This is a genomic window from Enterobacter sp. H2G27, from assembly GCF_054403075.1.
Map to the genome: position 1 here is coordinate 399067 of NZ_JBSVSI010000001.1, position 56733 is coordinate 455799.

General features: G+C 56.3%; 55 protein-coding genes, 3 tRNA genes, 1 pseudogene and 1 other annotated feature (2 of these 60 cut by a window edge). Of the genes and pseudogenes, 42 read left to right on the forward strand and 17 right to left on the reverse strand.

Annotated features, from left to right (window positions below):
• Positions 1-88, forward strand: partial view of a DUF1435 domain-containing protein gene (locus tag ACW9E7_RS01860; protein WP_172621901.1) — the 3' portion only. Its footprint begins 182 nt before the window's first position; the window shows 88 of its 270 coding nt (coding positions 183-270); its start codon lies off the left edge, out of view; its stop codon occupies positions 86-88.
• A 40-nt stretch (positions 89-128) separates the two neighbouring features.
• Here the strand turns inward: ACW9E7_RS01860 and ACW9E7_RS01865 are convergent.
• The 4 genes from ACW9E7_RS01865 to rsmC all read right to left on the reverse strand — a co-directional run bounded on the left by ACW9E7_RS01865 (position 129) and on the right by rsmC (position 1650).
• Positions 129-214: transfer RNA gene (locus tag ACW9E7_RS01865), tRNA-Leu, on the reverse strand.
• 33 nt (positions 215-247) lie between these two features.
• Positions 248-334: transfer RNA gene (locus ACW9E7_RS01870), tRNA-Leu, on the reverse strand.
• Between the two features lie 28 nt (positions 335-362).
• A tRNA-Leu gene (locus ACW9E7_RS01875) sits at positions 363-449 on the reverse strand.
• 172 nt (positions 450-621) lie between these two features.
• A complete protein-coding gene (rsmC, locus tag ACW9E7_RS01880) occupies positions 622-1650 on the reverse strand; it encodes a 16S rRNA (guanine(1207)-N(2))-methyltransferase RsmC (RefSeq protein ID WP_458727177.1) in 1029 nt (342 codons plus the stop codon).
• Positions 1651-1752: 102 nt separating this feature from the next.
• On the opposite strand from rsmC, the gene ACW9E7_RS01885 reads away from it, so the two are divergent.
• The 8 genes from ACW9E7_RS01885 (at position 1753) to ACW9E7_RS01920 (ending at position 8114) form a co-directional block, all read left to right on the forward strand.
• The gene (locus tag ACW9E7_RS01885; RefSeq protein ID WP_008502079.1) at positions 1753-2166 is read left to right on the forward strand and encodes a DNA polymerase III subunit psi; all 414 of its coding nucleotides are present in this window, start codon (positions 1753-1755) and stop codon (positions 2164-2166) included.
• Positions 2135-2578 (forward strand): ribosomal protein S18-alanine N-acetyltransferase, encoded by a 444-nt coding sequence (gene rimI, locus ACW9E7_RS01890; protein ID WP_111964094.1) that lies wholly within the window; start codon positions 2135-2137, stop codon positions 2576-2578. Before ACW9E7_RS01885 ends, rimI begins: the two co-directional genes overlap by 32 nt.
• Before the next feature lie 19 nt (positions 2579-2597).
• Positions 2598-3275 carry a pyrimidine 5'-nucleotidase gene (gene yjjG / locus ACW9E7_RS01895; RefSeq protein ID WP_023310313.1) on the forward strand — a complete coding sequence of 226 codons (678 nt, stop codon included), beginning with the start codon at positions 2598-2600 and terminating at the stop codon, positions 3273-3275.
• A 91-nt stretch (positions 3276-3366) separates the two neighbouring features.
• Positions 3367-4956, forward strand: a complete 1590-nt coding sequence (prfC, locus tag ACW9E7_RS01900) for a peptide chain release factor 3 (RefSeq protein ID WP_127729550.1) — start codon at positions 3367-3369, stop codon at positions 4954-4956.
• A gap of 299 nt (positions 4957-5255) precedes the next feature.
• A complete protein-coding gene (osmY, locus tag ACW9E7_RS01905; protein WP_039260909.1) occupies positions 5256-5873 on the forward strand; it encodes a molecular chaperone OsmY in 618 nt (205 codons plus the stop codon).
• Positions 5874-6000: 127 nt separating this feature from the next.
• Positions 6001-6162, forward strand: a complete 162-nt coding sequence (locus ACW9E7_RS01910; protein ID WP_003856556.1) for a DUF1328 domain-containing protein — start codon at positions 6001-6003, stop codon at positions 6160-6162.
• A gap of 120 nt (positions 6163-6282) precedes the next feature.
• Positions 6283-7335 (forward strand): patatin-like phospholipase family protein, encoded by a 1053-nt coding sequence (locus ACW9E7_RS01915; protein ID WP_024908268.1) that lies wholly within the window; start codon positions 6283-6285, stop codon positions 7333-7335.
• On the forward strand, positions 7332-8114 hold the full coding sequence (locus ACW9E7_RS01920) for a TatD family hydrolase (RefSeq protein WP_458727178.1): 783 nt from the start codon (positions 7332-7334) through the stop codon (positions 8112-8114). The genes ACW9E7_RS01915 and ACW9E7_RS01920 overlap by 4 nt, the downstream gene beginning before the upstream one ends.
• On the opposite strand, the gene ACW9E7_RS01925 is transcribed toward ACW9E7_RS01920, so the two are convergent.
• Together ACW9E7_RS01925 and ACW9E7_RS01930 are read right to left on the reverse strand one after the other, a co-directional pair.
• On the reverse strand, positions 8109-8969 hold the full coding sequence (locus ACW9E7_RS01925) for a YjjW family glycine radical enzyme activase (protein ID WP_458727179.1): 861 nt from the start codon (positions 8967-8969) through the stop codon (positions 8109-8111). The genes ACW9E7_RS01920 and ACW9E7_RS01925 overlap by 6 nt on opposite strands.
• Positions 8944-10491 carry a YjjI family glycine radical enzyme gene (locus tag ACW9E7_RS01930; protein ID WP_458727180.1) on the reverse strand — a complete coding sequence of 516 codons (1548 nt, stop codon included), beginning with the start codon at positions 10489-10491 and terminating at the stop codon, positions 8944-8946. Before ACW9E7_RS01930 ends, ACW9E7_RS01925 begins: the two co-directional genes overlap by 26 nt.
• 262 nt (positions 10492-10753) lie before the next feature.
• Between ACW9E7_RS01930 and deoC the strand changes: the two genes are divergently transcribed.
• The 4 genes from deoC (at position 10754) to deoD (ending at position 15054) form a co-directional block, all read left to right on the forward strand.
• On the forward strand, positions 10754-11533 hold the full coding sequence (gene deoC / locus ACW9E7_RS01935) for a deoxyribose-phosphate aldolase (RefSeq protein ID WP_023303054.1): 780 nt from the start codon (positions 10754-10756) through the stop codon (positions 11531-11533).
• A gap of 109 nt (positions 11534-11642) precedes the next feature.
• Positions 11643-12965 carry a thymidine phosphorylase gene (gene deoA / locus ACW9E7_RS01940; protein ID WP_458727181.1) on the forward strand — a complete coding sequence of 441 codons (1323 nt, stop codon included), beginning with the start codon at positions 11643-11645 and terminating at the stop codon, positions 12963-12965.
• 53 nt (positions 12966-13018) lie between these two features.
• Positions 13019-14242, forward strand: a complete 1224-nt coding sequence (deoB, locus tag ACW9E7_RS01945; RefSeq protein WP_127729560.1) for a phosphopentomutase — start codon at positions 13019-13021, stop codon at positions 14240-14242.
• Between the two features lie 89 nt (positions 14243-14331).
• Entirely contained in the window at positions 14332-15054 is a 723-nt protein-coding gene (gene deoD / locus ACW9E7_RS01950; RefSeq protein WP_032643987.1) for a purine-nucleoside phosphorylase, read from the forward strand.
• 61 nt (positions 15055-15115) lie between these two features.
• Here deoD and lplA read toward each other — a convergent pair whose 3' ends face one another.
• Both lplA and ACW9E7_RS01960 read right to left on the reverse strand, forming a co-directional pair.
• Positions 15116-16132, reverse strand: a complete 1017-nt coding sequence (gene lplA / locus ACW9E7_RS01955; RefSeq protein WP_370732696.1) for a lipoate--protein ligase LplA — start codon at positions 16130-16132, stop codon at positions 15116-15118.
• 39 nt (positions 16133-16171) lie between these two features.
• Complete coding sequence (locus ACW9E7_RS01960; RefSeq protein WP_115876488.1) at positions 16172-16816, reverse strand: YtjB family periplasmic protein; 645 nt, start codon at positions 16814-16816, stop codon at positions 16172-16174.
• A 117-nt stretch (positions 16817-16933) separates the two neighbouring features.
• Here ACW9E7_RS01960 and serB point away from each other — a divergent pair, with 117 nt between their 5' ends.
• From serB to nadR, 3 genes are read left to right on the forward strand one after another with little or no spacing between them, the layout of a single operon-like run.
• Positions 16934-17902: a phosphoserine phosphatase gene (serB, locus tag ACW9E7_RS01965; RefSeq protein WP_136195634.1), complete on the forward strand. Its 969-nt coding sequence runs from the start codon at positions 16934-16936 to the stop codon at positions 17900-17902.
• Between the two features lie 11 nt (positions 17903-17913).
• Positions 17914-19299: a DNA repair protein RadA gene (gene radA / locus ACW9E7_RS01970; RefSeq protein ID WP_136195633.1), complete on the forward strand. Its 1386-nt coding sequence runs from the start codon at positions 17914-17916 to the stop codon at positions 19297-19299.
• A 35-nt stretch (positions 19300-19334) separates the two neighbouring features.
• Positions 19335-20567: a multifunctional transcriptional regulator/nicotinamide-nucleotide adenylyltransferase/ribosylnicotinamide kinase NadR gene (nadR, locus tag ACW9E7_RS01975; RefSeq protein ID WP_006810194.1), complete on the forward strand. Its 1233-nt coding sequence runs from the start codon at positions 19335-19337 to the stop codon at positions 20565-20567.
• A 64-nt stretch (positions 20568-20631) separates the two neighbouring features.
• Here the strand turns inward: nadR and ACW9E7_RS01980 are convergent, their stop codons facing one another.
• On the reverse strand, positions 20632-21633 hold the full coding sequence (locus ACW9E7_RS01980; protein ID WP_458727182.1) for a zinc-binding alcohol dehydrogenase family protein: 1002 nt from the start codon (positions 21631-21633) through the stop codon (positions 20632-20634).
• 108 nt (positions 21634-21741) lie between these two features.
• Between ACW9E7_RS01980 and ACW9E7_RS01985 the strand changes: the two genes are divergently transcribed.
• On the forward strand, positions 21742-22641 hold the full coding sequence (locus ACW9E7_RS01985) for a LysR family transcriptional regulator (RefSeq protein ID WP_458727183.1): 900 nt from the start codon (positions 21742-21744) through the stop codon (positions 22639-22641).
• A gap of 93 nt (positions 22642-22734) precedes the next feature.
• Here ACW9E7_RS01985 and ettA read toward each other — a convergent pair whose 3' ends face one another.
• Positions 22735-24402: an energy-dependent translational throttle protein EttA gene (gene ettA / locus ACW9E7_RS01990; protein WP_458727184.1), complete on the reverse strand. Its 1668-nt coding sequence runs from the start codon at positions 24400-24402 to the stop codon at positions 22735-22737.
• A gap of 227 nt (positions 24403-24629) precedes the next feature.
• On the opposite strand from ettA, the gene sltY reads away from it, so the two are divergent.
• Together sltY and trpR are read left to right on the forward strand one after the other, a co-directional pair.
• On the forward strand, positions 24630-26567 hold the full coding sequence (sltY, locus tag ACW9E7_RS01995; RefSeq protein ID WP_458727185.1) for a murein transglycosylase: 1938 nt from the start codon (positions 24630-24632) through the stop codon (positions 26565-26567).
• A gap of 55 nt (positions 26568-26622) precedes the next feature.
• On the forward strand, positions 26623-26949 hold the full coding sequence (trpR, locus tag ACW9E7_RS02000) for a trp operon repressor (protein WP_047747961.1): 327 nt from the start codon (positions 26623-26625) through the stop codon (positions 26947-26949).
• Here trpR and yjjX read toward each other — a convergent pair.
• Positions 26946-27461, reverse strand: coding sequence for an inosine/xanthosine triphosphatase (gene yjjX / locus ACW9E7_RS02005; RefSeq protein WP_048961786.1), 516 nt, complete (start codon positions 27459-27461; stop codon positions 26946-26948). The two genes, trpR and yjjX, sit on opposite strands and share 4 nt — an antisense overlap.
• 50 nt (positions 27462-27511) lie before the next feature.
• Here yjjX and gpmB point away from each other — a divergent pair, with 50 nt between their 5' ends.
• Complete coding sequence (gene gpmB / locus ACW9E7_RS02010) at positions 27512-28159, forward strand: 2,3-diphosphoglycerate-dependent phosphoglycerate mutase GpmB (RefSeq protein WP_008502057.1); 648 nt, start codon at positions 27512-27514, stop codon at positions 28157-28159.
• Here the strand turns inward: gpmB and robA are convergent.
• A complete protein-coding gene (gene robA / locus ACW9E7_RS02015; RefSeq protein WP_111964082.1) occupies positions 28156-29025 on the reverse strand; it encodes an MDR efflux pump AcrAB transcriptional activator RobA in 870 nt (289 codons plus the stop codon). The two genes, gpmB and robA, sit on opposite strands and share 4 nt — an antisense overlap.
• A 211-nt stretch (positions 29026-29236) precedes the next feature.
• Here robA and creA point away from each other — a divergent pair, with 211 nt between their 5' ends.
• On the forward strand, positions 29237-29710 hold the full coding sequence (creA, locus tag ACW9E7_RS02020) for a protein CreA (RefSeq protein WP_045907753.1): 474 nt from the start codon (positions 29237-29239) through the stop codon (positions 29708-29710).
• Between the two features lie 46 nt (positions 29711-29756).
• Here creA and arcA read toward each other — a convergent pair whose 3' ends face one another.
• Positions 29757-30473, reverse strand: a complete 717-nt coding sequence (gene arcA / locus ACW9E7_RS02025; RefSeq protein ID WP_003856501.1) for a two-component system response regulator ArcA — start codon at positions 30471-30473, stop codon at positions 29757-29759.
• 95 nt (positions 30474-30568) lie between these two features.
• Between arcA and yjjY the strand changes: the two genes are divergently transcribed.
• From yjjY to ACW9E7_RS02060, 7 genes are all read left to right on the forward strand, one after another.
• Positions 30569-30709 (forward strand): YjjY family protein, encoded by a 141-nt coding sequence (gene yjjY / locus ACW9E7_RS02030; RefSeq protein ID WP_085928893.1) that lies wholly within the window; start codon positions 30569-30571, stop codon positions 30707-30709.
• Positions 30710-31108: 399 nt separating this feature from the next.
• Complete coding sequence (locus ACW9E7_RS02035) at positions 31109-31795, forward strand: tRNA/rRNA methyltransferase (RefSeq protein WP_458727186.1); 687 nt, start codon at positions 31109-31111, stop codon at positions 31793-31795.
• Positions 31796-32006: 211 nt separating this feature from the next.
• Positions 32007-32075, forward strand: coding sequence for a thr operon leader peptide (gene thrL, locus ACW9E7_RS02040; RefSeq protein WP_015572623.1), 69 nt, complete (start codon positions 32007-32009; stop codon positions 32073-32075).
• Positions 32014-32131, forward strand: a sequence feature (Thr leader region). Its footprint overlaps the gene before it by 62 nt.
• Before the next feature lie 24 nt (positions 32132-32155).
• Entirely contained in the window at positions 32156-34618 is a 2463-nt protein-coding gene (gene thrA / locus ACW9E7_RS02045) for a bifunctional aspartate kinase/homoserine dehydrogenase I (protein WP_127729564.1), read from the forward strand.
• 1 nt (position 34619) lies between these two features.
• On the forward strand, positions 34620-35549 hold the full coding sequence (gene thrB / locus ACW9E7_RS02050; RefSeq protein WP_048225593.1) for a homoserine kinase: 930 nt from the start codon (positions 34620-34622) through the stop codon (positions 35547-35549).
• A 3-nt stretch (positions 35550-35552) separates the two neighbouring features.
• Positions 35553-36839, forward strand: coding sequence for a threonine synthase (thrC, locus tag ACW9E7_RS02055; protein ID WP_458727187.1), 1287 nt, complete (start codon positions 35553-35555; stop codon positions 36837-36839).
• A gap of 348 nt (positions 36840-37187) precedes the next feature.
• Positions 37188-37484, forward strand: a complete 297-nt coding sequence (locus tag ACW9E7_RS02060) for a DUF2502 domain-containing protein (RefSeq protein WP_115876475.1) — start codon at positions 37188-37190, stop codon at positions 37482-37484.
• A gap of 32 nt (positions 37485-37516) precedes the next feature.
• Here ACW9E7_RS02060 and yaaA read toward each other — a convergent pair whose 3' ends face one another.
• Positions 37517-38290, reverse strand: coding sequence for a peroxide stress protein YaaA (gene yaaA, locus ACW9E7_RS02065; RefSeq protein ID WP_458727188.1), 774 nt, complete (start codon positions 38288-38290; stop codon positions 37517-37519).
• A 66-nt stretch (positions 38291-38356) separates the two neighbouring features.
• Entirely contained in the window at positions 38357-39787 is a 1431-nt protein-coding gene (locus ACW9E7_RS02070) for an alanine/glycine:cation symporter family protein (RefSeq protein ID WP_133293756.1), read from the reverse strand.
• A gap of 262 nt (positions 39788-40049) precedes the next feature.
• Between ACW9E7_RS02070 and tal the strand changes: the two genes are divergently transcribed.
• The 3 genes from tal to ACW9E7_RS02085 all read left to right on the forward strand — a co-directional run bounded on the left by tal (position 40050) and on the right by ACW9E7_RS02085 (position 43146).
• Entirely contained in the window at positions 40050-41003 is a 954-nt protein-coding gene (gene tal, locus ACW9E7_RS02075) for a transaldolase (protein ID WP_023310342.1), read from the forward strand.
• A 110-nt stretch (positions 41004-41113) separates the two neighbouring features.
• Positions 41114-41701 carry a molybdopterin adenylyltransferase gene (gene mog, locus ACW9E7_RS02080; RefSeq protein ID WP_111964074.1) on the forward strand — a complete coding sequence of 196 codons (588 nt, stop codon included), beginning with the start codon at positions 41114-41116 and terminating at the stop codon, positions 41699-41701.
• 122 nt (positions 41702-41823) lie between these two features.
• On the forward strand, positions 41824-43146 hold the full coding sequence (locus tag ACW9E7_RS02085) for an MFS transporter (protein ID WP_127729574.1): 1323 nt from the start codon (positions 41824-41826) through the stop codon (positions 43144-43146).
• Here ACW9E7_RS02085 and satP read toward each other — a convergent pair.
• A complete protein-coding gene (gene satP, locus ACW9E7_RS02090) occupies positions 43123-43689 on the reverse strand; it encodes an acetate uptake transporter (RefSeq protein ID WP_008502042.1) in 567 nt (188 codons plus the stop codon). The two genes, ACW9E7_RS02085 and satP, sit on opposite strands and share 24 nt — an antisense overlap.
• A 296-nt stretch (positions 43690-43985) precedes the next feature.
• Here satP and dnaK point away from each other — a divergent pair, with 296 nt between their 5' ends.
• From dnaK to nhaR, 4 genes are all read left to right on the forward strand, one after another.
• A complete protein-coding gene (gene dnaK, locus ACW9E7_RS02095) occupies positions 43986-45899 on the forward strand; it encodes a molecular chaperone DnaK (protein WP_008502041.1) in 1914 nt (637 codons plus the stop codon).
• Between the two features lie 87 nt (positions 45900-45986).
• Positions 45987-47132, forward strand: a complete 1146-nt coding sequence (gene dnaJ / locus ACW9E7_RS02100; protein ID WP_014830600.1) for a molecular chaperone DnaJ — start codon at positions 45987-45989, stop codon at positions 47130-47132.
• 172 nt (positions 47133-47304) lie between these two features.
• Positions 47305-48480, forward strand: a complete 1176-nt coding sequence (gene nhaA, locus ACW9E7_RS02105) for a Na+/H+ antiporter NhaA (protein WP_248175355.1) — start codon at positions 47305-47307, stop codon at positions 48478-48480.
• Between the two features lie 58 nt (positions 48481-48538).
• Positions 48539-49438 carry a transcriptional activator NhaR gene (gene nhaR / locus ACW9E7_RS02110; protein ID WP_032660752.1) on the forward strand — a complete coding sequence of 300 codons (900 nt, stop codon included), beginning with the start codon at positions 48539-48541 and terminating at the stop codon, positions 49436-49438.
• Positions 49439-49495: 57 nt separating this feature from the next.
• Here nhaR and rpsT read toward each other — a convergent pair whose 3' ends face one another.
• Positions 49496-49759: a 30S ribosomal protein S20 gene (gene rpsT, locus ACW9E7_RS02115; protein WP_003856458.1), complete on the reverse strand. Its 264-nt coding sequence runs from the start codon at positions 49757-49759 to the stop codon at positions 49496-49498.
• Positions 49760-49860: 101 nt separating this feature from the next.
• On the opposite strand from rpsT, the pseudogene ACW9E7_RS02120 reads away from it, so the two are divergent.
• The 7 genes and pseudogenes from ACW9E7_RS02120 to dapB form a co-directional block, all read left to right on the forward strand.
• Positions 49861-50079, forward strand: a pseudogene (locus ACW9E7_RS02120) (DUF2575 domain-containing protein).
• A 7-nt stretch (positions 50080-50086) separates the two neighbouring features.
• Positions 50087-51013 (forward strand): bifunctional riboflavin kinase/FAD synthetase, encoded by a 927-nt coding sequence (gene ribF, locus ACW9E7_RS02125; RefSeq protein ID WP_032644021.1) that lies wholly within the window; start codon positions 50087-50089, stop codon positions 51011-51013.
• 45 nt (positions 51014-51058) lie between these two features.
• A complete protein-coding gene (gene ileS, locus ACW9E7_RS02130; protein ID WP_115876466.1) occupies positions 51059-53875 on the forward strand; it encodes an isoleucine--tRNA ligase in 2817 nt (938 codons plus the stop codon).
• Entirely contained in the window at positions 53875-54375 is a 501-nt protein-coding gene (gene lspA / locus ACW9E7_RS02135; protein ID WP_033144602.1) for a signal peptidase II, read from the forward strand. Before ileS ends, lspA begins: the two co-directional genes overlap by 1 nt.
• A gap of 52 nt (positions 54376-54427) precedes the next feature.
• Complete coding sequence (gene fkpB / locus ACW9E7_RS02140; protein ID WP_003856450.1) at positions 54428-54877, forward strand: FKBP-type peptidyl-prolyl cis-trans isomerase; 450 nt, start codon at positions 54428-54430, stop codon at positions 54875-54877.
• 1 nt (position 54878) lies between these two features.
• The gene (ispH, locus tag ACW9E7_RS02145; protein ID WP_111964069.1) at positions 54879-55829 is read left to right on the forward strand and encodes a 4-hydroxy-3-methylbut-2-enyl diphosphate reductase; all 951 of its coding nucleotides are present in this window, start codon (positions 54879-54881) and stop codon (positions 55827-55829) included.
• A 205-nt stretch (positions 55830-56034) separates the two neighbouring features.
• On the forward strand, positions 56035-56733 hold the 5' portion of the coding sequence (gene dapB, locus ACW9E7_RS02150) for a 4-hydroxy-tetrahydrodipicolinate reductase (protein ID WP_127729578.1). Its footprint extends 123 nt past the window's final position; only the first 699 of its 822 coding nucleotides appear in the window; its start codon is at positions 56035-56037; its stop codon lies beyond the right edge, outside the window.

Genomic DNA, 56733 nt, shown 5'->3' on the forward strand with positions numbered 1-56733 from the left:
GCATAAGCAATTGCGCCACTTTGTTTTACTACCATCATGTGTAGCACTGGTCAGTGGAATTCTGGTGATACTGATGAGCTTGAAATAACAGGGAAAAGAAGAGGAACTACAGAAGGGATGTAAGATATTGGTGCGAGGGGGGGGACTCGAACCCCCACATCCTAAGGACACTAACACCTGAAGCTAGCGCGTCTACCAATTCCGCCACCTTCGCACAGTCATCTTACTATTGTTGATATCGCCTCGTTGGTGCGAGGGGGGGGACTCGAACCCCCACATCCGTAAGGACACTAACACCTGAAGCTAGCGCGTCTACCAATTCCGCCACCTTCGCCCAGTGCGAGCAATATCATTGTGATTTATGGTGCGAGGGGGGGGACTCGAACCCCCACATCCGTAAGGACACTAACACCTGAAGCTAGCGCGTCTACCAATTCCGCCACCTTCGCATACCATCGATACTGTAAAAGTATCGTAACCACGGAGGCGCATTCTAGATGTTTTCAGCTTTACGTCAACAGAAAAGTGCGCGCGACGCCTTGATTGCTGCAAAAATGGCCGATGCAGGCGCCATGCGGAGCCGGATGGTGCTTGCACTTATCCGGCCTGCATGAGTGGAGATTACTTTTTGGCCTGACGCGTCATCACGGTACGGTAGACCTTAAAGCGGCCGGTCTGGGCGATCACTTCGTGGAAACCGAAGGTTTCGTCCAGCACTTTCGGGTACGCCAGGAAGGCGTTCGCGACAATACGCAGCTCACCGCCGCTGTTGAGGTGACGGACCGCGCCACGGATCAGCGTTTGCGCGGCTTCCAGGCTGGTCTCCATGCCGTCGTGGAACGGCGGGTTAGAGATGATCATGTCGAAGCGACCGGTGACGTCGGAGAAGACGTTGCTGGCAATCACCTCGCCTTCAATACCGTTTGCGGCAAGCGTTGCGCGGCTGGCTTCTACCGCCGGAGCGCTCACGTCACACAGGGTTAAGCGCACTTTTGGTGAATGGTTGGCGAGCACGGTAGAGAGCACGCCCGCGCCGCATCCCACGTCCAGCACTTTGCCTTTGGTGTGCGGCGTCAGGGTGGAGAGCAACAGCTTGCTGCCCGTATCCAGCGCGTCGCGGCTGAACACACCCGGCAGGGTTTTGATGGTCAGGCCGTCAAGCTGGTACTCGTCCCAGTAAGCCTGGGGATCAAACGTTGTCTGTTTTTCCAGACGGCCATGGTACAGACCACAGCGGCGAGCGCTGTCGACTTTATTCAACGGCGCGTAGCCTTCCAGCATCTGTTCAGCGCTACGCACGCCGCTGCGGTTTTCACCGACCACGAAAATATCGCAGCCGACCGGCAGCAGGGAGAGCAGGTTCATCAGCTGGAACTGGGCCTCAGGTTTATTCTTCGGCCAGTAGTAGATCAGCGTATCGCAGTCGGCAATATCGCTCTGCTCTGCCACCAGGCTAAAGCGCGCGCGCTCGCCCATCTGGCGGCTCAGCACCTGCCAGTGGTGGTAGTATTGGGTATGGGCACGGCTTTCAGCACAGTCGAAACGCGCAGGCAGGTCATCCTGCATATCTCCGGCAAACAGAATACGGCTTTCTTCGAAATCATCACTGTGACGCAGCAAGACTTCACTTGCCGGGGTAAATGCAGACATGAATTGTTCCTCAATAAACTCAGGCGGGGATTATAGTAGGTAGATGGCGCACTTTCGACACATTTGCTATATTTGCGCGCCTGAGAGACAGGAGTTTTCCCTATGACATCCCGACGAGACTGGCAGTTGCAGCAGCTGGGCATTACCCAGTGGGCTTTGCGTCGCCCGACGGCGTTGCAGGGCGAAATCGCCATCTCCATCCCGGCGCACGTTCGTCTGGTGATGGTGGCGGAAGAACTGCCTGCCCTGAATGACCCCCTGATCGGTGATGTCCTTCGCAGCCTGAAGCTGACGGCCGACCAGGTTTTACCGCTGACGCCAGAGCGTGTCGCGATGCTGCCTCCTGATAGCCGCTGTAACAGCTGGCGTATCGGAGAGGCAAATGAGATCTCTCTTCAGGGGAGCCAGATCTGCTCGCCAGCGCTGGACGAACTGAAAGCCAACCCAAAAGCGCGCAGCGCGCTATGGCAACAAATCTGTGAATATGAACACGATTTCTTCCCTCACGACGCCTGACCTGTCCACAGCGTTCGCGATTGAAACACGCGCCCATGCGTTTCCATGGAGCGAAAAAACCTTCGCCAGTAATCAGGGCGAACGGTATCTGAACTACCGCCTGGACGTTGACGGCACCATGGCCGCTTTCGCGATCACGCAGGTTGTTCTTGATGAAGCGACGCTGTTTAATATCGCGGTTGATCCCGCGTTTCAGCGCCGTGGGCTGGGAAGAGAACTGCTTGAGCACCTCATCCGTGAGCTCGAAACCCGTGACGTTTTCACCCTGTGGCTGGAGGTGCGCGCGTCGAATGTCGCCGCCATCGCGCTCTATCAAAGCTTAGGCTTTAACGAGGCGACAATCCGCCGTAACTACTACCCCACCGCAGAGGGACGTGAAGACGCCATTATCATGGCTCTGCCGATTGGATAACGAATATAAGGTTGTAACGATGAAATGGGACTGGATTTTCTTTGATGCCGACGAAACGCTGTTTACGTTTGATTCGTTCGGCGGCCTGCAGCGGATGTTTCTCGACTATAGCGTGACCTTCACCGCTGAAGATTTTCAGGACTATCAGGCGGTAAATAAGCCGCTGTGGGTGGATTACCAGAACGGTGCCATCACCGCGTTACAGCTTCAGCACCAGCGCTTTGACGTCTGGGCGGAACGCTTAAAGGTCAGTCCGGGGACGCTGAACGATGCGTTCCTGAACGCGATGGCCGATATTTGTGCGCCACTGCCGGGCGCGGTTTCCCTGCTGAATGCGTTGAAAGGCAAGGTGAAACTGGGGATCATCACCAACGGTTTTACCGCCCTGCAGCAGATCCGCCTTGAGCGCACAGGCCTGCGCGATCATTTCGACGCGCTGGTGATCTCGGAAGAGGTTGGCGTGCCGAAGCCGGATCCGCGTATTTTCGACTACGCGCTGGCGCAGGCCGGAAATCCCGACCGCGATCGCGTCCTGATGGTGGGTGATACGGCGGAGTCAGATATCCTGGGCGGCATGAAGTCAGGTCTGTCGACCGTGTGGCTCAACGCGCATGGCCGCGTGAAGCCTGAAGGCATCGAGCCGACCTGGACCGTGACGTCGTTGAACGAACTGGAGCAACTCCTGTGTAAACAATGATTGCCTGCCCCCCGTTGATGGGTAAAATAGCCGCAATTTTGTATTCCATGATGCGTGGCGTGCTGCCGCGCTTATAAAAGAAGATTTAATTATGACGTTGTCTCCTTATCTGCAAGAGGTGGCCAAGCGCCGCACTTTTGCCATTATCTCTCACCCGGATGCCGGTAAAACGACCATCACCGAGAAGGTGTTGCTGTTTGGACAGGCGATCCAGACTGCGGGTACAGTGAAAGGCCGTGGCTCCAGCCAGCATGCAAAATCCGACTGGATGGAGATGGAAAAGCAGCGTGGTATTTCGATTACCACCTCCGTGATGCAGTTCCCGTATCACGACTGCCTGGTGAACCTGCTGGACACCCCGGGCCACGAAGACTTCTCCGAAGATACCTACCGTACCCTGACGGCAGTGGACTGCTGTCTGATGGTGATCGACGCCGCGAAAGGTGTAGAAGACAGGACCCGTAAGCTGATGGAAGTCACCCGTCTGCGCGATACGCCGATCCTCACCTTTATGAACAAGCTCGACCGTGACATCCGCGATCCGATGGAGCTGATGGATGAAGTAGAAAACGAGCTGAAGATCGCCTGTGCGCCCATCACCTGGCCAATTGGCTGCGGTAAGCTGTTCAAAGGGGTGTATCACCTCTATAAAGACGAAACTTACCTGTATCAGACCGGTAAAGGCCACACCATTCAGGAAGTGCGCATTGTTAAAGGTCTGGACAACCCGGATCTGGACGCGGCGGTTGGCGAAGAGCTGGCCGCGCAGCTGCGCGAGGAGCTGGAGCTGGTCAAGGGCGCGTCTCACGAATTCGACAAAGAGCTGTTCCTGAGCGGCGAAATTACCCCGGTCTTCTTCGGTACCGCACTGGGTAACTTCGGCGTTGACCACATGCTTGACGGCCTGGTGGAGTGGGCGCCGCAGCCGATGCCGCGCAAAACCGACACCCGTGAAGTGGAAGCAAAAGAAGAGAAGTTCACCGGCTTCGTATTTAAGATTCAGGCCAACATGGACCCGAAACACCGTGACCGCGTGGCCTTTATGCGCGTGGTGTCCGGTAAGTATGAAAAGGGCATGAAGCTGCGCCAGGTGCGTATCGGGAAAGACGTTGTCATCTCCGACGCGCTGACCTTTATGGCGGGTGACCGTTCGCACGTTGAAGAGGCCTATCCGGGCGACATCATCGGGCTGCACAACCACGGCACCATCCAGATCGGTGATACCTTCACCCAGGGCGAAATGATGAAGTTCACCGGTATTCCGAACTTCGCGCCGGAGCTGTTCCGTCGTATTCGTCTGCGCGATCCGCTGAAGCAGAAACAGCTGCTGAAAGGCCTGGTTCAGCTCTCCGAAGAGGGCGCCGTGCAGGTCTTCCGCCCAATCGCAAACAACGATCTGATCGTTGGCGCGGTCGGCGTGCTGCAGTTTGATGTGGTCGTTGCGCGTCTGAAGAGCGAGTACAACGTGGAGGCGATTTACGAATCGGTGAACGTCGCGACCGCGCGCTGGGTTGAGTGTTCTGACGTGAAGAAATTCGAAGAATTTAAGCGTAAGAATGAAGTTCAGCTGGCGCTGGATGGTGGCGATAACCTGACCTATATCGCGCCAACGATGGTGAACCTGAACCTGACGCAGGAACGTTACCCTGACGTTCAGTTCCGTAAAACCCGCGAGCACTAATCCCCTCTCTGAGCACGGCTCCCGCCGTGCTCTTCTTTAATTCCTGTCTTATTAATCCCTTGCGGAATGTTCTTAATTCAACGCAATTTCACGCTATTCGCGCGTTTTTTGCCCAATTCTGAAAGCGGCTCTGTGAGAGTGATCTATATTTAACTCAGTGTTTAACACCGGGCGTGGATAAATTAACTGTTCAATGCATGACTTTAGGTTATCCATTTTGCCCGCGTGTTTATTCGCAATATATAAAACTACTAAGGAAGTATGCAGCCCGAATAACGGGTCAACACAGGAATAGATCGATGAATATGACAAGACTGAAGATTTCTAAAACTCTGCTGGCTGTAACTCTGGGTAGCGTTCTGGTGAGCGGCTCCGCCCTGGCGGAAAGCAGCACCATGGATAAAGCACAATCCACGGCCGATAACGCAGGGCAAAAAATCGATAGCTCTATGAATAAAGTCGGCAACTTCATGGATGACAGCTCAATCACAGCAAAAGTGAAAGCCGCACTGGTGGATGATGAAGCCATTAAGAGCACCGACATTTCCGTTAAGACCGACAAGAAAGTGGTCACGCTGAGCGGCTTTGTCGAAAGCCAGGCTCAGGCTGAACAGGCGGTAAAAGTGGCGAAAGGCGTCGAAGGTGTCGCCTCCGTCAGCGATAAGCTGCACGTCCGTGACGGCAAAAACGCGTCGGTGAAAGGTTATGCCGGTGATGCAGCTACCACCAGCGAAATCAAAGCTAAACTTTTAGCAGATGACATCGTGCCGTCCCGTAAGGTGAAAGTGGAAACCACCGATGGCGTGGTTCAGCTTTCCGGTACGGTAGATTCGCAGGCGCAAAGTGAACGTGCCGAGTCCATCGCGAAAGCGATTGATGGTGTGAAAAGCGTTAAAAACGATCTGAAAACGAAGTAAATCTCGACCATTCGCCCGTCTGGCTAATACCTGCGGGCGAAATAAGAATGACTCTGGAAAAACGCCGGTGAGTGACCTGAGCGCTCACGTTTAGCGGCCGACATTAACTATGGTAAAGGAGAAGCTTATGTTTCGTTGGGGCATTATATTTCTGGTTATCGCGTTAATTGCCGCCGCATTGGGCTTTGGTGGACTGGCAGGTACAGCGGCATGGGCAGCTAAAATTGTCTTCGTTGTGGGTATTATTCTGTTCCTGGTCAGCCTGTTTACGGGACGTCGACGTCCGTAGCAAACGCAATATTCCTTCAACAAAATAAAGCCAGTCACTGTGACTGGCTTTTTCTTATTTGCGTAACAGGTCGGGTGCGTTACTGTGGTGTTATAAAATAATCAAAACAGGAAAGCAGAGGTGGGGCAACGAATTCCCGTTACGCTCGGCAATATTGCGCCGCTGACGTTAAAACCGTTCCGCGCAGGTCAACTCGCGCTGGTCTGCGAGGGTGGCGGACAGCGCGGCATTTTCACCGCCGGTGTGCTGGATGAGTTTATGCGCGCGCAGTTCAACCCGTTTGACCTCTATTTCGGCACGTCTGCCGGGGCGCAGAACCTGTCGGCCTATGTCTGCAACCAGCCCGGCTACGCGCGAAAGGTCATCATGCGCTATACCACGGCGAAAGAATTTTTTAATCCTGTGCGCTTTGTGCGCGGCGGCAACCTGATCGATCTCGACTGGCTGCTGGAGTCGACCTCCAGCCAGATGCCGCTGGCCATGGACACCGCCGCACGTCTGTTTGATAGCGGCAAAGAGTTCTGGATGTGCGCCAGCCGGGGCGATGACTATTCGCCGGGCTATTTTTCTCCTCAGAAGGAGAACTGGCTGGACATCATCCGCGCCTCCAGCGCGATCCCCGGTTTTTATCGTACCGGCGCCCTGCTGGACGGTATTAGCTATCTTGACGGCGGGATCAGTGACGCGGTGCCGGTGCAGGAAGCCGCCCGTCGCGGGGCGAAAACCATCGTGGTGATCCGTACCGTGCCGTCGCAAATGTATTACACCCCGCAGTGGTTTAAGCGGATGGAGCGCTGGCTGGGCGACAGCAGCCTGCAGCCGCTGGTGAACATCGCGAAGCAGCATGAAACCACCTATGGCGCGATGCAGCGCTTCATTGAAAAGCCGCCGGGTAAGCTGCGTATTTTTGAAATTTATCCGCCTAAGCCGCTGCTGAGCATGGCGCTGGGCAGTCGCGTTCCTGCGCTGCGTATGGATTACAAAACGGGGCGGCTGTGTGGGCGCTACTTCCTGGCGACGGTGGGGAAAATGCTGGCGGAGCAACCGCCGCTTCATCGCCATAAACGCATTATTACGCCGCCTGCGATTGTCGCTAACGATGCCCTGACGATGCCGCTTGTGGATATTCCGCAGGCGAATGACGCTTTACTGGATAATGAGGATCTGGCGTGACGCACCGCTTTATTGATACCCACTGCCACTTCGATTTCCCGCCGTTTACGGGAGATGAAGAACGCAGTATTGCGAAAGCGGCCGAGGCAGGCGTTCAGGCCATCATTGTGCCTTCAGTGGAAGCGGCTTACTTTTCCCGGGTGCTGGATCTTTCCATGCGGCACTCCGCACTCTATGCCGCGCTCGGCCTGCATCCGATTGTGATTGAGCGACATCGGGATGAGCACATTGAGAGGCTTGATGAGGTACTGCAGACCGCAGGCGACAAGCTTGTCGCCATCGGTGAGATCGGCCTCGATCTTTATCGCGAGGATCCGCAGTTTGAGCGCCAGCAGACGATCCTCGACGCGCAGCTCAGGCTGGCGAAGCGCCACGATCTGCCGGTGATCCTCCACTCAAGACGCACGCACGATAAGCTGGCGATGCACCTGAAACGCATCGATCTGCCGCGCAGGGGCGTCGTGCATGGTTTCTCCGGCAGCCTGCAGCAGGCGCAGCGTTTCATTGAACTGGGCTATAAAATTGGTGTGGGTGGCACCATCACCTATCCGCGCGCCAGTAAAACCCGTGACGTGATGGCACAGCTGCCGCTGTCGGCGCTTCTGCTGGAAACTGACGCGCCGGATATGCCGCTGAACGGTTTTCAGGGACAGCCGAATCGCCCGGAACAGGCGGCGCGCGTGTTCACCACCCTGTGTGAACTGCGTCAGGAGCCGGAAGAGGTGATTGCCGATGCGCTGCTGGAAAATACGCGTTCGGTATTTGGCATCACGCTATAGATAAAGCGCCGGGCGGATCACCGTTATTTTCTGTTTTTCCAGCGCCCGCGCCAGCGGTTCAACGTCTTCCGGCGTGGCGCTGCGCCACGACGCCGCCTCACCGTATACGCCGTGCGCATGAAACGCGTTGATGCGCACCGGCACATTTCCAAGCCCGTGGATAAAGGTCGTTAGCGGCTTGAGGTTTTCCAGATAGTCACACTGCCCCGGAATAACCAGCAGGCGGAGTTCCGTCAAACGGTGACGATCTGCCAGCCAGCGGATGCTCTGCTTGATCTGCGGGTTTTCGCGCCCGGTCAGGAAGCGGTGGTGTTCGTTCCCCCACGCCTTCAGGTCCAGCATCGCGCCATCCAGTACCGGCAGCAGCTTTTGCCAGCCGGTTTCGCTTAACAAGCCGTTGCTGTCGACCAGGCAGGTCAGATGATTCAGGGCGGGATCGGCTTTGATCGCAGAGAATAGCGTCACTAAAAACGGCAATTGAGTTGTGGCTTCCCCGCCGCTTACGGTGATCCCTTCGATAAACGGTGCGGATTTGCGGACCTGGGTGAGGATCTCCTCCACGCTGAAGCGGTGCGCCATGGGCGTCGCCTGCTGCTGGCACAGGTGCAGGCAGGTGTCGCACTGCTGGCAGTCGCTCTCCTGCCACCAGACGCGCCCGGCCTGAATGGTCAGCGCGTCGTGCGGGCAGTGGGGCACGCAGTCCCCGCAGTCATTGCAGCGGCCGATCGTCCACGGGTTGTGGCAGGTTTTACAGCGCAGGTTGCAGCCCTGCAGGAACAGGGCCAGGCGGCTGCCCGGCCCGTCCACGCAGGAAAAAGGGATGACCTGACTAACTAAAGCGCATCTGCTGTTCATGGCTTATCACGCGCGGCTGACGTTCCAGAATACGGGTATTGCGTGCGGCTTCTTCCCCCAGCCACGTGGTATTGGTGCGCGATCCGGCTTCCCGGTATTTCTCCAGATCCGACAAGCGAACCATATAGCCGGTCACGCGGACCAGATCGTTACCCGCTACGTTGGCGGTAAATTCACGCATACCGGCCCTGAACGCGCCCAGGCAAAGCTGAACCACCGCCTGAGGGTTGCGTTTTACCGTTTCATCCAGCGTCAGAATATCGCTTATCCCGGAAGCGTAGTGCTTGTGATGGGGAGCCACCGCCAGCAGGTGGCTGATGGGATCCGGCTCTTCGCCGTAGGGCAGGCGCGCGCCTGGCGTGGTACCCGAATCGGAGCTGATCCCCGACTGGGCATGAAGCATCGCGCGCTGCTTCCAGGCGTGCTTCACCGGCGTGTTTTCGACAAACGCCGCAAGCTGTTCGCTGATGCGATAGCCCAGCGCGTTGGCCTGCTCATCTTTTCCGTAGCGTCCCGCTATTCCTGCTTTCTCACAAAGCGAGTTTACCGCTTCCGCCAGGCCGTACATGCCAAACATCGGCACAAACCGATCGGCATCAATCAGCCCCTCTTTCACCAGGAAGCTATTCTCAAAGAAGCCAGATTGCTCGTACAGGAAACCGCAGCGTGCATCGATGATGGCCATTTGCTGCTGGCAGTAGTGCGGGAGCGTGCGGGTAAAGAAGTCTTCAATGGATGTGCTGCGTTCAGCAATGGCTTTGAGGTTAAGGCGCACCAGGGTGCTGCCACCGCCTGCAAGCGGCAGGGAGTTGTAACAGCTCACCACGCCGTAACGGCCTTTTGTGAAAATTTTATCATTCACCGGGCCATAAGAAATATGCGGTTTGCTGCATTCACATATGTTTTTTGCTACCTCAAGCAGCAAGTCGTCCGGGGTGATATCGGGATCGTAGATAAAGGTCAGGTTTGGCGCGACCTGCTTCAGCTCTGCATCGGCCCGCAGAATGGCACGGGTGATGGGGCCGTCAGCAGGCCCGATGTTTGCGTGCATAAAGGCATCCGGCAGCGTACGGTCGAGATAGCGCCAGAAACGTTTTATTCGGCTATCGATCTCTTCTTGTGTTAGAATTCTAACATAAGGTTGCAGCAACGCATCAAGCTGACCGAGATAGACCGGCATCGATGTGACGGACGGAACATGATGGTAGAGGATGGTTAACAGCGAGAGGGCATCGTCGAGATCTTTTGCCCCTTCCAGCTCAAGCCATTCTGAACCATTAGCCAGAAATTTTGCGTAATCCGGCAGAACGTAACGGGGTTTGTAAGGCGCATGGCCTTCGAACATGTCGCAGATAAACCCCTCGTCCAGCGCGGCGCGCGCAGCTTCAGGAAGTGCCGGATACGGCAGGTTGTTTTCCGCTTCCAGCGCCAGAAAATGACGTTTTTGTTCCGGGGTTAACACCGGGCTTGTCACAATCTGCTGGCAACGTTGCTGCAGGGCGTCGGGGCTGGAGTGGGGCATATTCGCTTCCTTGAATGTTCTGCGGATGATGAACGGATTGTAGAAAGCCTGCCTGTTGGCGCTTTTGATCCCACAGGGGGTATTGCTGCTTTAGTCGGCAATTTGCGCACTAAAGTTTGAAGAAGATCTCATTACAGTAATGCAAATTAGTACGCAGTTTTCATTAACTGTGATGAATGTCGAAGTGTGGATGCGGGTGAATGTTAGAATACTCACAGACCCGCAAGGTAAAATTTATACGGCACTGCCGTTGGAGAATGTTATGACCGATTTAACTGCAAGCAGCCTGCGCGCGTTGAAACTGATGGACCTGACCACCCTGAACGATGACGACACCAATGAGAAAGTCATCGCCCTGTGCCATCAGGCGAAAACGCCGGTGGGTAATACCGCAGCCGTTTGTATCTACCCGCGCTTTATCCCGATTGCCCGTAAGACGCTGAAAGAGCAGGGCACCCCGGACGTGCGCATTGCAACCGTGACTAACTTCCCGCACGGCAACGACGATATCGACATTGCGCTGGCAGAAACCCGCGCGGCGATTGCCTACGGCGCAGACGAAGTTGACGTGGTGTTCCCGTACCGCGCGCTGATCGCCGGTAACGAGCAGGTCGGTTTTGACCTGGTGAAAGCCTGTAAAGACGCGTGTGCGGCGGCAAACGTGCTGCTGAAAGTGATCATCGAAACCGGCGAGCTTAAAGAAGAGGCGCTGATTCGTAAGGCGTCTGAAATCTCCATCAAAGCCGGTGCGGATTTCATTAAAACCTCTACCGGTAAAGTGCCGGTGAATGCGACCCCGGAAAGCGCGCGCATCATGATGGAAGTTATCCGCGACATGGGCGTGTCCAAAACCGTCGGTTTCAAACCTGCGGGCGGCGTGCGTACCGCGGAAGACGCGCAGCAGTTCCTGGCGATTGCCGACGAGCTGTTTGGCGCCGACTGGGCCGATTCCCGTCACTACCGCTTCGGCGCCTCCAGCCTGCTGGCCAGCCTGCTGAAAGCGCTGGGTCACGGCGACGGTAAGAGCGCAAGCAGCTACTGATTGCCATACAACGCCGGATGACGCTTCGCTTATCCGGCCTACAGGATCGTAGGGCGGGTAAGCGTAACGCCACCCGCCACAACTCCCCCGATTCCGCATGGAGGTTACCGTGTTTCTCGCACAAGAAATTATTCGTAAAAAACGTGATGGTCATGCATTAAGCGACGAAGAGATCCGCTTCTTCATCAACGGCATTCGTGATAACACCGTCTCAGAAGGGCAGATTGCTGCTCTGGCGATGACCATTTTCTTCCACGATATGTCGATGCCTGAGCGCGTGTCGCTGACCATGGCGATGCGAGATTCAGGAACCGTTCTGGACTGGAAAAGCCTCAACCTTAACGGCCCGATTGTGGATAAACACTCCACTGGCGGCGTGGGCGACGTGACCTCCCTGATGCTTGGCCCAATGGTGGCAGCCTGTGGTGGTTACATCCCGATGATCTCCGGACGCGGCCTGGGCCACACCGGCGGTACGCTCGACAAACTGGAAGCCATTCCGGGTTTCGATATCTTCCCGGACGACAACCGCTTCCGCGACATTATTAAAGACGTTGGTGTGGCGATTATCGGCCAGACCAGCTCTCTTGCTCCGGCAGACAAGCGTTTCTACGCGACCCGCGACATCACCGCGACCGTTGACTCCATCCCGCTGATCACCGCCTCTATCCTGGCGAAGAAGCTGGCGGAAGGGCTGGACGCGCTGGTGATGGACGTGAAGGTCGGCAGCGGCGCCTTTATGCCAACCTATGAACTCTCTGCGCAGCTTGCCGAAGCGATCGTTGGCGTCTCCAACGGCGCGGGCGTGCGCACCACCGCACTGCTCACCGACATGAACCAGGTGCTGGCCTCCAGCGCCGGTAACGCCGTCGAAGTGCGTGAAGCGGTGCAGTTCCTGACCGGTGAATACCGCAACCCGCGTCTGTTTGACGTGACCATGGCGCTGTGCGTTGAGATGTTAATCTCCGGCAAGCTCGCCAAAGACGACGCTGACGCCCGCGCAAAACTGCAGGTGGTGCTGGACAACGGCAAAGCGGCGGAGATCTTTGGCCGCATGGTTGCCGCGCAGAAAGGCCCGACCGATTTCGTCGAAAACTATGCGAAGTACCTGCCGACCGCGACGCTCAGCAAAGCGGTGTATGCCGATAGCGAAGGGTTTGTCTCCGCCATGGATACCCGCGCGCTGGGTATGGCGGTGGTCTCGATGGGCGGCGGGCGCCGTCAGGCGTCAGACACCATTGATTACAGCGTCGGCTTTACCGATATGGCTCGTCTGGGCGACAGCGTTGATGGCCAGCGTCCGCTGGCGGTGATCCACGCCAAAGATGAAGCCAGCTGGCAGGAAGCGGCTAAAGCGGTGAAAGCGGCTATTACGCTTGACGATAAAGCACCGGAAACCACACCGACTGTCTATCGCCGTATCACCGAATAGCGGTATACTGATCTGATCGATAATTTTTGAAGCACTACGTACGGAGAACAATTATGAAACGTGCATTTATTATGGTGCTGGACTCATTCGGCATCGGCGCAACCGAAGATGCAGAACGTTTTGGTGACGTGGGTTCCGATACCATGGGTCACATCGCGGAAGCCTGTGCGAAAGGCGAAGCGGACAACGGTCGTAAAGGCCCTCTGACTCTACCTAACCTGACCCGCCTCGGGCTGGTGAAAGCGCATGAAGGCTCTACCGGTAAAATCGCAGCCGGTATGGACGGCAACGCGGAAGTCGTGGGCGCCTACGCCTGGGCTCACGAGCTCTCCTCCGGTAAAGACACCCCGTCTGGCCACTGGGAAATCGCCGGTGTGCCGGTGCTGTTCGACTGGGGCTATTTCTCCGATCACGAGAACAGCTTCCCGCAGGAGCTGCTCGATAAGCTGGTGAAGCGTGCCAACCTGCCGGGTTACCTGGGTAACTGCCACTCCTCCGGTACCGTGATTCTGGATCAGCTCGGCGAAGAGCACATGAAAACCGGCAAGCCGATTTTCTACACTTCTGCTGACTCCGTGTTCCAGATTGCGTGCCATGAAGAAACGTATGGCCTGGATAAACTCTACGAGCTGTGCGAAATCGCCCGTGAAGAGCTGACCGAAGGCGGCTACAACATTGGGCGCGTGATCGCGCGTCCGTTTATCGGCGACAAAGCGGGTAACTTCCAGCGTACCGGTAACCGTCACGATCTGGCCGTTGAGCCGCCGGCGCCAACCGTGCTGCAGAAGCTGGTTGAAGAGAAGGACGGTCACGTGGTGTCCGTGGGTAAAATCGCGGATATCTACGCTAACTGCGGCATCACCAAAAAGGTCAAAGCGACCGGTCTGGATGCGCTGTTCGATGCCACCATCAAAGAGATGAAAGAAGCGGGCGACAAGACCATTGTCTTCACCAACTTCGTGGACTTCGACTCCTCCTGGGGTCACCGTCGCGACGTCGCAGGCTATGCGGCCGGTCTGGAACTGTTCGACCGCCGTCTGCCGGAGCTGATGGAGCTGGTGGGTGAAGATGACATTCTGATCCTGACCGCGGACCACGGCTGTGACCCAACCTGGACCGGTACCGACCACACCCGTGAGCACATTCCGGTGCTGGTGTACGGCCCGAAAGTGAAGCCAGGCTCGCTGGGGCACCGTGAAACCTTCGCGGACATCGGCCAGACTATCGCCAAATACTTTGGTACGTCTGACATGGAATATGGCAAGGCCATGTTCTGAATCATGTAGGGTGAGGTCTGATGCCCTCACCCCAGCCCTCTCCCTGCGGGAGAGGGTGAAAAGAATAAACAATGTTAAAGGAACTGAAGATGGCAACTCCTCACATTAATGCAGAAATGGGTGATTTCGCTGACGTCGTATTGATGCCGGGCGACCCGCTGCGCGCGAAGCACATTGCAGAAACCTTCCTGGAAGACGTGCGTGAAGTGAACAACGTTCGCGGCATGCTGGGCTTCACCGGTACCTATAAAGGCCGCAAAATTTCCGTTATGGGCCACGGTATGGGTATCCCATCCTGCTCTATCTACACTAAAGAGCTGATCACCGATTTCGGCGTGAAGAAAATTATCCGCGTTGGCTCCTGCGGCGCGGTGCGCATGGACGTTAAGCTGCGCGACATCGTTATCGGTATGGGTGCCTGCACCGATTCCAAAGTTAACCGTATGCGTTTCAAAGACCATGACTTCGCAGCGATTGCTGACTTCGGCATGGTGCGCGACGCGGTTGACGCAGCAAAAGCGCTGGGCGTTGAAGCGCGCGTGGGTAACATCTTCTCTGCGGACCTGTTCTATGCACCGGACGGCGGCGAGATGTTCGACGTGATGGAGAAATACGGCATTCTGGGCGTGGAAATGGAAGCGGCGGGTATCTACGGCGTCGCGGCTGAGTTTGGTGCGAAAGCGCTGACCATCTGCACCGTGTCTGACCACATCCGTACCCACGAGCAGACCACCGCTGCCGAGCGTCAGACTACCTTCAACGACATGATCAAAATCGCGCTGGAATCCGTTCTGCTGGGCGATAAAGCGTAATTCTGTCTCTGCCCTCCCTCTCCCTGTGGGAGAGGGCTGGGGTGAGGGTACCAGACCGCACCTAGCGCACGGCCTGTGCAATCCACGCCGACAGCTCCCGCAGCTCTTTTTCCTGCTCAGGGAAATCTCCGATCAACGCGTCGCATTCCTGCTGCAGCATATCCGCCCTGTACAAACAGCCCTGCAAACGTGCCGCCAGCGCCTCTAATGGTGCCGGGTTCAGGCTATCGGTAAACACCTGCGTGCGGGTGATATGGCCTTTCTCCACGTCAAAATGCAGCTCCACGCCGCCCCAGGTAAAACGCTCGTCCAGCAGATGGGAAAAGGCAGGGGCCTGACCGAAGTTCCACTCCCAGCTGCTCTGGCGGGCGAAGGTTTCGGCGAAGTTGGGCAGATCCGGGGTTTTGTCTGGGGAGATCACTTCTGCTTCCACGCGCTCGCCGTAATGTTCAAAGAACGCTTCACGGATCGCGTCGCAAATCTGCTCGTGCGTAATCCCCGGCAGCAGCTCCACCAGATTTGCCACGCGCCCGCGTACGGACGTAATGCCCTTAGCCTGTAACTTTTTCTTATCAGGATTAAGGTAGTTCGCCAGACGGCTGAGATCGGCATTCAGCAGCAGGGTGCCGTGGTGGAACCCGCGATCCATCGTTTCGCGGTAGGCGGAGCCGGAGACCTTCCGGTCGCCCTCGGGGGTTTTCACCACCAGATCGTTACGTCCGGAGGCTTCAGCCGTCACGCCGAGTGAATTCAGCGCATTGAGGACAATCGAAGTTGAGATGGTTTTGTCGTATTCCGGTTTTCCCGCCATAAAGGTAAAGCAGGTATTGCCCAGATCGTGAAAGACCGCGCCACCGCCGCTGCTCCGGCGCGCGAGGCGGACGTTATCCTCTTCCATACGCCGCGTATTGCACTCTTTCCAAGGGTTTTGCGCGCGGCCGATCACGACCGTATCGGCGTTACGCCAGAGAAACAGGACGCGCTGGGTGGCAGGCATCTGGCGGAAAATGCACTCTTCTACAGCGAGATTAAACCAGGGATCGTAAGAGTCAGAGATAAGCAGGCGTAACGTCGTCATGGCAAAGTTCCTTTTCCGAATCGTTCGCCTACTTTATCACTATTCTTTCTTCTCGCTCTCTTCGTCTTCGGGAACGGATCTGCTGGCGGTCAGCAGGAACGGGGATTGCTGCCATCGCGAGCGCTTGCCGCGAAGCAGGGTGCGCGCCAGCACAACGCCGATGGCGAGTGAAAGCAGCAGCATCAGGCGCAGAATATTGGTGGTATTATCGACCTGTTTGGCTTCAGTGGGCAGGGTGTGGGTGTCGAGCGTCAGGCGCAGATACCCCAGGGGGCCATTCTTACCCTGAATAGGTTCAACAAGCTGCTGGTTGAAGTAGCCGCCGGCTTTTTTACCGTCAAGCGCCAGCCTGTCGCGCACGTCGACATGTTCGCCCGCGCGGGCAATCAGGTTGCCTTGCTCATCATAGACGCCCGCATCAAGAATGCGGCTATTCTCCGTGAGCAGGCGTAAAACCTGGCCTATTCGCTTATCGTCCGGCGTTTCGGTTCGCATGGACGGTGCGACGTTGAGCGTCACCTGGCGTGCCAGCGTGCGGGCCAGCTCTTCAAACTGCGGGTTGCGTTGCCGTTGATGATTCTGGCTAAACCACGATGCCCCCTGCATCAGCACCACTAAGAGTGCGAGACAGGAAAGGACGATCACGGCGCGATGGAGCCGGAATTTCAGTTTTGCGCGAGCCATATTCCACCTGCTGAAAATTTACGGCTTAATGTTGCCAGAAGTGATGGTTACAGGGTAGCCTCATGCGTTATTTTCCCTCTGCAACCTTCCGGCGCGAACGAAATTACAGGAGCTTTAATGCCGAACATTACCTGGTGTGACCTGCCAACGGATGTCTCTTTATGGCCAGGATTGCCGCTCTCTTTAAGTGGCGATGAGGTGATGCCTCTGGATTACCATGCCGGTCGTAGCGGCTGGCTCCTCTATGGACGCGGTCTGGATAAGCAACGCCTGACCCAGTATCAAACCAAACTGGGGGCCGCGATGGTCATCGTCGCCGCCTGGTGCGTGGAAGACTATCAGGTCATTCGCCTGGCGGGCTCTTTGACGCAGCGCGCCACGCGTCTGGCGCATGACGCCGGGCTGGACGTCGCGCCGCTGGGTAAAATTCCGCACCTGAAAACGCCTGGCCTGCTGGTCATGGACATGGACTCTACCGCCATTCAGATCGAGTGTATCGACGAAATTGCGAAGCTGGCGGGCAGCGGCGAGCTGGTGGCGGAAGTCACCGAGCGTGCGATGCGCGGCGAGCTGGATTTCACCGCCAGCCTGCGTCAGCGCGTGGCGACCCTGAAAGGGGCCGATGCCAACATTCTGCGCCAGGTACGCGACGTACTGCCGCTGATGCCAGGGCTGACGCAGCTGGTGCTGAAGCTACAGTCCCTCGGCTGGAAGGTGGCAATCGCCTCCGGTGGCTTCACCTTCTTCGCGGATTACCTGCGGGAAAAACTGCATCTGACCACCGTGGTGGCCAATGAGCTGGAGATCATGGACGGCAAGCTGACCGGCCAGGTGATCGGCGATATTGTGGATGCCCAGTACAAAGCCAATACGCTGACGCGTCTGGCGGAAAAATATGAAATTCCGGTTATCCAGACCGTCGCTATCGGGGACGGCGCGAACGACCTGCCGATGATCAAAGCGGCCGGCCTGGGCATTGCCTACCATGCCAAGCCAAAAGTGAATGAAAAGACGGAAGTCACTATCCGTCACGCTGACCTGATGGGGGTGTTCTGCATTCTCTCCGGCAGCCTTAATCAGAAATAACGAGGTAAACCGTGGCGAAAGCTCCAAAACGCGCATTTGTCTGTAATGAATGTGGTGCGGATTATCCGCGCTGGCAGGGGCAATGCAGCGCCTGTCATGCCTGGAACACCATCACCGAAGTGCGTGGTGTGGCGGCTTCGCCGAGCGTGGCGCGCAATGAACGCCTGAGCGGCTACGCGGGCAATGCGGGCGTGGCGAAGGTGCAAAAACTTTCGGACATCAGCCTCGAAGAGCTGCCGCGCTTCTCCACCGGGTTCAAAGAGTTTGACCGCGTGCTCGGCGGCGGCGTGGTGCCGGGGAGCGCCATTTTGATCGGCGGTAACCCGGGCGCGGGTAAATCGACCCTGCTGCTGCAAACGCTCTGCAAGCTCGCCGAACAGATGAAAACCCTGTACGTCACGGGCGAAGAATCACTGCAGCAGGTGGCGATGCGCGCGCACCGTCTGGGCCTGCCGACCGGCAATCTGAACATGCTCTCCGAAACCAGCATCGAGCAGATCTGCATGATCGCCGAAGAAGAGCAGCCGAAGCTGATGGTGATCGACTCCATCCAGGTGATGCACATGGCGGACATTCAGTCCTCGCCGGGCAGCGTGGCGCAGGTGCGTGAAACGGCGGCCTACCTGACGCGCTTTGCCAAAACGCGCGGCGTGGCGATTGTGATGGTCGGCCACGTGACCAAAGACGGCTCGCTGGCCGGACCTAAAGTGCTCGAACACTGTATCGACTGCTCCGTGATGCTCGACGGCGACGCGGACTCCCGCTTCCGTACCCTGCGCAGCCATAAAAACCGCTTTGGGGCGGTGAACGAGTTAGGCGTGTTTGCCATGACCGAGCAGGGGCTGCGCGAAGTCAGCAACCCGTCGGCGATCTTCCTGAGCCGGGGAGATGAGACCACCTCCGGCAGTTCGGTGATGGTGCTGTGGGAAGGCACGCGCCCGCTGCTCGTCGAAATTCAGGCCCTGGTGGACGTGTCGATGATGGGCAACCCGCGGCGCGTGGCGGTCGGTCTGGAACAGAACCGTCTGGCGATCCTGCTGGCGGTGCTGCACCGTCACGGTGGGCTGCAGATGGCGGATCAGGACGTTTTCGTTAACGTGGTGGGGGGCGTGAAAGTCACTGAGACCAGCGCAGACCTGGCGCTGCTGCTGGCGATGGTCTCAAGCCTGCGCGACAGGCCGCTGCCGCAGGATCTGGTCGTCTTCGGTGAGGTGGGCCTCGCCGGGGAAATCCGTCCGGTGCCCAGCGGCCAGGAGCGTATCTCCGAGGCGGCAAAACACGGTTTCCGCCGGGCTATCGTTCCCGCTGCTAACGTGCCGAAAAAAATCCCGGAAGGGATGCAGGTTTTCGGCGTGAAGAAACTCGCAGATGCGTTAAATGTCTTTGACGACTTATAATTACGTATTCGATTTTGCAGGAGGCACCGTAATTTATGTCATCATTTGACTACATCAAGACCGCTATCCGCCAGAAGGGCTGCACGCTGCAGCAGGTGGCGGACGCCAGCGGCATGACTAAGGGCTACCTGAGCCAGCTGCTGAACGCCAAAATCAAAAGCCCCAGCGCGCAGAAGCTGGAAGCGCTGCACCGCTTTCTGGGGCTGGAATTCCCGCGTATGCAAAAGAACATCGGCGTGGTGTTCGGCAAGTTTTACCCGCTGCATACCGGGCATATCTATCTGATCCAGCGAGCCTGTAGCCAGGTTGACGAGCTGCACATCATCATGGGCTACGATGAAACCCGCGATCGTCAGCTGTTTGAGGACAGCGCCATGTCGCAGCAGCCGACCGTGCCTGACCGCCTGCGCTGGCTGCTTCAGACCTTCAAGTACCAGAAAAACATTCGCATTCATGCCTTTAACGAAGAGGGCATGGAGCCGTATCCGCACGGCTGGGACGTGTGGAGCAACGGCATCAAAGCGTTTATGGAAGAGAAGGGCATTGCGCCTAACTGGATCTACACCTCTGAAGAGTCCGATGCGCCGCAGTTCCGCGAGCATCTGGGCATCGAGACGGTGCTGATCGATCCGAAACGCACCTTCATGAACATCAGCGGAGCGCAGATCCGCGAAAACCCGTTCCGCTACTGGGATTACATCCCGACCGAGGTGAAGCCGTTCTTTGTGCGCACCGTCGCGATCCTGGGCGGCGAGTCGAGCGGTAAATCAACGCTGGTCAACAAGCTGGCGAATATCTTCAATACCACCAGCGCATGGGAGTACGGCCGCGATTATGTCTTCTCGCACCTGGGCGGCGACGAGATGGCGCTGCAGTATTCCGACTATGACAAAATCGCGCTCGGCCACGCTCAGTACATTGATTTCGCAGTGAAATATGCCAACAAGGTGGCGTTTATCGATACCGATTTCGTCACCACTCAGGCGTTCTGTAAAAAATACGAAGGGCGCGAGCACCCGTTCGTGCAGGCGCTGATTGACGAATATCGCTTTGACCTGGTGATCCTGCTGGAAAACAACACCCCGTGGGTGGCCGACGGCATGCGCAGCCTCGGCAGCTCCGTTGACAGGCGTGAATTCCAGTCCATGCTGGTGGAGATGCTCAACGAAAACAACGTTGAGTTTGTGCACGTGGAAGAGTCGGACTACGACTCCCGTTTCCTGCGCTGCGTAGAGCTGGTGAAGGAGATGATGGGGGAGCAGGGGTAAAAACTTACCCCTCACCCTAACCCTCTCCCTGCGGGAGAGGGCCGGGTTGAGGGCATCAAGCCACTCAGAACTCAACCACCACTTTTCCGCGCATATGCCCGTCCAGTACCTTACGGTGCGCCTCGGTAATGCTCTCCACGCTCAGCCCGTGCAGCGTTTCACTCAGTGAGCTTTCCACCACGCCATTATCTACCAGCTTCGCCACCTCATTGAGGATCTCACCCTGACGCGCCATATCCGCGGTCTGGTACATGCTGCGGGTGTACATAAATTCCCAGTGCAGGGCGGCGGATTTCGACTTCAGCTTGTCCTGGTTCAGCGGGTGTTCATTCTCCACGATGGAACAGATATGCCCCTGTGGGGCAATCAGTTCGCTGACCGCATCCCAGTGTCCGTCGGTGTCGTTGAGGATGAAAATGTAATCCACAAATTTGAGCCCGTGTTTCGCCAGTTCGCCTTTCAGATCGCGGTAGTTCACCACCACATCTGCACCGCGATCGCGGCACCACCGGGCGGAATCTTCGCGAGACGCGGTTGCGACGATCTTCACCTTGCTGTTGTGCTTCGCAAACGGGATCGCCAGCGATCCCACGCCGCCCGCGCCGCCAATGATCAGCAGGGTTTTGTCCGCGCCGGCATCCTGAATGTTCAGCCGTTCAAACAGGCCTTCCCACGCGGTGAGTGCGGTCAACGGCAGTGCAGCGGCAGCGGCCCAGCCGAGGCTTGCAGGCTTGCGCCCGACAATGCGCGCATCAATCAGCTGATGCGTGGTGTTGCTGCCCGGGCGGGTGATGTCGCCCGCGTACCACACTTCATCTCCCGGTTTGAATCCGGTGACGCCCGTCCCAACGGCTTTGACGATCCCGCTGGCATCCCACCCGAGAATGCGCGGCTCGTTCAGTCCGTTTTTGGCAATGCCCGCGTGGACTTTGGTATCGACCGGGTTAACCGAGACGGCTTTCACCTCCACCAGCAGATCGTGCTCGCCGGGATGCGGCATCGGCGGGGTGATTTCAATGAAGGTGGACGGATTTTCCGGGTTCACGGCAATGGCTTTCATTGACATGGTGTGCTCCTCAATGGCATGCGTTTTGTTGAGGCTAGTCTATTAAGTGGCCAGCCGCATGATAAGATGGACAATCAAGAACTCAGCGTTCGTACAGGATGAACAATCATGTTTAAACAGCTGCAGGATATGGCGCTTTTCGCGCTGGTGGCGGAGATGGGCAGCTTTACCGCGGCAGCCCAGAAAGCCGAACTGCCGAAATCCAGCGTCAGCCAGCGAATTAGCCAGCTGGAGCAGCAGGTGGGTATCCGCCTGCTTAACCGCACTACCCGCAGGCTGAACCTGACGTTTGCGGGCGAGCACTATCTGGTGCACTGCCGCGAAATGCTGGCGGCCAGCGAGCGGGCGGAGTATGCCATTCAGCGCCTGCGCGAAAACCCGAGCGGGCGGCTGCGCATCACCTGTCCGGCTGGGATTGGCGCGACGCTGCTGGCGCATATGAATGCCGAGTTCCAGCTTCGCTATCCTGAGGTTTCGCTGGACGTGTCGATCTCTGATGATGTGGTGGATCTGGTCGAGTCCGGCTTTGACGTGGCGCTGCGTACCGGCAAGCCGCAGGACTCCTCCCTGATTGGCCGAATGATCGGGCACTGTCCGCGCTACATGCTGGCCTCGCCGGAATATCTGGCGCGCCGGGCGCCGCTAACGCATCCCCGTCAGCTGGTGGAGCACCGCAGCATTACGCACAGAGCCTGGTCGGAGTGGCTTCTGCGAAGCGAGAATGAGGATTACCGCTACCTGCCGGATAACGCGCACATGACCGATAATCTGGTGTACGCCCGCGAGTGCGCGATGGCCGGGGCGGGGATCACGCTGCTTCCTGCATTTCTGCTGGGAGATAAGGTTGAAAAGGGCGCGCTGGTGCAGGTGCTGCCGGAGTGGAACGTTGAAGGCAACGACCTCTGGCTGGCCTACCCGAGCCGCAAGCTGAATTCGCCCGCGCTGATGAGCTATATCGAGTTTGCGATGCAGTTTGACGAGGTGAAGCGGTATTACGTGGGCAAATAAAAAAGCCGGGTGGCGGCTTCGCCTTACCCGGCCTACAAACAGCGCAGAACCGTAGGCCGGGTAAGCGTGAGCGCCACCCGGCTTTTTGGGCACTTACTTAGCAATACGCTTATACTTAATACGCTTCGGCTCCAGCGCGTCGGCGCCCAGCGTGCGTTTCTTGTACTCTTCGTATTCGGTGAAGTTACCTTCGAAGAACTCCACCTTACCTTCGTCCTGGTAGTCCAGAATGTGGGTCGCGATACGGTCGAGGAACCAGCGGTCGTGCGAGATAACCATCGCGCAGCCCGGGAACTCCAGCAGGGCGTTTTCCAGCGCGCGCAGGGTTTCGATATCCAGGTCGTTTGTTGGTTCATCGAGCAGCAGAACGTTACCGCCCACCTGCAGCAGCTTCGCCAGGTGCAGACGACCGCGCTCACCGCCGGACAGCTCGCCTACACGTTTGCCCTGATCGGTGCCTTTGAAGTTAAAGCGACCAACGTAGGCGCGGCTTGGCATCTCGGTGTTGCCGATGCGCATGATATCCAGGCCGCCGGACACTTCTTCCCACACGGTTTTGCTGTTGTCCATCGCGTCACGGAACTGCTCAACGGAGGCCAGCTTCACGGTCTCACCCAGGGTGATAGAGCCGCTGTCAGGCTGTTCCTGACCGGACATCATGCGGAACAGGGTCGATTTACCCGCGCCGTTCGGACCGATGATGCCGACGATAGCGCCTTTCGGTACGGAGAAGGTCAGGTCGTCGATCAGCACACGGTCGCCGTAAGACTTACGCAGGTTGGTCACTTCAACCACTTTATCCCCCAGACGTGCTCCAGGTGGAATAAACAGTTCGTTGGTTTCGTTACGTTTCTGGTATTCGGTGTTGTTCAGCTCTTCAAAGCGTGCCAGACGGGCTTTGCCCTTAGACTGACGGCCTTTCGCGCCCTGACGAACCCACTCCAGCTCTTTCTCGATAGACTTACGGCGCGCCGCTTCCTGAGAAGCTTCCTGCGCCAGACGCTGATCTTTTTGCTCCAGCCAGGAGGAGTAGTTGCCTTCCCACGGAATACCTTCACCGCGGTCCAGCTCCAGGATCCAGCCGGCGACGTTGTCGAGGAAGTAACGGTCGTGGGTAATCGCCACAACGGTGCCTTCGAAGTCGTGCAGGAAGCGCTCCAGCCACGCCACGGATTCCGCATCCAGGTGGTTGGTTGGTTCGTCGAGCAACAGCATATCTGGTTTTTCCAGCAGCAGGCGGCACAGCGCCACGCGGCGGCGTTCACCCCCGGAGAGGTTCGCGATTTTCGCATCCCAGTCCGGCAGACGCAGGGCATCTGCCGCGCGCTCCAGCTGCACGTTCAGGTTGTGGCCGTCGTGCGCCTGGATGATCTCTTCATACTTGCCCTGCTGTGCGGCCAGCTTGTCGAAGTCCGCATCCGGCTCGGCGTATTTGGCATACACTTCATCCAGGCCTTTCAGGGCGTTAACCACTTCGGAAACCGCTTCTTCAACGGATTCGCGAACGGTGTGTTCCGGGTTCAGCTGAGGTTCCTGCGGCAGGTAGCCAATCTTGATGCCAGGCTGCGGACGGGCTTCACCTTCGATGTCTGTATCAATGCCGGCCATGATGCGCAGCAGGGTGGACTTACCGGCACCGTTGAGACCCAGAACACCGATTTTTGCGCCCGGGAAGAAGCTCAGCGAGATATTTTTAAGAATATGACGTTTCGGCGGGACAACTTTGCCGACACGATGCATGGTATAAACGAATTGAGCCACGTTGGACTTCGCCTCTTTTATCGTAATGAGAAGGAATTTCAGCCTCGAAGTGTAGCCTTTTTCCCGCCCTAATCCCAGCCAGGAACGTCGGGAGTGTTAAAACGCGCAAGAAAGGTAAAAAAGTGTCCACGACGTGGCGCGTTGAAGGATGCCTGGTTAGCATAAGTTAATTAGACTTTGACGTGGCAAGACGCTGCAATTGACGAAAAAACAATGAGGAAGAGCTTGTGGAAAAAGCCAAACGGGTGGTCTGGCGTCTGCTGGCTGCCAGCGTATGCGTAATGGCGGTAAGCCAGGCGGTGCATGCCGATTCACTGGATGAACAACGCAACCGCTACGCCCAGATTAAACAGGCGTGGGACAACAAGCAGATGGATACCGTGCAGGCGCTGATGCCGACGCTAAAGGATTATCCGCTGTATCCGTATCTCGAGTATCGCCAGATCACGGACGATCTCATGAACCAGCCCACCGTCACCGTGAATAACTTCATTCAGGCGAACCCGACCCTGCCGCCAGCCCGAAATCTCCAGTCTCGTTTTGTGAATGAGCTGGCGCGTCGCGAAGACTGGCGCGGACTGCTGGCGTTTAGCCCTGAAAAGCCGAATACCACCGAAGCCCAGTGTAACTACTACTACGCAAAATGGGCGACCGGCCAGCAGGAAGAGGCCTGGGCCGGGGCGAAAGAGCTCTGGCTGACCGGGAAAAACCAGCCGAACGCCTGTGACTCCCTGTTCGGCGCGTGGCGCGCATCCGGCAAGCAGGATCCGCTGTCCTACCTTGAGCGCATCCGTCTGGCGATGAAAGCCGGCAACACGCGTCTGGTGACCACGCTGGCGGGGCAGATGCCGTCCGATTACCAGACGATCTCCACCGCGGTTATCTCGCTGGCTAACGATCCCAACAGCGTGCTGACCTTTGCCCGCAGTACGGGCGCGACCGATTTTACCCGCCAGATGGCGGCGGTGGCCTTTGCCAGCGTGGCGCGTGACGATGTGGAAAACGCGCGGCTGATGATCCCGCAGCTGGTGCAGGCGCAGCAGCTTAATGAGGAACAAACCCAGGAGCTGCGCGACATCGTGGCGTGGCGACTGATGGGCACGGATGTGACCGATGAACAGGCGCGCTGGCGTGACGATGCCATTATGCGTTCGAACTCCACGTCTCTGGTGGAACGTCGCGTGCGCATGGCGCTGGGTACGGGAGATCGCCGTGGGCTGAATACCTGGCTTGCGCGGTTGCCTATGGAGGCCAAAGAGAAGGACGAATGGCGCTACTGGCAGGCCGATCTGCTGATGGAGCGCGGTCGTGATGACGAGGCCAAAGAAATTCTCCATACGCTGATGCAGCAGCGCGGGTTCTACCCGATGGCAGCCGCGCAGCGCCTGGGCGAGGAGTACACCTTCCGCATTGATAAAGCGCCAGCCAACGCGAACCCGGCGCTGACGCAGGGGCCAGAAATGGCGCGCGTGCGCGAGCTGATGTACTGGAATATGGATAATACCGCGCGCAGCGAGTGGGCGAATCTGGTGACCAGCCGCAGCACCGACGAGAAAGCCCAGCTTGCCCGCTATGCTTTTGATAACCACTGGTGGGATCTGAGCGTGCAGGCGACGATCGCCGGTAAGCTTTGGGATCATCTCGAAGAGCGTTTCCCGCTGGCTTACAAGGATCTGTTCGATCGCTACACCAGCGGCAAAGATATCCCGCAAAGCTACGCGATGGCAATTGCCCGTCAGGAGAGCGCATGGAACCCGAAAGTCCGTTCCCCGGTGGGCGCCAGCGGCCTGATGCAGATTATGCCGGGCACGGCGACGCACACGGTGAAGATGTTTAATATTCCTGGCTACAGCAGCCCGTCACAGCTTCTGGATCCAGATACCAACATCAACATCGGTACCAGCTACCTGCAGTACGTGTATCAGCAGTTCGGCAATAACCGCATCTTCTCGTCGGCGGCGTATAACGCGGGGCCGGGTCGCGTGCGTACCTGGCTCGGCAACAGCGCCGGACGCATTGACGCCGTGGCGTTTGTCGAGAGCATCCCGTTCTCGGAAACGCGCGGCTATGTGAAGAACGTGCTGGCCTATGACGCCTACTATCGCTACTTCATGGGGCAGAAAGATACCCTGATGAGTGATGCCGAGTGGCAGAGACGTTACTGATCGGCGCGGGTTGTGTTATGCTGTACTCGCTAATGAGTACAAGAGGCAGCATAACATGACACAGCATTCCCCGTATTCCTCGGCAATGGCCGAACAACGTCATCAGGAGTGGCTTCGTTTTGTGGAGCTGCTTCGCCAGTCTTACGAGCAGGATTTGCACTTACCCCTTATGCAGCTGATGCTCACGCCGGACGAGCGTGAGGCGCTGGGCACGCGCGTGCGCATCATTGAAGAGTTGCTGCGCGGCGAGATGAGCCAGCGCGAGCTGAAAAATGAGCTCGGCGCGGGCATCGCAACGATTACCCGCGGATCGAACAGCCTGAAGTCGGCACCCGTTGAGCTGCGCCAGTGGCTGGAAGCGGTATTGCTGAAAAATACCTAACGATAAATCGCGTTATGGAACGGGCTTAACGCCAGGATCACCGCCTGATGATAAACGCCTGAACGCGTCAGCGCGCCTGCGGTAAAGACGCCAATCGCCCCTTCTTTACGGCCAATCTCATCAATGCCGGTGTACTGCGACATCACCGGCCCAAGCGCTTCACCCGCGCGGACTTTTTCCAGAATAATCTCCGGAAGCGGCAGGGTGGCTGAACGCGCTTCACCGCGCTGTTCACGGCTTTCGATCACCACCCAGCTAAAGGTTGCGCCTTCGTCGATACCGGCTTCAATTGCCACCCAAAAGTCCGCATCCGGTGCCGCAGCCCTGGCATTTGCCACGCGGTTTCGTGCGCCAGCGCGCGTTTCCTCGCTGCCAAACGGCTGTTCAGGAACGCCACTCTCGACGCCGATGGCTTCAATATGGCAGGATCCTGCGCCGAAGATCTCTTCAAATGCCCTTAGAATTGCCTGAATTTTGGCAGGATTAGTGGTAGCAGAGACAACATGGTGCATAATTAAGCTCGATTCAAAAAAAACTCATCGCAGTATAACGGAAAAAAAGCATGTTACAGGTATACCTTGTTCGCCACGGTGAAACGCAGTGGAACGCCGAGCGACGTATTCAAGGCCAGTCAGACAGTCCTCTTACAGAGAAGGGCGTGCAGCAAGCGTGGCAGGTGGCAGAACGCGCCCGAACGCTGGGCATTACCCACGTCATTACCAGCGATTTAGGTCGCACACAGCAGACGGCGCGCATCATTGCAGACGCCTGCGGCTGTGACGTCATGCTGGAGCCGCGCCTGCGCGAGCTGGATATGGGCGTGCTGGAAAAACGCCATATCGATACGCTGACGGAAACGGAAGAGGGCTGGCGCCGCACGCTGGTGAACGGTACCGAAGATGGCCGTATTCCTGAGGGCGAATCCATGCAGGAGCTCAGCGTCCGTATGCATGCCGCACTGGCGGAATGCCTGAAGCTTCCGGCGGGAAGCCGTCCGCTGCTGGTGAGTCATGGGATTGCGTTGGGATGCTTGGTGAGCACCATTCTGGGATTACCGGCTTACGCTGAGCGCCGTTTGCGTCTGCGTAACTGCTCCATTTCCCGAATTGATTATCAGGAAAGCGCGTGGCTGGCGTCAGGATGGGTCGTGGAGATGGCAGGGGACATTTCGCATCTCGATGCCCCTGCGCTTGACGAACTGCAGCGTTAACGACGTATTGGAATCAAAAATTCCATACGCAGATTGATTGGGCCTTCTTCCGGTTTGGCATCCTGCGCCGGGTAGTAGCGCTCAATGTCCTGACCTTTACGGCGATTAAGATTCAGCATTGGCATGCAGGTACCGTAAACGGTCAGGATAAACTCCTGTACCCCCGTTCCCAGCCCTTCATAGGCGAACATCACGTATTCGCCTCCTTCCAGCACGACAGGCTTCGAACCCTGAATATACCCGTTGGCCATCTCTGGCGTCAGCGCGGTGGTGTAGAACACCTCCTGCTCGTCGTCTTTTTCCTGGCTTGGATGCGTTTCGTTGAGGCCATACAGGATAGGCGGGATCGCCGGCGCGTGGCTCAGGAAGTCGCGCCAGAACTGGACGCGCATCTGATGTCGGAACTCGGAAATCTGCTCCAGTGAACAGGAGTAGCTCTGCGTTGTGCCGATCAGATGGGTTTCCGGCAGTGTAATAATGTCGTACTTCGGCATTGCGAACTCGCCCAGACGCAGCGGCGGACGCATGCCAAACGAGCTCCAGTCAGGCGAGCGACGATAAAGCGCTGGCGTCAACAAGAACTGTTTTTTAAAGGCGCGGGTGAATGTCTGCTGTGAATCGAAACGATATTGCAGGGCAATATCCAGAATCGGCCGCGCGGTGAGGCGCAATGCTACAGCAGATTTTGATAAACGACGTGCGCGAATATAGGCCCCGATAGCATGACCGGTGACATCCTTGAACATCCTTTGCAGATGCCACTTGGAATAGCCTGCTTTAGCCGCCACATGATCCAGTGACAAAGGCTGGTCGAGATGACCTTCCAGCCAGGTGAGCAGGTCGCGAATAATTCCAGCCTGATCCATATACTATCCTCATCCTTAAAACAGCAGGTGCCTGATAACAGGTTAGCGGATAATAGCATTTTTTGATGTTTTAGCATTCAGTGTTTTTTTTGCGCATTCATGCTTTTTCTAGCACATTACAGGCAGATATATTCTAATCCTGTGATCTTGCTACATTTTTGTCTAAAGTGTTGAATAATTGCTCAGTGTAATTTTAAAGAATGGTAACAATATGAAATACAAGACTTTGCTCTTCACCGCGCTGATGTTGATGGTCGGGCGCGCTGCACAGGCGGAACAGATTGGTTCCGTCGATACCGTGTTCAAAATGTTTGGCCCGGACCACAAAATCGTGGTGGAGGCGTTTGACGATCCGGACGTGAAAAACGTCACCTGCTATGTCAGCCGCGCGAAAACGGGCGGCATCAAAGGCGGACTGGGGCTGGCGGAAGATACCTCCGATGCGGCGATCTCATGTCAGCAGGTGGGCCCGGTTGAATTGAGCGACAAAATTAAAAACGGCAAAGCGCAGGGCGACGTGGTATTCCAGAAACGGACCTCGCTGGTGTTCAAAAAGCTGCAGGTTGTGCGTTTCTACGATGCCAAACGCAATACGCTGGCCTACCTGGCCTATTCTGACAAAGTGGTGGAAGGGTCACCGAAAAACGCGATCAGCGCGGTGCCGATTATGCCCTGGCGGGAATAAAAAAAACGGCGCATAAGCGCCGTTTTTTAATGCATTAACTGCGGGGTTATTCCTGCAAATCGCCGCAGAAACGGTACCCTTCGCCGTGAATGGTGGCGATGATTTCCGGCGTATCTGGCGTAGATTCGAAATGTTTACGAATACGACGGATAGTGACGTCTACGGTACGGTCGTGCGGCTTCAGCTCACGGCCGGTCATTTTCTTCAGCAGTTCTGCACGGGACTGAATTTTTCCCGGGTTTTCGCAGAAGTGCAGCATCGCGCGGAATTCACTGCGCGGCAGTTTATACTGCTCACCGTTCGGGCTAATCAGCGAGCGGCTATTAATATCAAGTTCCCAGCCGTTGAATTTGTAGCTATCTACGCTACGACGCTCTTCGCTGACAGTACCCAGGTTCATGGTGCGGGACAGCAGGTTGCGTGCACGAATGGTTAACTCGCGAGGGTTGAACGGCTTGGTGATGTAGTCATCCGCACCGATTTCCAGGCCAAGAATTTTATCAACTTCGTTATCACGGCCCGTCAGGAACATTAACGCGACGTTCGCCTGCTCGCGCAGTTCGCGCGCCAGAAGAAGACCGTTTTTGCCCGGCAGGTTAATATCCATGATCACCAGGTTGATATCATTTTCAGAAAGGATCTGATGCATCTCTGCGCCATCGGTCGCTTCAAAGACATCGTAGCCTTCTGCTTCGAAAATGCTCTTTAACGTGTTGCGTGTTACCAACTCGTCTTCAACGATAAGAATGTGCGGGGTCTGCATGTTTGCTACCTAAATTGCCAACTAAATCGAAACAGGAAGTACAAAAGTCCCTGACCTGCCTGATGCATGTCGCAAATTAACATGATCGGCTTAACGTGACTAAAGTACGTAATTGCGTTCTTGATGCACTTTCCATCAACGTCAACAACATCATTAGCTTGGTCTTGGGTACTTTCCCTTTGGACCCGACAGTGTCAAAAACGGCTGTCATCCTAACCATTTTAACAGCAACATAACAGGCTAAGTGACACCAGACACCCAATAAAACTACGCTTCGTTGACATATATCAAGTTCAATTGTAGCACGTTAACAGTTTGATGAAATCATCGTAGCTGAATGCTAGCCTTTGTCACAATTTTTCAATAAACCAACTAGTTGCGGACATTGATTTATAAACGAAGCGAATCCAATCAGAATAGGGTATTCATGCTGCCATTATCATTATAAAACATAGGGATAATGGTGTTCTATTAACATTCTAACTGATTGTTCAGACACAGAATAGTTTAGCGTTTTTAATTTGTTATGAAACGCTATTTCGGTGATTTGTGTTGCAATTTTGTAAATTCGCGCTGCGTAATATGTTGAAGTGCATCACATTTTTACCGGCTAACTGATTAAAAAGAGAGCATAAATGCATCTGTCGATTGTACTGGTTGCCCCAGCCAGAGCAGAAAATATAGGCGCAGCTGCGCGTGCCATGAAGACCATGGGTTTTACCGATTTGCGCATTGTGGACAGCACGGCCCATCTGGAGCCTGCCGCGCGTTGGGTGGCGCACGGATCGGGAGATATTCTCGATAATATAACCACTTACGCTACGCTTGCCGACGCGCTGCACGACATTTCGTTTACCGTTGCAACCACGGCGCGCAGTCGGGCTAAGTTCCACTACTATGCGACGCCAGCGGAGCTGGTGCCGATGCTGGAAGAGAAAAGCCAGTGGCTGGAGAAAACGGCGCTGGTGTTTGGGCGTGAAGATTCCGGATTAACCAACGAGGAGCTGGAACTGGCGGACGTGCTCACCGGTGCGCCGATGGTAGCCGATTATCCTTCCCTGAATTTGGGCCAGGCGGTCATGGTGTACTGCTATCAATTAGCCTCCCTAATACAAATCCCCCAGCCTCAGGCTGAAAGGGCTGATGAAAATCAGCTGGCTGCGCTGCGCGCACGCGTTGAACAGCTGTTAACGCAGTTGGAAGTAGCGGACGATCAAAAAATGGCTGACTGGCTGCAGCAGCGTTTGGGACGTCTTGAGCAGCGGGACACCGCAATGCTGCACCGTTTGCTGCATGATATTGAAAAAAAATTGGCCGAGTAAAACACTGCCATAAGTTTTTACTATGGCGAATAAGTCTGTCTGTGTGGGTTGCATCTGGGGGAATCGGATGAAAATAAATCTGCACGCAGCGGGACGTGAGAGTCTTCCGAATTGTGATCAAATTAAAAATTCGTTGACTTAACGAGCCCGATCCTTTAACCCTAAAAGAATACAGCACAGACAGATAATAATGACAGAGTACACAACATCCATGAAACGCATCAGCATCACCACCATTACCACAACCATCATCATTACCACAGGTAACGATGCGGGCTGACGCGTACAGGAAAAACAAAAAAAAGCCCGCACCTAGACAGTGCGGGCTTTTTTTTCGGCTAAAGGAAACGAGGTAGAACCATGCGAGTGTTGAAGTTCGGCGGTACATCAGTGGCAAATGCAGAACGTTTTCTGCGAGTTGCCGATATCCTGGAAAGCAACGCCAGGCAGGGGCAGGTTGCGACCGTGCTCTCTGCCCCGGCAAAAATCACGAACCATCTGGTGGCGATGATCGAAAAAACCATCGGTGGCCAGGACGCACTCCCGAACATCAGCGACGCAGAGCGTATATTCGCTGACTTATTGCAAGGGCTGGCAGAGGCGCTGCCTGGCTTCCCGCACGCTCAGCTGAAGTCCTTCGTTGAGCAGGAATTTGCGCAAATCAAACACGTTCTGCACGGTATCAGCCTCCTCGGCCAGTGCCCGGACAGCATCAACGCGGCGCTGATTTGTCGCGGTGAAAAACTCTCTATCGCCATTATGGCCGGCGTGCTGGAAGCGCGCGGCCATAGCGTGACCGTGATCGATCCCGTTGAAAAACTGCTTGCGGTGGGCCACTACCTCGAATCCACCGTTGATATTGCCGAATCAACCCGCCGTATCGCCGCCAGCAAAATTCCCGCTGACCACATGATCCTGATGGCAGGCTTTACCGCCGGTAACGAGAAGGGCGAGCTGGTGGTGCTGGGCCGTAACGGTTCCGACTACTCCGCCGCCGTGCTGGCCGCCTGCTTACGCGCGGACTGTTGTGAGATCTGGACTGATGTCGACGGCGTCTATACCTGCGACCCGCGCCAGGTTCCGGACGCCAGGCTGCTGAAGTCGATGTCGTACCAGGAAGCGATGGAGCTTTCCTACTTCGGCGCCAAAGTGCTTCACCCGCGTACCATCTCCCCGATTGCCCAGTTCCAGATCCCTTGCCTGATTAAAAACACCGGTAACCCGCAGGCGCCGGGTACGCTGATTGGCGCAAGCAGCGATGAGGACGGTCTGCCGGTGAAAGGCATCTCCAACCTCAACAATATGGCGATGTTCAGCGTCTCCGGCCCTGGGATGAAAGGGATGGTCGGCATGGCAGCGCGCGTATTTGCGGCCATGTCCCGCAACGGTATCTCGGTGGTGCTGATTACCCAGTCCTCTTCCGAATACAGCATTAGCTTCTGCGTGCCGCAGGGCGACTGCCTGCGCGCCCGTCGCGCGCTGGAAGAAGAGTTCTATCTGGAGCTCAAAGAAGAATTGCTCGAGCCGCTCTCCATTCAGGAGCGTCTGGCGATTATCTCCGTGGTTGGCGACGGCATGCGCACGCTGCGCGGTATCTCAGCCAAGTTCTTTGCCGCGCTGGCGCGCGCCAATATCAACATCGTGGCGATTGCTCAGGGCTCGTCGGAGCGTTCAATTTCTGTTGTCGTGGACAATGATGATACGACCACCGGCGTTCGCGTGGTTCACCAGATGCTGTTCAACACCGATCAGGTCATCGAGCTGTTCCTGATTGGCGTGGGTGGCGTAGGCGGCGCGCTGCTGGAGCAGGTGAAGCGTCAGCAGGAGTGGCTGAAGAAGAAACACATCGACCTGCGCGTCTGCGGGATTGCGAATTCCAAAGCGCTGCTGACCAACGTCCACGGCCTTAACCTGGAAAACTGGCAGGCAGAGATGAACGAGGCGAAAGAGCCGTTCAACCTGGGCCGCCTGATCCGCCTGGTGAAAGAGTACCATCTGCTTAACCCGGTCATCGTCGACTGCACTTCGAACCAGGCGGTGGCGGACCAGTACGCCGATTTCCTGCGCGAAGGTTTCCACGTGGTGACGCCGAACAAAAAGGCCAACACCTCGTCGATGGATTACTATCACCAGCTGCGTCTGGCGGCGAGCAAGTCGCGCCGCAAGTTTCTGTACGACACCAACGTTGGGGCTGGTCTGCCGGTTATCGAAAACCTGCAGAACCTGCTTAACGCGGGTGATGAACTGCAGCGTTTCTCCGGCATTCTCTCCGGCTCGCTGTCGTTTATCTTCGGCAAGCTGGATGAAGGGATGAGCCTCTCCGAAGCCACCCGCGCCGCGCGCGAGCTGGGCTACACCGAGCCGGATCCGCGTGACGATCTCTCCGGTATGGACGTGGCGCGTAAGCTGCTGATCCTCGCGCGCGAAACGGGCCGTGAGCTTGAGCTTTCCGATATCGTGATTGAACCGGTCCTGCCGGCAGAATTTGACAGCAGCGGTGACGTCAGCACCTTTATGGCCAGACTGCCGCAGCTTGACGACGCGTTTGCCGCGCGCGTTGCGAAAGCCCGTGATGAAGGTAAGGTATTGCGCTATGTTGGCAACATTGAAGAAGATGGCGTGTGCCGGGTGAAGATTGCCGAAGTGGATGGCAACGACCCGCTGTACAAAGTCAAAAACGGCGAAAACGCCCTCGCGTTTTACAGCCACTATTATCAGCCACTGCCGCTGGTGCTTCGCGGCTATGGCGCAGGGAACGATGTTACGGCGGCGGGTGTGTTTGCCGATCTGCTGCGTACCCTGTCATGGAAGTTAGGAGTTTAACATGGTCAAAGTTTATGCCCCGGCTTCCAGCGCGAATATGAGCGTCGGATTTGACGTGCTGGGTGCGGCGGTGACGCCGGTGGATGGTTCGCTGCTGGGCGATACGGTTACGGTGGAAGCGGCAGACAGCTTCAGCCTGAATAACGTGGGCCGCTTCGCCAGCAAGCTACCGTCCGACCCGCGCGAGAACATCGTCTATCAGTGCTGGGAACGCTTCTGTCAGGAGATCGGTAAAAACGTGCCGGTCGCTATGACGCTGGAAAAAAGTATGCCGATTGGCTCGGGGCTGGGTTCCAGCGCCTGTTCGGTGGTCGCCGCTCTGGTGGCAATGAATGAGCACTGCGGCAAGCCGCTGAACAACAACCGCCTGCTGGGCTTAATGGGCGAGCTGGAAGGGCGTATCTCCGGCAGCATTCACTATGACAACGTGGCGCCGTGCTTCCTCGGCGGCATGCAGCTGATGATCGAAGAAAATGGCATCATCAGCCAGCAGGTGCCAGGGTTTGATGAGTGGCTGTGGGTGCTGGCCTATCCGGGCATTAAGGTCTCTACCGCGGAAGCGCGTGCGATCCTGCCCGCGCAATATCGTCGTCAGGACTGTATCGCCCACGGGCGTCATCTGGCGGGCTTTATCCACGCCTGCTACACCCGTCAGCCGCAGCTGGCGGCAAAACTGATGAAGGACGTCATTGCCGAGCCGTATCGCACGAAGCTGCTACCCGGCTTTAACGAGGCGCGACAGGCATCAATGGATATCGGCGCGCAGGCGTGCGGCATCTCCGGCTCCGGCCCGACGCTGTTCGCCCTGTGCGACAAGGCAGACACTGCGCAGCGCGTGGCGGACTGGCTCTCTAAACACTACCTGCAAAATCAGGAAGGCTTTGTTCATATTTGCCGTCTGGACACGGCTGGCGCACGAGTACTGGGATAATTAATGAAACTCTACAACCTTAAAGATCATAACGAGCAGGTCAGCTTCGCGCAGGCGGTGACTCAGGGACTGGGCAAAAATCAGGGGCTGTTTTTCCCGCATGACCTGCCGGAATTCCAGCTGACCGAGATTGATGACCTGCTGAAGCAGGATTTTGTCACCCGCAGCACCAAAATTCTGTCCGCGTTTATCGGCGATGAAATTCCGCAGGAGCTGCTGGAAGAGCGCGTGCGTGCGGCATTCGCTTTCCCGGCGCCGGTTCAGCAGGTTGAGCCTGACGTGGGCTGTCTGGAGCTGTTCCACGGCCCAACCCTGGCGTTTAAAGACTTCGGCGGCCGCTTTATGGCGCAGATGCTGACCCACATCAGCGGCGACAAGCCGGTGACCATCCTGACCGCAACCTCCGGCGATACCGGCGCGGCGGTGGCACACGCGTTCTACGGCCTGAAAAATGTCCGCGTGGTGATCCTCTATCCGAAAGGCAAAATCAGCCCGCTGCAGGAGAAACTGTTCTGCACCCTCGGCGGCAACATTGAAACCGTGGCAATTGACGGTGATTTCGATGCCTGCCAGGCGCTGGTCAAGCAGGCCTTCGATGACGAAGAGCTGAAGGTAGCTTTGGGTCTTAACTCTGCGAACTCCATCAACATCAGCCGTCTGCTGGCGCAGATCTGCTACTACTTCGAAGCGGTGGCGCAGCTGCCGCAGGAAGCGCGCAACCAGCTGGTGATCTCCGTGCCGAGCGGTAACTTTGGTGACCTGACGGCGGGCCTGCTGGCAAAATCCCTGGGTCTGCCGGTGAAACGCTTTATCGCCGCGACCAACGCCAACGACACCGTGCCGCGCTTCCTGAAAGACGGGAAGTGGGCGCCGAACGCCACGCAGGCGACCCTCTCCAATGCGATGGATGTGTCTCAGCCGAACAACTGGCCGCGCGTGGAAGAGCTGTTCCGCCGTAAGATCTGGCGTCTGGGCGACCTGGGCTATGCCGCGGTGACGGATGAAACTACCAAATCCACCATGCGCGAGCTGAAGGCGGTCGGGTATACCTCTGAACCGCACGCGGCGATTGCCTACCGCGCGCTGCGCGACCAGCTTAACCCGGGTGAATATGGCCTGTTCCTGGGCACCGCGCATCCGGCGAAGTTCAAAGAGAGCGTGGAAGAAATCCTGGGCGAAACGCTGCCGCTGCCGAAAGAGCTGGCCGAGCGTGCCGACCTGCCGCTGTTGTCCCATGAACTGCCGGCAGACTTTGCCGCGCTGCGTAAGCTGATGATGTCCCGAGCATAATTTTTGTCGGGTGCGGCTTCGCCTTACCCGACCTACTATCAATGATGACACGTGCGTGATTGTGTTGCCCGGTGGCGGCTACGCCTTACCGGGCCTACAACGACGATAACGGCTCAGAACGTAGGCCGGGTAAGCGAAGCGCCACCCGGCAATAGCAGCATTGTACTGAAGCCGCTGCCCGGCTTTTTTTATGGAGAAATTAAGGAGGAAAATAGCAGGGAAAAAGCAGAAATTCCCAATAAATGCGGTCACTTAGCGATTAGGATTGCAGAGAATAACATCCCCCGTTTCCCTCGCGTAATCTCCTTACATCGGCCCACGTAGGGCAAAGATAATAAGGAGTCACCGATGTCTACACTGAAACCTGTGCTGATTGCGCTTTCACTGATGCTGGTCGCTCCCATGGCGGTACAGGCATCCGAAATCACCCTCGTACCTGCGGTAAAACTGCAGATTGGCGACCGGGATAATAACGGGCACTACTGGGACGGTGGCCGCTGGCGCGACCACGACTGGTGGAAGGCGCATTATGACTGGCGCGATAACCACTGGCGTCCACATGATGAGCATCGCGAGCGTGACCACCATCATGACGACCGTCGCCATGACGATCATCGTCCGGGCCCGGACTGGAAACACCACTAATGCAAAACCCCGCCAGCCGGCGGGGTTTGTTTTTACTGCTCGTGGCGCTTAAACACCAGCTCGCCTTTCCCTGACGCTTCTTCGTCAAAGAAATAGCCTTCGCTGTTAAAGGCGGTCAATTGCTCCGGCTTCGTCAGGCGGTTCTGGATAATGTAGCGGCTCATCAGACCGCGCGCTTTCTTGGCGTAGAAGCTGATCACTTTGAACTTACCGTTCTTCTCGTCGAGGAACACCGGTTTGATAATCTCCGCATCCAGCTTTTTCGGCTTCACCGACTTGTAGTATTCATCGGACGCAAGGTTTATCACCACGTTATCGCCCTGGGCGTGCAGCGCCGCATTCAGCTTGTCGGTAATGATATCGCCCCAGAAATGGTACAGGTCTTTGCCTTTGGCATTCTCCAGACGAATCCCCATCTCCAGACGATACGGCTGCATGAGGTCCAGCGGTCTCAGCACGCCGTACAAACCCGACAGCATGCGCAGATGCTGCTGGGCAAAATCGAAGTCGGTTTCGCTAAAATCTTCCGCCTGCAGGCCGGTATAGACATCGCCTTTAAATGCCAGAATCGCCTGGCGAGCGTTAGCCGGGGTGAAATCCGGGTGCCATTCATGAAAGCGGGTCGCGTTAAGGTCTGCCAGCTTGTCGCTGATGCTCATCAGCGAGGCGATTTGCGGCGCAGAGAGCTTACGCGCTTCGCGGATCAGCTGTTGCGAGTAGTCCAGCAGTTCAGGCTGGGTATAGCGCTCTGTAGCGAGCGGGCTCTGGTAGTCGAGCGTTTTTGCAGGTGAAATCAGAATCAGCATATCCAGTCCTTGCAGGAAATTTAGAGCGACTTTAGCAAAAAATCGCCCTGAATTGATCGATAGCTGTTATTGCCGCGGCAAATCATCCCACGTGCCGGGGGCAAGCTGCGCCTTAATATCGGGATAACGGGCGGGATCAAATACCGGCGGAACGCCGAGTTTGCGCTGGCGCAGATAGTCTCTGGCAATCAGGGTCACAACGGGCGAGAGCAGCAGGATCGCCGTGAGGTTAGTGATCGCCATCAGCGCCATAATGATATCGGCCAGCTGCCAGACCAGCGGCATACTGAGCAGGGAGCCAGCGATCACCATCAGGATGACCCCCAGACGCAGGGTTCCGATTGCGGCGCGGGAGTCGAGCTTCAGGAAAATAAGGTTATTTTCGGCGTAAAGGTAATTCACCACTATCGAGCTGAAGGCAAACAAAACCAGGATTAGCGAGACAAACCCTGCACCCCAGCCGCCGGTCAGGTTCACCAGCGCCTGCTGGAGAAGCTGTATTCCGACGGTGCCCGACGCGTGCGGTACGGGGCCTGCCAGCAGCAAAATCATAGCGCTGGCGGAACAGATAATAATGGTATCTGTAAAGACGCCAATCATCTGCACAATGCCTTGCGCGGCCGGGTGCGGCGGCCAGGAAGAGGCGGCGGCTGCCGCGTTGGGGGTTGACCCCATACCGGCTTCATTGGAGAACATGCCCCGCTGAAAACCCGCCATCAGCGCCTGGCTGAAGGTATAGCCCAGCGCCCCGGAGGCCACTTCGCGCCAGCCAAAGGCGCTTTTGACGATGGTCGCAATCACGCCCGGCACCTGGTCGAGATGCAGGGCGGCAACGAACAGGCTCGCGGCAACCCAGAGCAGCGCCATAATGGGCACCAGCCACTGCATCAGACGGGCGATGCCCTTGAGACCGACCGAGATGGTAAGCAGAACGACGATGGCTAAAGCGAGACCCGCGAGCCACTCGGGGCAGGAGAAGGCATAGCGCAGGGCGTTGGCGACCGAGTTCGCCTGGACGGTATTAAAAATAAGGCCGTACGCGAGAAGTAAAAAAAGCGAGAACAGGACGCCCATCCAGCGCATCCCTAAGCCACGCGCCATGTACCAGGCAGGACCGCCGCGAAACTGGCCGTTTTTATCTTTCTCTTTATAAAGCTGGGCGAGCGAACTTTCGGCAAAGGAGGTGGCCATCCCGAGAAGCGCCGTCACCCACATCCAGAAGACTGCGCCTGGCCCACCGGCGCTGATGGCCAGCGCAACGCCCGCCAGATTGCCGCTGCCGAGGCGTGCCGCCAGGCTGGTACAAAGTGCCTGAAACGACGTTAATCCGCCCGGCTGAGGCGTGACGCTGTTTTTCAGACTTCTGCCAAACTTGCGAATATAACGAAACTGGATGAACCCACTGCGTAGCGTAAACCAAATACCTGCTCCCAGAAGCAGGTAAATCATTATCGAACCCCACAGGACTTCGTTAATAAAGAAAAAGAAATCAGGCATTAACGTCCCTCTTGTTGATGCCAAAGTGAATATGTAAGCGCTACCACTGATTGGGCATGCTGTTGCTTAGCAGCCTGTTAATATTCCGAGTTTACCATACTCTACCTAAGCGCACTGTCTGCGGTTGCGCTACCCCTCCGTCGTGTTATCATCAGGGCAGACCGGTTACATCCCCCTAACAAGTAAACCTGTCATTTTTCCGCTGCAGGCATGCTGTCGGTAGCGTGAATTATCCAGGGCACGTTAAAAGAGAAACACTATCATGACGGATAAATTGACCTCCCTTCGTCAGTTCACCACTGTCGTAGCTGACACCGGAGATATCGCGGCAATGAAGCTGTACCAGCCGCAGGATGCCACAACTAACCCTTCTCTGATCCTTAACGCCGCACAGATCCCTGAGTATCGCAAACTGATTGACGACGCAGTGACCTGGGCGAAAGCACAGAGCAACGACCGCGCGCAGCAGGTTGTGGATGCCACCGACAAACTGGCAGTGAACATCGGTCTGGAAATCCTGAAACTGGTTCCTGGCCGTATCTCTACCGAAGTAGATGCGCGTCTTTCCTACGACACCGAAGCGTCTATCGCCAAAGCGAAACGTCTGATCAAAATGTACAACGACGCGGGCATCAGCAACGACCGTATCCTGATCAAACTGGCTTCCACCTGGCAGGGTATCCGCGCGGCAGAGCAGCTGGAAAAAGACGGTATCAACTGTAACCTGACCCTGCTGTTCTCCTTCGCGCAGGCGCGTGCTTGTGCAGAAGCGGGCGTATACCTGATTTCTCCGTTCGTGGGCCGTATTCTGGACTGGTACAAAGCCAACACTGATAAGAAAGAGTACGCACCGGCTGAAGATCCAGGCGTAGTTTCTGTTACTGAAATCTACGAATACTACAAGCAGCACGGTTATGAGACTGTGGTTATGGGCGCAAGCTTCCGTAACGTCGGTGAAATCATCGAGCTGGCTGGCTGTGACCGCCTGACCATCGCTCCTGCGCTGCTGAAAGAGCTGGCAGAAAGCGAAGGTACCATTGAGCGTAAACTGTCTTACACCGGTGAAGTAAAAGCACGTCCAGAGCGCATCACTGAATCCGAGTTCCTGTGGCAGCACAACCAGGATCCAATGGCGGTAGACAAGCTGGCGGATGGTATCCGTAAGTTTGCTGTTGACCAGGGCAAACTGGAAAAAATGATCGGCGACCTGCTGTAATCATTCTGCGTGACCGGGCTCCCGGTCACGCGACTTCTTTCGTCCCCTGTCTGAATCTCCTCTCTGCGTGTATCATTCCCTTTAATCAGTACTCTTTGAATGGAATGGATATGAATACCTTACGCATCGGCTTAGTGTCGATTTCTGACCGCGCCTCCAGCGGTGTTTACCAGGATAAAGGCATCCCCGCTCTGGAAGAATGGTTGAGCAGCGCGCTGACCACCCCTTTTGAGATTCAGACACGCCTGATTCCTGACGAACAACCGATCATCGAGCAGACGCTCTGCGAGCTGGTGGATGAGATGAGCTGCCACCTTGTTCTGACGACGGGCGGAACCGGCCCCGCCCGCCGTGACGTGACGCCGGACGCGACGCTGGCTATCGCCGATCGCGAAATGCCGGGCTTCGGTGAACAGATGCGCCAGATCGGTCTACACTTTGTTCCGACGGCCATTCTTTCCCGCCAGGTGGGGGTGATCCGCAAGCAGGCGTTGATTCTGAACCTGCCGGGTCAGCCGAAGTCGATCAAAGAGACCCTGGAAGGGCTTAAAGCGGAAGACGGCAGCGTCATCGTTCACGGTATCTTTGCAAGTGTACCGTATTGTATACAGCTTCTTGACGGCCCGTATGTCGAAACCGATGAGAAAGTGGTAGCAGCTTTTCGTCCTAAAAACGCGCGTCGCGAAACAATCTCCTGAAATTAATCAATATGTGACATAAGCTGAAGCGGCGATAGCGTGGGCAAGGTTTTACGGTATAGTAATTTTTTCTTTACGATTGCTGTAAAAATAAATCCACAATACAAGCATAATGGTTCGCTATGTCACATAACGCCCGACCTCTGAATCGACAGGATTACAAAACCCTCACGCTTGCGGCCTTAGGCGGCGCGCTGGAGTTTTACGACTTTATCATCTTCGTCTTCTTCGCCGCCGTGGTGGGAGAGCTCTTCTTCCCGGCGGATATTCCGGAATGGCTGCGTCAGGTGCAAACCTTCGGCATTTTTGCCGCCGGGTATCTGGCGCGTCCGCTGGGCGGCATCATCATGGCCCACTTTGGCGATCTGGTCGGGCGTAAGAAGATGTTTACCCTTAGCATCCTGCTGATGGCCGTGCCGACGCTGGCCATTGGTCTGCTGCCCACCTATGCCTCGATGGGTATCCTTGCGCCGTTGCTGCTGTTGCTGATGCGCGTTCTTCAGGGCGCGGCGATTGGCGGTGAAGTGCCGGGCGCGTGGGTGTTTGTCGCGGAACATGTTCCGGCGCGCCGCATTGGTATCGCCTGCGGAACCTTAACCGCGGGCTTAACGGTAGGGATTTTGCTCGGGTCCGTCGTCGCAACGATCGTTAATACCAGCATGACGCAGCAGGCCGTGCACGACTGGGGCTGGCGTATTCCATTCCTGCTGGGCGGAGCGTTTGGCCTGGTCGCGATGTACCTGCGTCGCTGGCTGCAGGAGACCCCGATTTTCCTCGAAATGCAGCAGCGCAAGGCGCTGGCGCAGGAGCTGCCGGTGAAGGCGGTCGTGGTACGCCATAAAAAAGCGGTAGTGGTGTCGATGCTGCTTACCTGGCTGCTCTCGGCGGGCATCGTGGTGGTGATATTGATGTCCCCGGTGTGGCTGCAAAAGCAGTATGGTTTCGCTCCTGCCGTGACGTTACAGGCGAACAGTATCGCGACAATCATGCTCTGCTTTGGCTGTCTTGCCGCCGGGCTGGCGGCGGATCGTTTCGGTGCCAGCGTTACCTTTGTTGTCGGGAGCCTGTTACTGGCCGCATCAAGCTGGGCGTTTTACCATCTGGCTGGCAGCCATCCTGAACAGCTGTTCCTGCTGTACGGCGTGGTAGGCCTGTGCGTGGGCGTTGTCGGGGCTGTACCGTACGTGATGGTGCGCGCGTTCCCGCCAGAGGTACGCTTCACCGGGATTTCTTTTTCCTACAACGTGTCGTATGCCATTTTCGGTGGGCTGACGCCGATTGCGGTGACGGTGTTGATGGGCGTGTCTCCCATGGCTCCGGCCTGGTACGTGCTGGCGCTGTCGATGATGGGGCTGGGATTAGGGATTTGGCTGGGGCAGAAGCGGGGATGTCGTGCCCGCGAGGCGGACACGACAGAAGGATCAGTGTTTTTCACCAATCGGTAAAACGGTGCGGTCAAACTGCTCGTTCAGCACTTCACCCATTGCAAGGTAGATAGCGCTTGCGCCGCAAACCAGACCAATCCAGCCTGCAACATGAACGATGCCTTCGTTATCCACCAGGTGACCGATCGCCAGCAGGGCGAACAGGACGGTCAGGCTCAGGAAAACGAACTGCAGCATGCGGTTGCCCTTCAGGGTACCGAAGAACATAAACAGGGTGAAAACGCCCCACAGACCCAGGTAAACGCCCAGGAAGTGGGCGTTTGCCGCGTCTGCCATGCCCATTTTAGGCAGCAGCAGAATGGCAACCAGGGTCAGCCAGAAAGAACCGTAAGAGGTGAATGCGGTTAAGCCGAAGGTATTGCCTTTCTTATATTCCAGCAGGCCCGCGAAGATTTGTGCGATACCGCCGTAAAAAATGCCCATCGCCAGGATGATGCCATCCATCGGGAACATCCCGATATTGTGCAGGTTCAGCAGAATAGTGGTCATGCCAAAACCCATCAGGCCCAGCGGAGCCGGATTAGCCAACTTAGTGTTGCCCATAAGTCCTCAAAAAAATCATCATTAATATGGTGAAATGGTTAAACCCGCGTCAGTTCTCCCTGACTGGGCGCGGCATCATAATGGGCGCAATCAATGGCGTCTATGATCTCATCAGGGTGAAATTAAAATTTTTTTTATGCTTGCCCCTTGATGGATGCCGTCGCGACCCCATCTTGTAGTCAACCGCAGTGTGTGGACCTGAAAAAAATCAAATCTGGGCAGTTGAAAAAGCACGTTCTGCCCTTATTACAGGTACACAACCACATGTTGACTGAATTTTTAGTGGAGACGTTTAGATGGGTAAAATTATTGGTATCGACCTGGGTACTACCAACTCTTGTGTAGCGATTATGGATGGCACTACTGCACGCGTGCTGGAGAACGCCGAGGGCGATCGCACCACGCCTTCTATCATTGCTTATACCCAGGATGGTGAAACTCTGGTTGGTCAGCCGGCTAAACGTCAGGCAGTGACAAACCCGCAAAACACCCTGTTTGCGATTAAACGCCTGATCGGTCGCCGCTTCCAGGACGAAGAAGTTCAGCGTGACGTTTCCATCATGCCTTACAAAATCATCGCGGCAGATAACGGCGATGCATGGCTTGATGTGAAAGGCACCAAAACTGCACCACCGCAGATTTCTGCTGAAGTGCTGAAAAAAATGAAGAAAACCGCTGAAGATTACCTGGGTGAGCCGGTAACTGAAGCTGTTATCACCGTACCTGCCTACTTCAACGATGCTCAGCGTCAGGCAACCAAAGATGCTGGCCGTATCGCAGGTCTGGAAGTAAAACGTATCATCAACGAACCAACCGCGGCTGCACTGGCTTACGGTCTGGATAAAGAAGTCGGCAACCGTACTATCGCGGTTTACGACCTGGGTGGTGGTACCTTCGATATCTCTATTATCGAAATCGACGAAGTTGACGGCGAAAAAACCTTCGAAGTTCTGGCAACCAACGGTGATACCCACCTGGGTGGTGAAGACTTCGATACCCGTCTGATCAACTACCTCGTTGACGAGTTCAAGAAAGATCAGGGCATTGACCTGCGTAACGACCCGCTGGCTATGCAGCGCCTGAAAGAAGCCGCTGAGAAAGCGAAGATCGAGCTGTCTTCTGCTCAGCAGACCGACGTTAACCTGCCGTACATCACTGCAGACGCGACCGGTCCTAAACACATGAATATCAAAGTGACCCGTGCGAAACTGGAAAGCCTGGTAGAAGACCTGGTGAACCGTTCTATCGAGCCGCTGAAAGTTGCTCTGCAGGACGCTGGCCTGTCCGTGTCTGATATCAACGACGTTATCCTCGTTGGTGGCCAGACCCGTATGCCAATGGTGCAGAAGAAAGTGGCTGAATTCTTTGGTAAAGAGCCACGTAAAGACGTTAACCCGGACGAAGCAGTGGCTATCGGTGCTGCGGTTCAGGGTGGCGTACTGACCGGTGAAGTTAAAGACGTACTGCTGCTGGACGTTACCCCGCTGTCTCTGGGTATCGAAACCATGGGCGGTGTGATGACTGCGCTCATCAACAAAAACACCACCATCCCAACCAAGCACAGCCAGGTGTTCTCTACCGCTGAAGACAACCAGTCTGCGGTAACCATCCATGTGCTGCAGGGTGAGCGTAAGCGTGCGGCGGATAACAAATCTCTGGGTCAGTTCAACCTGGACGGTATTAACCCGGCACCGCGCGGCATGCCGCAGATCGAAGTCACCTTCGATATCGATGCTGACGGTATCCTGCACGTGTCTGCGAAAGACAAAAACAGCGGTAAAGAGCAGAAGATCACCATCAAGGCATCTTCTGGCCTGAACGAAGCTGAAATCGAAAAAATGGTTCGCGATGCCGAAGCTAACGCGGAATCCGACCGTAAGTTCGAAGAGCTGGTTCAGACCCGTAACCAGGGTGACCATCTGCTGCACAGCACCCGTAAGCAGGTTGAAGAAGCAGGCGATAAACTGCCAGCGGAAGACAAGACTGCTATCGAAGCTGCACTGAGTGCGCTGGAATCCTCACTGAAAGGTGAAGATAAAGCGGACATTGAAGCGAAGATGCAGGAACTGGCACAGGCTTCTCAGAAGCTGATGGAAATCGCTCAGCAGCAGCACGCTCAACAGCAGGCGGGCGCTGACGCTTCGGCGAACAACGCGAAAGACGACGACGTTGTCGACGCTGAGTTCGAAGAAGTTAAAGATAAAAAATAATCGCCCTGATGCAGGGTAATTAATCGGCACGGGCGTAGGAGAACTCTCCACGCCCGTGCTCGCATGTTAAGGGGCTTAAAAAAACCAATGGCAAAGCAAGACTATTACGAGATTTTAGGCGTTCCGAAAACTGCGGAAGAGCGTGAAATCAAAAAGGCGTATAAGCGCCTGGCCATGAAATTCCACCCGGACCGTAACCAGGGTGACAAAGAGGCTGAAGCCAAATTTAAAGAGATCAAAGAAGCCTACGAAGTCCTGACCGATGCACAAAAACGTGCGGCCTATGACCAGTACGGTCACGCAGCCTTTGAACAGGGCGGCATGGGCGGCGGTGGATTCGGCGGTGGCGGCTTTGGCGGCGGCGCTGACTTCAGCGATATCTTTGGCGATGTGTTCGGCGATATCTTCGGCGGCGGCCGTGGTCGTCAGCGCGCGGCGCGCGGCGCGGACCTGCGCTACAACATGGAACTGACGCTGGAAGAGGCCGTTCGCGGCGTAACCAAAGAGATCCGTATTCCAACGCTGGAAGAGTGTGACGTTTGCCACGGCAGCGGTGCGAAAGCGGGTACGCAGCCACAAACCTGTCCAACCTGTCACGGTTCGGGTCAGGTACAGATGCGTCAGGGCTTCTTTGCGGTGCAGCAGGCCTGTCCGCACTGTCACGGTCGCGGTACGCTGATCAAAGATCCGTGCACCAAATGCCACGGCCACGGTCGCGTTGAGAAAACCAAGACCCTGTCCGTTAAGATCCCGGCCGGCGTGGATACGGGCGACCGCATCCGTCTGGCAGGTGAGGGCGAAGCAGGCGAGCACGGCGCACCGGCAGGCGATCTGTACGTCCAGGTGCAGGTGAAACAGCACGCTATCTTTGAGCGTGAAGGGAACAACCTGTACTGCGAAGTGCCGATCAACTTTGCGATGGCGGCACTGGGCGGTGAAATCGAAGTACCGACGCTGGATGGTCGCGTCAATCTGAAGATCCCGGGCGAGACCCAGACCGGTAAGCTGTTCCGCATGCGCGGGAAAGGCGTTAAATCCGTTCGTGGTGGTGCGCAGGGCGACCTGCTTTGCCGCGTCGTCGTGGAAACGCCGGTTGGCCTGAACGACAAGCAGAAACAGCTGCTGAAAGAGCTGCAGGAGAGCTTCGGCGGCCCGACGGGTGAGAAAAACAGCCCGCGCTCCAAAAGCTTCTTCGATGGCGTCAAAAAATTCTTCGATGATTTGACCCGCTAATCGATCAGCTGGTTTTCATCCGCAAAAGCCCGGAAGCGATTCCGGGCTTTTTCTTTTTGTAGGTATTGCTCGGTTAAACTGAATCTATACTCAATATTAATCTTTTTTTGCCGAGCTATTTGGCTTGGTATTATGGTTTTATCGAGGTATTGTTGTAAAAGAGAGAATTTAAATGAAATTACTACACCGTTTCTTTAGCAGTGAGGCGTCCGGTGGCGTGATCCTGATTATTGCCGCAGCGGCCGCGATGGTGCTGGCTAACCTTGGCATCACGCAGGATCTCTACCATGTATTTCTGGAAACGCCCGTTGAGCTGAAGGTCGGGGCGCTGGAAATTAACAAGAACATGCTGCTGTGGATCAACGATGCGCTAATGGCGGTGTTCTTCCTGCTGGTGGGGCTTGAGGTTAAGCGTGAGCTGGTACTGGGCTCGCTAGCCAGCCGCCAGCGCGCGGCGTTCCCGGTCATTGCCGCGCTCGGTGGGATGGTGGTGCCGGCGCTGCTCTTCCTGGCATTCACCTGGCAGGATCCGATTGCACGTCACGGCTGGGCGATCCCGGCTGCGACGGATATCGCCTTTGCGCTCGGTGTCTTAGCCTTACTCGGTAGCCGCGTGCCGGTAGCCCTGAAAATCTTCCTGATGGCGCTGGCGATCATCGATGACCTGGGCGCCATTGTGATTATCGCGCTGTTCTACACCAGCGATCTGTCGATCCTGTCCCTGAGTGTCGCTGCCGGGGCGATTGCGGTGCTGGCGCTGCTGAACATCTTTAATGTGCGCCGTATTGGAATCTATATCCTGGTGGGGATGGTGCTGTGGACGGCGGTGCTGAAATCCGGCGTGCATGCCACGCTGGCAGGGGTAATCGTCGGCTTCCTCGTGCCGCTTAAGCCGCAGGACGGCAAGTCGCCCGCTAAGCAGCTGGAGCATGTGCTGCACCCGTGGGTCGCCTTTATGATCCTACCCCTATTTGCGTTTGCCAACGCCGGGGTTTCGCTGGGCGGGGTGACGCTGGACGGGCTGACGTCCGTGCTGCCGCTGGGCATTATTGCCGGGCTGTTTATCGGTAAGCCGCTGGGTATTAGCCTCTTCTGCTGGCTGGCGACGAAGCTGAAGCTGGCGTCATTGCCGCACGGCACAACCTTTGGTCAAATTATGGCCGTCGGCGTGCTGTGTGGAATCGGGTTTACGATGTCGATCTTTATCTCGACCCTTGCGTTTGGCGCGCATGCGCCTGAGCTTATCGTCTGGGCTAAACTCGGCATCCTCATCGGGTCATTACTGGCCGCGGTAATCGGTTATACCTTGTTGAAGGTGAAGTTATCCGGACAGGCCGTCCGGGCATAACGGAACACCGGGAGGAGGCGATCCTTCTCCCGATATATACTCAGGGAGAGAAGACGCGATGTCTCATTTAAATTACAACCATCTGTACTACTTCTGGCACGTCTATAAGCAGGGCTCGGTGGTGGGAGCGGCAGAAGCGCTCTATCTGACGCCGCAAACCATTACCGGGCAAATCAAGGCGCTGGAAGAGCGTTTGCAGGGCAAGCTGTTCAAGCGTAAGGGGCGTGGGATTGAACCCAGCGAACTGGGCGAGCTGGTGTTTCGCTACGCGGACAAGATGTTCACCCTGAGCCAGGAGATGCTGGATATTGTCAACTACCGCAAAGAGTCGAACCTGCTCTTTGACGTGGGCGTGGCGGATGCGCTGTCCAAACGGCTGGTGAGCGGCGTGCTGGACGCGGCGGTGGTTGAAGATGAACAAATTCATCTGCGCTGCTTTGAATCCACCCACGAGATGCTGCTGGAACAGCTAAGCCAGCACAAGCTGGATATGATTATCTCGGATTGTCCGATTGATTCCACCCAGCAGGAAGGGCTGTTCTCGGTAAAAATTGGCGAATGCGGCGTGAGCTTCTGGTGCATTAATCCGCCGCCGGAAAAACCGTTCCCCGCGTGCCTTGAAGAGCGCCGCCTGCTGGTGCCGGGAAGGCGCTCAATGCTGGGACGCAAGCTGCTGAACTGGTTTAACTCGCAGGGGCTAAAGGTCGAAATTCTCGGAGAGTTTGACGATGCGGCGCTGATGAAAGCCTTTGGCGAAGCGCATAACGCCATCTTCGTTGCGCCGACGCTGTACGCGCACGATCTCTATTCGGACGATAAGATTACGGAGATAGGCAGAGTGGATAACGTGATGGAGGAGTATCACGCCATATTTGCCGAAAGGATGATTCAGCACCCGGCGGTGCAGCGAATCTGTAACCGTGACTACTCGGCGCTGTTTACGCCACCGGCAATCTGAAGGCATAAAAAAACCCGCGTTAAGCGGGTTCTTTAAACAAGCAACAACAAGTAGCGATTAAGCCAGTTTGTTGATCTGCGCGGTCAGGTTTGCTTTATGACGCGCTGCTTTGTTTTTGTGGATCAGACCTTTAGCAGCCTGACGATCCACGATTGGTTGCATTTCGTTAAATGCGTTCTGCGCTGCAGCTTTGTCGCCTGCTTCGATTGCTGCGTATACTTTCTTGATGAAAGTACGCATCATAGAGCGACGGCTTGCGTTGTGCTTACGAGCCTTTTCAGACTGAACGGCACGTTTCTTAGCTGATTTGATATTAGCCAAGTCCAACTCCCAAATATGTTCTATGTGGACAATTCAAAGGCCGAGGAATATGCCCTCTTTGCCTTCTTTTGTCAATGGATTTGTGCAAATAAGCGCCGTTAATTAGCGACGCTACGTTACGTAGTGATGGCGCAGGATTCTACCAGCTTGTCTTCCCTGAATACAGCCTTTCGGCATAAAAATCGCAGTTCACGAGCAGATTTTTTCGCTGCGAAAGGTCAGCCTGATGAAATCATTACGGCTTTCTGTTTTGCGCGAACAATCGCCGGTTAACCTTAACCGCTGTACAAGGTATACTTTGGCGATTTTCACTGTTTTGAGCCAGACATGAAGCTGATACGCGGCATACATAATCTCAGCAGCGCACCGCACGGGTGCGTGCTGACTATTGGTAATTTCGACGGCGTGCATCGTGGTCATCAGGCGCTGTTGCAGGGATTGCGTAAAGAAGGGGAGGCCCGCGGCCTGCCTGTTGTAGTGATGATTTTCGAGCCGCAGCCGCTGGAGCTGTTCGCGGGCGATAAATCTCCCGCCCGCCTCACTCGCCTGCGCGAGAAGTTGCGCTATCTGGCGGAGTCCGGCGTGGACTATGTATTGTGTGTACGTTTCGATCGCCGCTTTGCCGCGCTGACAGCACAAAATTTCGTCAGCGACCTGCTGGTTAAGCGCCTTGGCGTGCAGTTTCTCGCCGTGGGCGATGATTTCCGCTTTGGCGCTGGTCGTCAGGGCGATTTCTTGCTATTACAGAAGGCTGGTCTGGAGTACGGTTTTGACGTCACCAGCGCGATGACCTTCTGCGAAGGCGGCGTGCGCGTCAGCAGCACGGCGGTTCGCCGGGCATTGGCCGATGATGAACTGGATACGGCTGAAACCCTGCTGGGGCATCCGTTTACTATCTCTGGCCGCGTGGTCCATGGCGATGCGCTGGGCCGCACGATAGGCTTCCCGACGGCGAATATACCGCTGCGTCGTCAGGTTTCCCCGGTTAAAGGGGTTTATGCGGTGGAAGTGGCAGGACTGGGCGATAAGCCGTTCTACGGCGTCGCCAACATTGGCACGCGTCCGACCGTCGCGGGTGTGCGTCAACAGCTAGAAGTGCACCTGCTGGACGTTGTAATGGACCTGTATGGTCGCCATATAGATGTGATACTGCGTAAAAAAATACGCAACGAGCAGCGATTTGGTTCGCTGGATGAACTAAAAGCGCAAATTGCGCGAGATGAATTGACGGCCCGCGAGTTTTTTGGGCTTTGAACCCGGCTTAACTGCCTACGTGATAAATACGGAACCGAGAATCTGATGAGTGACTATAAATCAACCCTGAATTTGCCGGAAACAGGGTTCCCGATGCGCGGCGATCTCGCCAAGCGCGAACCGGGAATGCTGGCGCGTTGGACCGATGATGACCTGTACGGCATCATTCGTGCAGCCAAAAAAGGCAAAAAAACCTTCATTCTGCATGATGGCCCTCCATATGCGAATGGCAGCATTCATATTGGTCACTCGGTTAACAAGATTCTGAAAGACATTATCGTGAAGTCCAAAGGGCTCACGGGCTATGACTCGCCTTACGTTCCAGGCTGGGACTGCCACGGTCTGCCAATCGAGCTGAAAGTGGAGCAAGAGTTCGGCAAGCCGGGTGAGAAGTTCACCGCCGCCGAGTTCCGTGCGAAGTGTCGCGAATATGCAGCCACGCAGGTCGACGGTCAGCGCGCTGACTTCATCCGTCTGGGCGTGCTGGGCGACTGGTCGCACCCGTACCTGACCATGGATTTCAAAACTGAAGCCAACATCATCCGTGCGCTGGGCAAAATCATCGGTAACGGTCACCTGCACAAAGGCGCTAAGCCGGTGCACTGGTGCGTGGACTGCCGCTCTGCGCTGGCAGAAGCGGAAGTGGAGTATTACGACAAAACTTCCCCATCTATCGACGTGGCGTTCCATGCCGTCGATCAGGATGCGGTGAAGGCTAAATTTGGCGTCTCCTCGGTAAACGGCCCGATCTCTCTGGTGATCTGGACCACCACCCCGTGGACTCTGCCTGCCAACCGTGCGATCTCCCTGTCCGGTGAGTTCGAATACGCACTGGTGCAGATTGACGGTCAGGCGGTTATCCTGGCGAAAGATCTGGTTGAGAGCGTGCTGAAGCGCGCGCATATCAGTGACTACACCGTGCTGGGCACCGTGAAAGGTGACGCCCTGGAGCTGATGCGCTTCAAGCACCCGTTCCTGGACTTCGACGTTCCGGCGATCCTGGGCGATCACGTGACGCTGGAAGCGGGTACCGGTGCGGTGCATACCGCCGGTGGCCACGGTCCTGACGACTACAACATCAGCCTGAAGTACGGTCTGGAAATCGCTAACCCGGTCGGCCCGGACGGTTCTTATCTGCCTGGCACCTACCCGGCGCTGGATGGTATCAACGTCTTCAAAGCGAACGACATTATCGTCGACATGCTGCGTACCAGCGGCGCGCTGCTGCACGTAGAAAAAATGCAGCACAGCTATCCGTGCTGCTGGCGTCACAAGACCCCGATCATCTTCCGTGCGACCCCGCAGTGGTTCGTCAGTATGGATCAGAAAGGCCTGCGCGAGCAGTCTCTGAAAGAGATCAAAGGCGTGCAGTGGATCCCTGACTGGGGCCAGGCGCGTATCGAATCCATGGTAGCTAACCGTCCTGACTGGTGTATCTCCCGTCAGCGTACCTGGGGTGTACCGATGTCTCTGTTCGTGCACAAAGAGACGCAGGAACTGCACCCAAATACCCTGGAACTGATGGAAGAAGTGGCGAAGCGCGTCGAAGTTGACGGCATTCAGGCTTGGTGGGATCTCGACGCCCGCGACATCTTGGGCGCTGATGCAGATAACTACGAGAAAGTGCCGGATACCCTGGACGTGTGGTTCGACTCCGGGTCGACCCACTCCTCCGTGGTTGACGTGCGTCCGGAATTCGCCGGTCACGCTGCCGATATGTATCTGGAAGGGTCGGACCAACACCGCGGCTGGTTCATGTCATCTCTGATGATCTCCACCGCCATGAAGGGTAAAGCGCCTTACCGTCAGGTACTGACTCACGGCTTCACCGTGGATGGTCAGGGCCGTAAGATGTCCAAATCTATCGGTAACACCGTTTCTCCGCAGGATGTGATGAACAAACTGGGCGCAGACATCCTGCGTCTGTGGGTGGCGTCGACCGACTACACCGGCGAAATGGCGGTGTCTGACGAGATCCTGAAGCGTGCTGCCGACAGCTATCGTCGTATCCGTAACACCGCGCGCTTCCTGCTGGCGAACCTGAACGGGTTCGATCCGGCAAAAGACATGGTTAAACCGGAAGAGATGGTGGTGCTGGACCGCTGGGCGGTAGGCTGCGCGAAAGCGGCGCAGGACGATATCCTGAAAGCCTATGAGTCTTACGACTTCCACGAAGTGGTGCAGCGCCTGATGCGCTTCTGCTCCATCGAGATGGGCTCGTTCTACCTCGACATCATCAAAGACCGCCAGTACACCGCGAAAGCGGACAGCGTGGCGCGTCGTAGCTGCCAGACCGCGCTGTTCCACATCGCAGAAGCGCTGGTACGCTGGATGGCGCCGATCATGTCCTTCACCGCGGATGAAATCTGGGGCTATCTGCCTGGCGACCGTGAGAAGTATGTCTTCACGGGTGAGTGGTACGAAGGTCTGTTCGATCTCTCCAGCACCGAAGCGATGAACGATGCCTTCTGGGACGAGCTGCTGAAGGTGCGTGGCGAAGTGAACAAGGTTATCGAGCAGGCGCGTGCAGACAAGAAAGTCGGCGGCTCTCTGGAAGCGGCAGTCACGCTGTACGCTGAACCGGAGCTGGCGGCGAAGCTGATCGCGCTGGGCGATGAATTACGATTTGTCCTGTTGACCTCCGGTGCGAAAGTTGCGGATTATGCCGAGGCTTCTGCTGATGCTCAGCAGAGCGAACTGCTCAAAGGACTGAAAGTCGCGCTGAGCAAAGCCGACGGTGAGAAATGCCCGCGTTGCTGGCATTACACTACCGATGTCGGTCAGGTGGCGGAACACGCAGACATCTGCGGACGCTGTGTAAGCAACGTCGCCGGTGACGGCGAAAAACGTAAGTTTGCCTGATGAGTAAAACTCTCTGTTCAACAGGACTGCGCTGGCTGTGGCTGGTTGTGGTGGTGCTGATTATCGATCTGGGCAGCAAATTCCTGATCCTCCAGAATTTTGCTCTGGGCGAGACGGTCCCGCTGTTCCCGTCGCTTAACCTGCACTACGCGCGTAACTACGGCGCAGCCTTTAGTTTCCTTGCCGACAGCGGTGGCTGGCAGCGCTGGTTCTTTGCAGGTATCGCTCTCGGTATCTGCGTGATCCTGGCGGTGCTGATGTACCGCTCGAAGGCCACGCAAAAGCTGAATAACATCGCCTACGCGCTGATCATTGGCGGCGCGCTGGGCAACCTGTTTGACCGCCTGTGGCACGGCTTTGTGGTCGATATGATTGACTTCTACGTCGGCGACTGGCATTTCGCGACCTTTAACCTGGCCGATACGGCAATTTGTATCGGTGCGGCGTTAATCGTGCTGGAAGGCTTCTTGCCTAAACCGGCTGCGAAAGAGCAGGCGTAACACACTCGCCCGGTGGTGTAATGCCACCGGGCAAAACAAGCGAGCAATTTGCATGTCTAAATCCGTACAGAGCAACAGCGCGGTTCTCGTTCACTTCACGCTGAAGCTGGATGACGGCTCTACGGCCGAATCCACCCGCAACAACGGCAAACCGGCCCTGTTTCGTCTTGGTGATACCTCCCTGTCTGAAGGTCTTGAGCAGCAGCTTCTCGGTCTGAAAGAGGGTGAGAAAAAGGCCTTTTCGCTGGAGCCGGATGCCGCGTTTGGCGTGCCGAGTCCGGACCTGATCCAGTATTTCTCGCGCCGCGAGTTTATGGATGCAGGTGAACCGGAAATCGGCGCGATTATGCTCTTTACCGCTATGGACGGCAGCGAAATGCCTGGCGTGATCCGCGAAATCAACGGTGACTCTATTACCGTTGACTTCAACCATCCGCTTGCCGGGCGTACCGTTCATTTTGATGTTGAAGTGCTGGAAATCGATCCTGCACTGGAGGCCTGAAATGCAGATCCTGTTGGCTAACCCGCGCGGCTTCTGCGCCGGTGTAGACCGCGCTATCAGCATTGTTGAAAACGCGCTGGAGATTTACGGCGCGCCGATTTATGTGCGTCACGAAGTGGTGCATAACCGCTATGTTGTCGATAGCCTGCGCGAGCGCGGCGCAATCTTTATTGAGCAGATCAGCGAAGTACCGGACGGTGCGATCCTGATCTTCTCCGCGCACGGTGTCTCGCAGGCGGTCCGTAACGAAGCAAAAAGCCGCGATCTGACCGTATTCGATGCTACCTGTCCGCTGGTGACAAAAGTGCATATGGAAGTGGCGCGCGCCAGCCGTCGTGGTGAAGAGTCGATTTTGATTGGCCATGCCGGTCATCCGGAAGTCGAAGGCACCATGGGCCAGTACAGCAACCCGGAAGGGGGGATGTATCTGGTTGAGTCGCCTGAAGATGTCCTTACGCTGAACGTGAAAAACGAAGCGCGTCTGTCGTTTATGACCCAGACGACGCTCTCCGTAGACGATACCTCAGACGTGATTGACGCCCTGCGTCAGCGCTTCCCGAAAATCGTCGGCCCGCGTAAGGATGATATCTGCTACGCAACCACTAACCGTCAGGAAGCGGTGCGCGCGCTGGCTGAAAAGGCGGATGTGGTGCTCGTGGTCGGCTCCAAAAACTCATCTAACTCCAACCGTCTGGCCGAACTGGCGCAGCGCATGGGGAAAATGGCTTTCCTGATTGATGACGCGTCGGACATTCAGGAAGCGTGGGTTAAAGACGCGGCCTGTGTCGGCGTGACGGCAGGGGCGTCTGCGCCAGATATTCTGGTTCAGAACGTCATTTCCCGTCTGCAGGAGCTGGGCGGCGGCGAAGCGGTGCCGCTGGAAGGACGTGAAGAGAACATCGTTTTCGAAGTCCCGAAAGAACTGCGCATCGACGCCCGCGAAGTTGAATAGTCCTTTTTCTGATGAAAGGCCAGCACCTCCTGTGCTGGCCTTTTTTTTACCCGTTACTTTATCGTGACGACAAAATCATGTCTTTTACTGATATTTAAGTCGGTTTCACGTTAAATTCTAATTATCGGTGTTTTCAGTTGGCAGTGCTTCTCAAGGCTGGTTAATCTGAAAACGGTTTACATCATTTTAACGTAAGAGAATAACTATGCATGATGCACAGATCCGTGTCGCCATTGCGGGCGCGGGTGGACGTATGGGCCGTCAGCTTATTCAGGCGGCACTTCAGATGGATGGCGTAGCGCTTGGCGCGGCACTGGAGCGTGAAGGTTCTTCGCTTCTGGGGACCGATGCCGGTGAGCTGGCGGGCGCTGGCCACACGGGCGTTACCGTGCAAAGCAGTCTGGAAGCGGTAAAAGAGGACTTCGATGTATTCATCGATTTTACCCGCCCGGAAGGGACGCTTACGCATCTGGCGTTTTGTCGTCAACACGGCAAGGGGATGGTGATCGGCACCACCGGTTTTGACGATGCGGGCAAGCAGGCTATCCAGGATGCATCAAAAGAGATTGCGATTGTCTTCGCGGCAAACTTCAGCGTGGGCGTTAACGTCATGCTGAAGCTGCTGGAGAAGGCCGCGAAGGTGATGGGCAATTATACCGATATCGAGATTGTAGAAGCTCACCACCGTTACAAGGTTGATGCGCCATCTGGCACGGCGCTGGCGATGGGCGAAGCGATTGCTCATGCACTTGATAAAGATTTAAAAGACTGCGCGGTCTATACCCGCGAAGGCTACACCGGCGAACGCGTACCTGGCACCATCGGTTTCGCAACCGTGCGAGCGGGTGACATCGTCGGCGAACACACGGCGATGTTCGCCGATATTGGCGAACGTGTCGAAATT

Coding starts and splice junctions, on each gene's coding strand:
- rsmC (WP_458727177.1), bottom strand. CDS start 1,650: ATGTCTGCATTTACCCCGGCAAGTGAAGTCTTGCTGCGTCACAGTGAT.
- ACW9E7_RS01885 (WP_008502079.1), top strand. CDS start 1,753: ATGACATCCCGACGAGACTGGCAGTTGCAGCAGCTGGGCATTACCCAG.
- rimI (WP_111964094.1), top strand. CDS start 2,135: ATGAACACGATTTCTTCCCTCACGACGCCTGACCTGTCCACAGCGTTC.
- yjjG (WP_023310313.1), top strand. CDS start 2,598: ATGAAATGGGACTGGATTTTCTTTGATGCCGACGAAACGCTGTTTACG.
- prfC (WP_127729550.1), top strand. CDS start 3,367: ATGACGTTGTCTCCTTATCTGCAAGAGGTGGCCAAGCGCCGCACTTTT.
- osmY (WP_039260909.1), top strand. CDS start 5,256: ATGAATATGACAAGACTGAAGATTTCTAAAACTCTGCTGGCTGTAACT.
- ACW9E7_RS01910 (WP_003856556.1), top strand. CDS start 6,001: ATGTTTCGTTGGGGCATTATATTTCTGGTTATCGCGTTAATTGCCGCC.
- ACW9E7_RS01925 (WP_458727179.1), bottom strand. CDS start 8,969: ATGAACAGCAGATGCGCTTTAGTTAGTCAGGTCATCCCTTTTTCCTGC.
- ACW9E7_RS01930 (WP_458727180.1), bottom strand. CDS start 10,491: ATGCCCCACTCCAGCCCCGACGCCCTGCAGCAACGTTGCCAGCAGATT.
- deoC (WP_023303054.1), top strand. CDS start 10,754: ATGACCGATTTAACTGCAAGCAGCCTGCGCGCGTTGAAACTGATGGAC.
- deoB (WP_127729560.1), top strand. CDS start 13,019: ATGAAACGTGCATTTATTATGGTGCTGGACTCATTCGGCATCGGCGCA.
- deoD (WP_032643987.1), top strand. CDS start 14,332: ATGGCAACTCCTCACATTAATGCAGAAATGGGTGATTTCGCTGACGTC.
- lplA (WP_370732696.1), bottom strand. CDS start 16,132: ATGACGACGTTACGCCTGCTTATCTCTGACTCTTACGATCCCTGGTTT.
- ACW9E7_RS01960 (WP_115876488.1), bottom strand. CDS start 16,816: ATGGCTCGCGCAAAACTGAAATTCCGGCTCCATCGCGCCGTGATCGTC.
- serB (WP_136195634.1), top strand. CDS start 16,934: ATGCCGAACATTACCTGGTGTGACCTGCCAACGGATGTCTCTTTATGG.
- nadR (WP_006810194.1), top strand. CDS start 19,335: ATGTCATCATTTGACTACATCAAGACCGCTATCCGCCAGAAGGGCTGC.
- ACW9E7_RS01980 (WP_458727182.1), bottom strand. CDS start 21,633: ATGTCAATGAAAGCCATTGCCGTGAACCCGGAAAATCCGTCCACCTTC.
- ACW9E7_RS01985 (WP_458727183.1), top strand. CDS start 21,742: ATGTTTAAACAGCTGCAGGATATGGCGCTTTTCGCGCTGGTGGCGGAG.
- trpR (WP_047747961.1), top strand. CDS start 26,623: ATGACACAGCATTCCCCGTATTCCTCGGCAATGGCCGAACAACGTCAT.
- yjjX (WP_048961786.1), bottom strand. CDS start 27,461: ATGCACCATGTTGTCTCTGCTACCACTAATCCTGCCAAAATTCAGGCA.
- gpmB (WP_008502057.1), top strand. CDS start 27,512: ATGTTACAGGTATACCTTGTTCGCCACGGTGAAACGCAGTGGAACGCC.
- robA (WP_111964082.1), bottom strand. CDS start 29,025: ATGGATCAGGCTGGAATTATTCGCGACCTGCTCACCTGGCTGGAAGGT.
- creA (WP_045907753.1), top strand. CDS start 29,237: ATGAAATACAAGACTTTGCTCTTCACCGCGCTGATGTTGATGGTCGGG.
- arcA (WP_003856501.1), bottom strand. CDS start 30,473: ATGCAGACCCCGCACATTCTTATCGTTGAAGACGAGTTGGTAACACGC.
- ACW9E7_RS02035 (WP_458727186.1), top strand. CDS start 31,109: ATGCATCTGTCGATTGTACTGGTTGCCCCAGCCAGAGCAGAAAATATA.
- thrA (WP_127729564.1), top strand. CDS start 32,156: ATGCGAGTGTTGAAGTTCGGCGGTACATCAGTGGCAAATGCAGAACGT.
- thrB (WP_048225593.1), top strand. CDS start 34,620: ATGGTCAAAGTTTATGCCCCGGCTTCCAGCGCGAATATGAGCGTCGGA.
- thrC (WP_458727187.1), top strand. CDS start 35,553: ATGAAACTCTACAACCTTAAAGATCATAACGAGCAGGTCAGCTTCGCG.
- ACW9E7_RS02060 (WP_115876475.1), top strand. CDS start 37,188: ATGTCTACACTGAAACCTGTGCTGATTGCGCTTTCACTGATGCTGGTC.
- yaaA (WP_458727188.1), bottom strand. CDS start 38,290: ATGCTGATTCTGATTTCACCTGCAAAAACGCTCGACTACCAGAGCCCG.
- ACW9E7_RS02070 (WP_133293756.1), bottom strand. CDS start 39,787: ATGCCTGATTTCTTTTTCTTTATTAACGAAGTCCTGTGGGGTTCGATA.
- tal (WP_023310342.1), top strand. CDS start 40,050: ATGACGGATAAATTGACCTCCCTTCGTCAGTTCACCACTGTCGTAGCT.
- mog (WP_111964074.1), top strand. CDS start 41,114: ATGAATACCTTACGCATCGGCTTAGTGTCGATTTCTGACCGCGCCTCC.
- ACW9E7_RS02085 (WP_127729574.1), top strand. CDS start 41,824: ATGTCACATAACGCCCGACCTCTGAATCGACAGGATTACAAAACCCTC.
- satP (WP_008502042.1), bottom strand. CDS start 43,689: ATGGGCAACACTAAGTTGGCTAATCCGGCTCCGCTGGGCCTGATGGGT.
- dnaK (WP_008502041.1), top strand. CDS start 43,986: ATGGGTAAAATTATTGGTATCGACCTGGGTACTACCAACTCTTGTGTA.
- dnaJ (WP_014830600.1), top strand. CDS start 45,987: ATGGCAAAGCAAGACTATTACGAGATTTTAGGCGTTCCGAAAACTGCG.
- nhaA (WP_248175355.1), top strand. CDS start 47,305: ATGAAATTACTACACCGTTTCTTTAGCAGTGAGGCGTCCGGTGGCGTG.
- nhaR (WP_032660752.1), top strand. CDS start 48,539: ATGTCTCATTTAAATTACAACCATCTGTACTACTTCTGGCACGTCTAT.
- ribF (WP_032644021.1), top strand. CDS start 50,087: ATGAAGCTGATACGCGGCATACATAATCTCAGCAGCGCACCGCACGGG.
- ileS (WP_115876466.1), top strand. CDS start 51,059: ATGAGTGACTATAAATCAACCCTGAATTTGCCGGAAACAGGGTTCCCG.
- lspA (WP_033144602.1), top strand. CDS start 53,875: ATGAGTAAAACTCTCTGTTCAACAGGACTGCGCTGGCTGTGGCTGGTT.
- fkpB (WP_003856450.1), top strand. CDS start 54,428: ATGTCTAAATCCGTACAGAGCAACAGCGCGGTTCTCGTTCACTTCACG.
- ispH (WP_111964069.1), top strand. CDS start 54,879: ATGCAGATCCTGTTGGCTAACCCGCGCGGCTTCTGCGCCGGTGTAGAC.